This is a genomic window from Micromonospora terminaliae (assembly GCF_009671205.1).
Taxonomy (GTDB): domain Bacteria; phylum Actinomycetota; class Actinomycetes; order Mycobacteriales; family Micromonosporaceae; genus Micromonospora; species Micromonospora terminaliae.
The window spans coordinates 6635333-6691859 of sequence record NZ_CP045309.1; the positions used below are offsets into that span (position 1 = coordinate 6635333).

The 56527-nt window shown below is 71.8% G+C and carries 55 protein-coding genes and 1 pseudogene (2 of these 56 cut by a window edge); 33 read left to right on the forward strand and 23 right to left on the reverse strand.

Annotated features, from left to right (window positions below; translation table 11 throughout):
• From GCE86_RS30935 to GCE86_RS30945, 3 genes are all read left to right on the forward strand, one after another.
• On the forward strand, window positions 1–448 hold the 3' end of the coding sequence (locus GCE86_RS30935; protein WP_154230189.1) for an MMPL family transporter. The gene continues 1706 nt to the left of window position 1, outside the view; 448 of the gene's 2154 nt are visible here — the last part of the coding sequence; its start codon lies off the left edge, out of view; its stop codon occupies window positions 446–448.
• Window positions 449–534: 86 nt separating this feature from the next.
• A complete protein-coding gene (locus tag GCE86_RS30940; RefSeq protein ID WP_154230190.1) occupies window positions 535–1431 on the forward strand; it encodes a hypothetical protein in 897 nt (298 codons plus the stop codon).
• A 244-nt stretch (window positions 1432–1675) separates the two neighbouring features.
• Window positions 1676–4117 carry a M14 family zinc carboxypeptidase gene (locus tag GCE86_RS30945; RefSeq protein WP_154230191.1) on the forward strand — a complete coding sequence of 814 codons (2442 nt, stop codon included), beginning with the start codon at window positions 1676–1678 and terminating at the stop codon, window positions 4115–4117.
• Window positions 4118–4557: 440 nt separating this feature from the next.
• Here the strand turns inward: GCE86_RS30945 and GCE86_RS30950 are convergent, their stop codons facing one another.
• On the reverse strand, window positions 4558–5466 hold the full coding sequence (locus GCE86_RS30950; RefSeq protein ID WP_204343009.1) for an HNH endonuclease: 909 nt from the start codon (window positions 5464–5466) through the stop codon (window positions 4558–4560).
• A 618-nt stretch (window positions 5467–6084) separates the two neighbouring features.
• Between GCE86_RS30950 and sepF the strand changes: the two genes are divergently transcribed.
• The 9 genes from sepF to GCE86_RS30995 all read left to right on the forward strand — a co-directional run bounded on the left by sepF (window position 6085) and on the right by GCE86_RS30995 (window position 12871).
• Entirely contained in the window at window positions 6085–6294 is a 210-nt protein-coding gene (sepF, locus tag GCE86_RS32660; RefSeq protein WP_163636920.1) for a cell division protein SepF, read from the forward strand.
• 40 nt (window positions 6295–6334) lie between these two features.
• Entirely contained in the window at window positions 6335–7141 is an 807-nt protein-coding gene (locus tag GCE86_RS31910) for an SLATT domain-containing protein (protein ID WP_204343010.1), read from the forward strand.
• 342 nt (window positions 7142–7483) lie between these two features.
• Window positions 7484–8269 carry a Clp protease N-terminal domain-containing protein gene (locus GCE86_RS30965; protein ID WP_154230192.1) on the forward strand — a complete coding sequence of 262 codons (786 nt, stop codon included), beginning with the start codon at window positions 7484–7486 and terminating at the stop codon, window positions 8267–8269.
• A gap of 54 nt (window positions 8270–8323) precedes the next feature.
• Window positions 8324–8707 carry a GIY-YIG nuclease family protein gene (locus GCE86_RS30970; protein WP_154230193.1) on the forward strand — a complete coding sequence of 128 codons (384 nt, stop codon included), beginning with the start codon at window positions 8324–8326 and terminating at the stop codon, window positions 8705–8707.
• 352 nt (window positions 8708–9059) lie between these two features.
• Window positions 9060–10709: an AAA family ATPase gene (locus GCE86_RS30975; protein ID WP_154230194.1), complete on the forward strand. Its 1650-nt coding sequence runs from the start codon at window positions 9060–9062 to the stop codon at window positions 10707–10709.
• A 31-nt stretch (window positions 10710–10740) separates the two neighbouring features.
• Window positions 10741–11196 (forward strand): hypothetical protein, encoded by a 456-nt coding sequence (locus GCE86_RS30980; RefSeq protein ID WP_154230195.1) that lies wholly within the window; start codon window positions 10741–10743, stop codon window positions 11194–11196.
• Window positions 11193–11405, forward strand: coding sequence for a DUF2997 domain-containing protein (locus GCE86_RS30985; protein WP_154230196.1), 213 nt, complete (start codon window positions 11193–11195; stop codon window positions 11403–11405). Before GCE86_RS30980 ends, GCE86_RS30985 begins: the two co-directional genes overlap by 4 nt.
• Window positions 11389–12216: a ComEA family DNA-binding protein gene (locus tag GCE86_RS30990; protein ID WP_154230197.1), complete on the forward strand. Its 828-nt coding sequence runs from the start codon at window positions 11389–11391 to the stop codon at window positions 12214–12216. The genes GCE86_RS30985 and GCE86_RS30990 overlap by 17 nt, the downstream gene beginning before the upstream one ends.
• Window positions 12209–12871 (forward strand): 4Fe-4S single cluster domain-containing protein, encoded by a 663-nt coding sequence (locus GCE86_RS30995; RefSeq protein WP_154230198.1) that lies wholly within the window; start codon window positions 12209–12211, stop codon window positions 12869–12871. Before GCE86_RS30990 ends, GCE86_RS30995 begins: the two co-directional genes overlap by 8 nt.
• Before the next feature lie 445 nt (window positions 12872–13316).
• Here GCE86_RS30995 and GCE86_RS31000 read toward each other — a convergent pair whose 3' ends face one another.
• Complete coding sequence (locus GCE86_RS31000; RefSeq protein WP_154230199.1) at window positions 13317–14021, reverse strand: VOC family protein; 705 nt, start codon at window positions 14019–14021, stop codon at window positions 13317–13319.
• Between the two features lie 185 nt (window positions 14022–14206).
• Between GCE86_RS31000 and GCE86_RS31005 the strand changes: the two genes are divergently transcribed.
• From GCE86_RS31005 to GCE86_RS31030, 6 genes and pseudogenes are all read left to right on the forward strand, one after another.
• Entirely contained in the window at window positions 14207–14635 is a 429-nt protein-coding gene (locus tag GCE86_RS31005) for a hypothetical protein (protein ID WP_154230200.1), read from the forward strand.
• Window positions 14629–14856 (forward strand): helix-turn-helix transcriptional regulator, encoded by a 228-nt coding sequence (locus tag GCE86_RS31010; RefSeq protein WP_046567934.1) that lies wholly within the window; start codon window positions 14629–14631, stop codon window positions 14854–14856. Before GCE86_RS31005 ends, GCE86_RS31010 begins: the two co-directional genes overlap by 7 nt.
• The gene (locus GCE86_RS31015) at window positions 14853–15830 is read left to right on the forward strand and encodes an NAD(P)-dependent alcohol dehydrogenase (protein WP_154230201.1); all 978 of its coding nucleotides are present in this window, start codon (window positions 14853–14855) and stop codon (window positions 15828–15830) included. Before GCE86_RS31010 ends, GCE86_RS31015 begins: the two co-directional genes overlap by 4 nt.
• A 350-nt stretch (window positions 15831–16180) precedes the next feature.
• Window positions 16181–18532, forward strand: a pseudogene (locus GCE86_RS31020) (acylase).
• A gap of 295 nt (window positions 18533–18827) precedes the next feature.
• Entirely contained in the window at window positions 18828–19742 is a 915-nt protein-coding gene (locus GCE86_RS31025) for a DMT family transporter (protein WP_154230202.1), read from the forward strand.
• A 130-nt stretch (window positions 19743–19872) separates the two neighbouring features.
• Entirely contained in the window at window positions 19873–20421 is a 549-nt protein-coding gene (locus GCE86_RS31030) for a hypothetical protein (protein ID WP_154230203.1), read from the forward strand.
• Between the two features lie 10 nt (window positions 20422–20431).
• Here the strand turns inward: GCE86_RS31030 and GCE86_RS31035 are convergent, their stop codons facing one another.
• Complete coding sequence (locus GCE86_RS31035) at window positions 20432–20764, reverse strand: YciI family protein (protein ID WP_154230204.1); 333 nt, start codon at window positions 20762–20764, stop codon at window positions 20432–20434.
• A 162-nt stretch (window positions 20765–20926) separates the two neighbouring features.
• Between GCE86_RS31035 and GCE86_RS31040 the strand changes: the two genes are divergently transcribed.
• Window positions 20927–21790: an aldo/keto reductase family oxidoreductase gene (locus tag GCE86_RS31040; RefSeq protein ID WP_154230205.1), complete on the forward strand. Its 864-nt coding sequence runs from the start codon at window positions 20927–20929 to the stop codon at window positions 21788–21790.
• 17 nt (window positions 21791–21807) lie between these two features.
• On the opposite strand, the gene GCE86_RS31045 is transcribed toward GCE86_RS31040, so the two are convergent.
• The 5 genes from GCE86_RS31045 to GCE86_RS31065 all read right to left on the reverse strand — a co-directional run bounded on the left by GCE86_RS31045 (window position 21808) and on the right by GCE86_RS31065 (window position 27195).
• Window positions 21808–24282 (reverse strand): FtsX-like permease family protein, encoded by a 2475-nt coding sequence (locus GCE86_RS31045; RefSeq protein ID WP_154230206.1) that lies wholly within the window; start codon window positions 24280–24282, stop codon window positions 21808–21810.
• Window positions 24279–25004, reverse strand: coding sequence for an ABC transporter ATP-binding protein (locus GCE86_RS31050; RefSeq protein WP_154230207.1), 726 nt, complete (start codon window positions 25002–25004; stop codon window positions 24279–24281). The genes GCE86_RS31045 and GCE86_RS31050 overlap by 4 nt, the downstream gene beginning before the upstream one ends.
• Entirely contained in the window at window positions 25001–25615 is a 615-nt protein-coding gene (locus tag GCE86_RS31055; protein ID WP_154230208.1) for a PadR family transcriptional regulator, read from the reverse strand. The genes GCE86_RS31050 and GCE86_RS31055 overlap by 4 nt, the downstream gene beginning before the upstream one ends.
• Window positions 25616–25749: 134 nt before the next feature.
• Window positions 25750–26676, reverse strand: a complete 927-nt coding sequence (locus tag GCE86_RS31060; protein WP_154230209.1) for an NAD-dependent epimerase/dehydratase family protein — start codon at window positions 26674–26676, stop codon at window positions 25750–25752.
• A gap of 153 nt (window positions 26677–26829) precedes the next feature.
• Window positions 26830–27195, reverse strand: a complete 366-nt coding sequence (locus GCE86_RS31065) for a VOC family protein (protein WP_163636922.1) — start codon at window positions 27193–27195, stop codon at window positions 26830–26832.
• 119 nt (window positions 27196–27314) lie between these two features.
• Here GCE86_RS31065 and GCE86_RS31070 point away from each other — a divergent pair, with 119 nt between their 5' ends.
• The 4 genes from GCE86_RS31070 (at window position 27315) to GCE86_RS31085 (ending at window position 30945) form a co-directional block, all read left to right on the forward strand.
• A complete protein-coding gene (locus tag GCE86_RS31070; protein ID WP_154230211.1) occupies window positions 27315–27743 on the forward strand; it encodes a hypothetical protein in 429 nt (142 codons plus the stop codon).
• Between the two features lie 112 nt (window positions 27744–27855).
• Window positions 27856–28497, forward strand: coding sequence for an 8-oxoguanine DNA glycosylase OGG fold protein (locus tag GCE86_RS31075; protein WP_154230212.1), 642 nt, complete (start codon window positions 27856–27858; stop codon window positions 28495–28497).
• Window positions 28498–29031: 534 nt separating this feature from the next.
• Complete coding sequence (locus tag GCE86_RS31080) at window positions 29032–29319, forward strand: hypothetical protein (protein ID WP_163636918.1); 288 nt, start codon at window positions 29032–29034, stop codon at window positions 29317–29319.
• A 303-nt stretch (window positions 29320–29622) separates the two neighbouring features.
• The gene (locus tag GCE86_RS31085) at window positions 29623–30945 is read left to right on the forward strand and encodes an AAA family ATPase (protein WP_154230214.1); all 1323 of its coding nucleotides are present in this window, start codon (window positions 29623–29625) and stop codon (window positions 30943–30945) included.
• A gap of 9 nt (window positions 30946–30954) precedes the next feature.
• On the opposite strand, the gene GCE86_RS31090 is transcribed toward GCE86_RS31085, so the two are convergent.
• Window positions 30955–31719 carry an SDR family oxidoreductase gene (locus GCE86_RS31090; protein ID WP_154230215.1) on the reverse strand — a complete coding sequence of 255 codons (765 nt, stop codon included), beginning with the start codon at window positions 31717–31719 and terminating at the stop codon, window positions 30955–30957.
• 99 nt (window positions 31720–31818) lie between these two features.
• On the opposite strand from GCE86_RS31090, the gene GCE86_RS31095 reads away from it, so the two are divergent.
• A complete protein-coding gene (locus GCE86_RS31095) occupies window positions 31819–32664 on the forward strand; it encodes a helix-turn-helix transcriptional regulator (RefSeq protein ID WP_154230216.1) in 846 nt (281 codons plus the stop codon).
• 88 nt (window positions 32665–32752) lie between these two features.
• Here the strand turns inward: GCE86_RS31095 and GCE86_RS31100 are convergent, their stop codons facing one another.
• From GCE86_RS31100 to GCE86_RS31115, 4 genes are read right to left on the reverse strand one after another with little or no spacing between them, the layout of a single operon-like run.
• A complete protein-coding gene (locus tag GCE86_RS31100) occupies window positions 32753–33961 on the reverse strand; it encodes an ABC transporter permease (protein ID WP_154230217.1) in 1209 nt (402 codons plus the stop codon).
• On the reverse strand, window positions 33958–34650 hold the full coding sequence (locus GCE86_RS31105; protein WP_154230218.1) for an ABC transporter ATP-binding protein: 693 nt from the start codon (window positions 34648–34650) through the stop codon (window positions 33958–33960). The genes GCE86_RS31100 and GCE86_RS31105 overlap by 4 nt, the downstream gene beginning before the upstream one ends.
• A complete protein-coding gene (locus tag GCE86_RS31110) occupies window positions 34647–35801 on the reverse strand; it encodes a peptidoglycan-binding protein (protein WP_154230219.1) in 1155 nt (384 codons plus the stop codon). The genes GCE86_RS31105 and GCE86_RS31110 overlap by 4 nt, the downstream gene beginning before the upstream one ends.
• Window positions 35798–36352 carry a hypothetical protein gene (locus GCE86_RS31115; protein ID WP_154230220.1) on the reverse strand — a complete coding sequence of 185 codons (555 nt, stop codon included), beginning with the start codon at window positions 36350–36352 and terminating at the stop codon, window positions 35798–35800. Before GCE86_RS31115 ends, GCE86_RS31110 begins: the two co-directional genes overlap by 4 nt.
• Window positions 36353–36484: 132 nt before the next feature.
• Here GCE86_RS31115 and GCE86_RS31120 point away from each other — a divergent pair, with 132 nt between their 5' ends.
• Window positions 36485–37141, forward strand: a complete 657-nt coding sequence (locus tag GCE86_RS31120; RefSeq protein ID WP_208818053.1) for a response regulator transcription factor — start codon at window positions 36485–36487, stop codon at window positions 37139–37141.
• Window positions 37138–38391 (forward strand): sensor histidine kinase, encoded by a 1254-nt coding sequence (locus tag GCE86_RS31125; protein ID WP_154230222.1) that lies wholly within the window; start codon window positions 37138–37140, stop codon window positions 38389–38391. The genes GCE86_RS31120 and GCE86_RS31125 overlap by 4 nt, the downstream gene beginning before the upstream one ends.
• Window positions 38392–38527: 136 nt before the next feature.
• Here GCE86_RS31125 and GCE86_RS31130 read toward each other — a convergent pair whose 3' ends face one another.
• Window positions 38528–38848 carry a GYD domain-containing protein gene (locus tag GCE86_RS31130; RefSeq protein ID WP_154230223.1) on the reverse strand — a complete coding sequence of 107 codons (321 nt, stop codon included), beginning with the start codon at window positions 38846–38848 and terminating at the stop codon, window positions 38528–38530.
• 1 nt (window position 38849) lies between these two features.
• Window positions 38850–39071, reverse strand: a complete 222-nt coding sequence (locus GCE86_RS31135) for a hypothetical protein (RefSeq protein WP_154230224.1) — start codon at window positions 39069–39071, stop codon at window positions 38850–38852.
• Between the two features lie 256 nt (window positions 39072–39327).
• Here GCE86_RS31135 and GCE86_RS31140 point away from each other — a divergent pair, with 256 nt between their 5' ends.
• A complete protein-coding gene (locus GCE86_RS31140) occupies window positions 39328–42867 on the forward strand; it encodes an AAA family ATPase (RefSeq protein WP_154230225.1) in 3540 nt (1179 codons plus the stop codon).
• Window positions 42868–42949: 82 nt separating this feature from the next.
• On the forward strand, window positions 42950–43948 hold the full coding sequence (locus GCE86_RS31145; RefSeq protein WP_154230226.1) for a DUF4034 domain-containing protein: 999 nt from the start codon (window positions 42950–42952) through the stop codon (window positions 43946–43948).
• A gap of 54 nt (window positions 43949–44002) precedes the next feature.
• Here the strand turns inward: GCE86_RS31145 and GCE86_RS31150 are convergent, their stop codons facing one another.
• The 3 genes from GCE86_RS31150 to GCE86_RS31160 are packed head-to-tail and all read right to left on the reverse strand — an operon-like array spanning window position 44003 to window position 46449.
• On the reverse strand, window positions 44003–44857 hold the full coding sequence (locus tag GCE86_RS31150; protein WP_154230227.1) for an ABC transporter permease: 855 nt from the start codon (window positions 44855–44857) through the stop codon (window positions 44003–44005).
• Window positions 44854–45867 carry an ATP-binding cassette domain-containing protein gene (locus GCE86_RS31155; RefSeq protein ID WP_154230228.1) on the reverse strand — a complete coding sequence of 338 codons (1014 nt, stop codon included), beginning with the start codon at window positions 45865–45867 and terminating at the stop codon, window positions 44854–44856. The genes GCE86_RS31150 and GCE86_RS31155 overlap by 4 nt, the downstream gene beginning before the upstream one ends.
• Window positions 45868–45894: 27 nt before the next feature.
• Window positions 45895–46449, reverse strand: a complete 555-nt coding sequence (locus GCE86_RS31160) for an NADPH-dependent FMN reductase (protein ID WP_154230229.1) — start codon at window positions 46447–46449, stop codon at window positions 45895–45897.
• 130 nt (window positions 46450–46579) lie between these two features.
• Between GCE86_RS31160 and GCE86_RS31165 the strand changes: the two genes are divergently transcribed.
• The 3 genes from GCE86_RS31165 to GCE86_RS31175 all read left to right on the forward strand — a co-directional run bounded on the left by GCE86_RS31165 (window position 46580) and on the right by GCE86_RS31175 (window position 49631).
• Window positions 46580–47083 (forward strand): GNAT family N-acetyltransferase, encoded by a 504-nt coding sequence (locus GCE86_RS31165; protein WP_154230230.1) that lies wholly within the window; start codon window positions 46580–46582, stop codon window positions 47081–47083.
• A 383-nt stretch (window positions 47084–47466) separates the two neighbouring features.
• Window positions 47467–49209 (forward strand): hypothetical protein, encoded by a 1743-nt coding sequence (locus GCE86_RS31170; protein WP_154230231.1) that lies wholly within the window; start codon window positions 47467–47469, stop codon window positions 49207–49209.
• Between the two features lie 17 nt (window positions 49210–49226).
• On the forward strand, window positions 49227–49631 hold the full coding sequence (locus GCE86_RS31175; RefSeq protein ID WP_154230232.1) for a hypothetical protein: 405 nt from the start codon (window positions 49227–49229) through the stop codon (window positions 49629–49631).
• A 14-nt stretch (window positions 49632–49645) separates the two neighbouring features.
• Here GCE86_RS31175 and GCE86_RS31180 read toward each other — a convergent pair whose 3' ends face one another.
• The 3 genes from GCE86_RS31180 to GCE86_RS31190 form a co-directional block, all read right to left on the reverse strand.
• Window positions 49646–50785 carry an acyltransferase family protein gene (locus tag GCE86_RS31180; RefSeq protein ID WP_167537084.1) on the reverse strand — a complete coding sequence of 380 codons (1140 nt, stop codon included), beginning with the start codon at window positions 50783–50785 and terminating at the stop codon, window positions 49646–49648.
• 302 nt (window positions 50786–51087) lie between these two features.
• Window positions 51088–52071 carry an aldo/keto reductase gene (locus GCE86_RS31185; RefSeq protein ID WP_154230234.1) on the reverse strand — a complete coding sequence of 328 codons (984 nt, stop codon included), beginning with the start codon at window positions 52069–52071 and terminating at the stop codon, window positions 51088–51090.
• Between the two features lie 63 nt (window positions 52072–52134).
• Window positions 52135–52884, reverse strand: a complete 750-nt coding sequence (locus GCE86_RS31190) for an SDR family oxidoreductase (RefSeq protein WP_154230235.1) — start codon at window positions 52882–52884, stop codon at window positions 52135–52137.
• Window positions 52885–52986: 102 nt separating this feature from the next.
• On the opposite strand from GCE86_RS31190, the gene GCE86_RS31195 reads away from it, so the two are divergent.
• A complete protein-coding gene (locus GCE86_RS31195; protein WP_244317121.1) occupies window positions 52987–53823 on the forward strand; it encodes a helix-turn-helix transcriptional regulator in 837 nt (278 codons plus the stop codon).
• A gap of 48 nt (window positions 53824–53871) precedes the next feature.
• Here the strand turns inward: GCE86_RS31195 and GCE86_RS31200 are convergent, their stop codons facing one another.
• Both GCE86_RS31200 and GCE86_RS31205 read right to left on the reverse strand, forming a co-directional pair.
• A complete protein-coding gene (locus GCE86_RS31200) occupies window positions 53872–54726 on the reverse strand; it encodes an aldo/keto reductase (RefSeq protein WP_154230237.1) in 855 nt (284 codons plus the stop codon).
• Window positions 54727–54866: 140 nt separating this feature from the next.
• Window positions 54867–55841 (reverse strand): LysR family transcriptional regulator, encoded by a 975-nt coding sequence (locus tag GCE86_RS31205; RefSeq protein WP_154230238.1) that lies wholly within the window; start codon window positions 55839–55841, stop codon window positions 54867–54869.
• Between the two features lie 48 nt (window positions 55842–55889).
• Between GCE86_RS31205 and GCE86_RS31210 the strand changes: the two genes are divergently transcribed.
• Window positions 55890–56527: the 5' portion of a serine hydrolase gene (locus GCE86_RS31210; RefSeq protein ID WP_154230239.1), read on the forward strand. Its footprint extends 244 nt past the window's final position; only the first 638 of its 882 coding nucleotides appear in the window; it begins with the start codon at window positions 55890–55892; its stop codon lies off the right edge, out of view.

Genomic DNA, 56527 nt, shown 5'->3' on the forward strand with positions numbered 1-56527 from the left:
GACGGTCTACCTCTTCCAAGGGCTCCAGGGAAAGCCCGGGGTGACCTTCCAGTTGCCGATCATCCTGTACCTGTTCGTGGTGGCCATCGGGACGGACTACAACATCCTGATGATCGCCTGGCTGCGGGAGGAGGCGCGGGAAGGCAACGGGCCGCATGAGGCCGCCGCCATCGGCGTGGAGCACGCGGGGCCGACCGTCGCCGCCGCGGGGCTGATCCTGGCGGGGACCTTCGGGGTGCTGATGCTGGCGCCGATCTCGTTCCTGCAGCAGATGGGGTTCGCGGTCGCGATCGGGATCGTGCTGTCCGCGTTCGTGATGTCGATGTTCTTCGTGCCGGCGTTGACGGCGCTGATCGGGCACAAGGCGTGGTGGCCGGGGCACGGGGACGAGCGGCCGGCCAACGGGCGGCACGCGGCGCCGGAGCCCGCGACCGTGGCGGAGGCGTAGCGGGCGAATTCCCATCGAGCCGACGCCGGCACGCCGGTGAGGCGCAACCCGGACCGGCGCGCGTGCGTCTCAAGGAGGTGGAGACAGTGCGCTTGCACCGGTGGCGGGCACTGCCCTGGGTCACGCTCGCGGCCCTGCTCGCCAGTTGTGGGTCCGCCGGGAACAGCCCAGCCGCCGACCCGCTCGACGGCCTGCGCGAGCAGGCAGGCGGCGCCCTGACCCGGTACGACCAGGCGGTTCGCGCAGCGGGAGGTGCCCCCTTCGTACCGCTGGGGGAACTGACCCACCAACTCGGCGACTGGGAACCGGCGAACGGGTCCTACAAAGAGACCCTGTCGGCCGGCCGCGTCGAGGCCGCCTCGACGCTGCCCGGGGCGCCGAACACGGCCGGCACCATCGTCTGGGCCAACGGCACCCGTCAGGACGTGCCGTTGATCTCGGCGGACGGGGCGCTGGCGCAGCTGCGCGCCGCCGGGACGGGCGACTGTTCCGGCTGCACGCCGCTCAAACTCACCGGGGCTCACCTGACCACGATGGCGGTCCCGACCACCCGCGGCCCGGCGACCGCCCCGGCGTGGGAATACACCCTCGATGGCACGACGGTGCGGCTGGCGCGAGTCGCGGTGGACCCCTCGGCCATCGTCCGGGTGACCCCACCACCCTGGGACGCCGACCACCCACACGAGGGACTGGCGATCGAGTCAGCGACCACCACGACCGCGAGCAGCGAACTGACCGTCACGTTCACCGGCGCGCCCGGCCCCAGCAGCAAGGCGTGCGGGGCCGACTACAGCGCCATCGCGGTCGAGTCGGACCTGGCGGTGGTCGTGATCGTCATCGAGTACCGGCACGCCAAGGACGAAGTGTGCCTGGCCATCGGCGCGCAGCGCAGCGCAACCGTCGAGTTGTCGCGACCATTGGGAGAGCGGGCGGTCCTGGAGGTGACGCAGGGCCTGCCGGTGGAGCTGACCACCACTGGCTGACCGTCCCGCTGCCCTGGCTCGGCGCGAACGGCCGCGCCCAGGGGCGACCTCGTTCACGTGCTGGCCGCCGGCGCATGCAGCCACCGCTCCCGCCGTGGACGAAACCCGGGCAGGCGCGGGCCATCACAGATCTTGACTGATGGTGAGACGGCGACGACTCTTTGTGTAGCTGCGGCAGCCGGGGGTGACCTACCCCGACGCCTCGACTGCGCGGCCTTCTGGATCGCTCGCCGGAAGGACTCTCATGAGGAGTACAGGAAGATCCAATCAACCGCGCCGATTCCTGGCCCTGCTCGTGCTACCGCTGGCGCTCGCCGTCAGCGCACCGGGCTTCGCCAACCCCACGACGGACAGCACGGTAGCCCCCGACCGGTCATCGACCGGCGAACAGAACGGCGTCGGCCTGATGCGCATCGTCGTCGCCGACAAGTCGGGCATCGACCGCCTCAACCAACTCGGCGTCGACCTCGCCGAGTACGTCAAGCCCGTCGACAACGGCATCGAGGTGCACGCCGTCCTCAGCCCCGAGGAGAGCCAGGCGCTGCGGGACAAGGGCTTCGACGTCCAGGACGCCATTTCCGACCAGAGCGACTACGCGCAGAACATGGCCGAGCGGTCCGCCGCGATCCGCGCCGCGACGGCGGCCACCGGCGCCACGGACACCCTGACCGTGCTGCGGGCCGAATGGTTCACGAGCCTCGACAACCAGGTCTTCCTCAACATCGAGGTGAAGTCGAGCGCCGGCACCGACTCGACGACGGTGCTCACGGCCAGCTGGGACAGCGGACCCGGCACGGAGATCGGCTCCGGCGGCACCGCCACGATGTCCCGGTTCACCGACGCCGGCCAGTACATGTACCACCGGTTCAGCAACCCGGTCCCCATCACCGCCAAGCCGGCCCGGGCCACCATCACCAGCAACAAGGGCGGCTCGGCCACCATCGACGTCACCAAGTGGCTGGGCAGCCCGCGCAAGAATCCCGGCAAGCACCCGTACGTGTCGGACTTCGTCGACCACTACATGGACCCGACCGAGGTCACCGCGCGGTTCACCGGCCTGGCCGCGGAGTTCCCCGGGCTGACTCAACTGATCGACCTGCCGTACAAGACGAACGGCTACCGGCGCCAGGCGCAGGCGCAGTTCGGCACGGCCGCCGCCAGCACCGTCTACGTCACCTCCACGACGTACGGGCACGAGGGCGGCAACGACATCACCATGGCGCTGCTCGACCCGGGCACGGCGAACGCCCCGCTGACCGTGAGCGTGTCCGGCAAGGCCGTCACGGTGCGCCTGGCCACCAACGGCTCCGGCGCCATCACCAGCACGGCCGCTCAGGTCGCCGCCGCGGTCAACGCCAACGCCGACGCGGCCGAGCTGCTCACCGCCAGCACGTACCGGGGCAACGCCGGCACCGGCGTGGTGGCCGCGGCCCCGGTGACCCCGCTGACCGACAACCTGAAGGCGCCGGCGAGCGTGTCCCGCGATCCGTTCCAGATGAAGGTGCTGCGCATCGGCAAGCACCGCGACGGCTCGAAGGTCGGCGTCTTCCTCTACTGCCAGGAGCACGCCCGGGAGTGGGTGACCCCGCTGGTCTGCGTGGAGTCCGCCGAACGGCTGCTGCGCAACTACGCCAAGGACCCCAACACCCGCAAGATCGTCGACGACCTCGACATCTTCATCCTGCCCGTCGTCAACCCCGACGGCGCGCACTACAGCATGTACGACTTCAACATGCAGCGGCGGAACATGACCAACTACTGCCCGGCGTCCAACGCCGACCCCGGCCGCCGCAACGCCTGGGGCGTCGACATCAACCGGAACTTCTCCGTCGGCTCCGTCTTCGACGGCTACGTGGGCGCGTCGGCGACCAGCTGCACCAGCGACACCTTCGCCGGCCCGAGCGAGCTGTCCGAGCCGGAGGCGCGCAACGAGGTGTGGCTGGTCGACACCTTCCCGAACATCAAGCTCTCGATGAACACCCACTCCTACGGCGGGTACTTCATGTGGCCGCCGGGGGCGTACAAGGCCGAGGGGCGCGAGGTGCTGCCGCGGGTCGACCAGGGCACCGAGGCGTACTTCTGGACCTCCTCGGACTACATCCTCTCCCGCGTCCAGGAGTACCGGGGCACGGCGATCTGGCCGGGCCGCACCGGACCTGTGACGGACGTGCTGTACTCGGCGGCCGGCAACAGCGCCGACGAGCACTGGTACAACCGGGGGATCATCGGGTGGGACTTCGAGGTCGGCGCGGACATCTACGATCCGGCGACCGGGCGGTTCAACGCCGTGGGGTTCCAGCCGCCTTTTGCCGAGGGGCACGAGGAGGCTATGGAGTTCGCCAACGGGAACATCGGGATTCTCGAGGTGGCTCGGGCTTATGCCACCGACAAGAGTCAGCCTCGGACTGCGCTGGAGGTCGTCAAGCGGGAGCCGGGGGCTACGGCCTTTACGTTCAGTACCAGTGAGCCGGCGAACGTGTACTACACGCTTGATGGCAGCCGGCCGACGTACAACTCACCCAAGCTGGCCCTGGCCGGGATGCGCGAGGGCGTCCAGAACATCACGGTGAACAGCGACACGATGGTGAACTGGTTCTCGATCGACATCGCCGGCAACGTGGAAGGCAACTACAAGCCGGACGGTGAGGGCAAGAACTTCAACAAGCAGCGGGTGAGTGTTCAGTAGCCTCGCCGCTTGAAGCCTGATGGCCGCCGGCCGGTGGGTCGGCGGCCATCGTACTGTGGCGACGTCTCCTGCATCTGGTTGAGCGAGCCGAACTATGGCGGCGTGCCGCACGGGATCGATGCCAGCCTGTCCGGCCCGGCGGGGCCCGTCGACTACGCGCGCTGACACGACTAGCGGAGCTCGGGAAAGGACGGCGGAGGACATCCACCGACAGCTGCGGTCGGCGTTGGAGATCGGGCCTGCCTCCGCCGGACCGCAGAAGCAGGGCCGCAGGCTACTCCCGACCACCCCTGCCACGTGTGGTCGCCGAGATCCTCGCCCGCGCGGATGTTGCGGCAACGGGTGGCCCGATGCCTGCCACACTGCCGCTGTCGGTCCTTTGGCTGCGGCCAGGGCTAAAATTGCGCAAACCACGCCGAATCTGAAGATCTGCGGTTCCGTCAGGCAGCTTTCCGGAATTGCTCATAACGAACTTCTAGCCTGTCTCGGTCTGGGCGCGCCGCACGGTCCCGAGGCAGCGAGATCAGTCGCCCATGCATCTCCTGAATACCATGACGCAACATAGGGCCATCGACTTCGGCGAGGATGTCTTTGCGTACTTCGACCACATGGTCAGGGCGAATGCCGAGGATGCCCTGGTCGAACGTTGCATGGTGGATCTTGCAAAGAGACAATCCATTCGGGACGATCGGCTCTCCGCGGGGTTGACCATCCGGAATAATGTGAGCAGCCTCAAGGAGGGATGAATGCCGGAGCTGGCACACGGAGCAGCTTGCACCGTACGCTTGCAATACGCGGGCGCGGAAAAGTGGTTGATGGAGCCGCAGCTTTGTTAACCTTTCGACGTAACGCCGCCGATCTGGCTCGAGGAAGGTGCCAGGTTCTATAAGCTTCTGGTCTTCGTCAAGCGCAACTGCAAACTGGAGTTCTTTACGCTCGTCGGCAACCAGCCATACCGGGTACCTTGGCAAATACACGCCAGGGGCAACCCCAACAAACCAGATCAGCGGAAGGTCGTGCTCGTACGCGCGGCGCAGTGCAATGTTTTCCGGATGATTAGGATTGTCGCCACGGTATTTATATCGCAGTAGCCCGTCTTGGCCCTCGCGGTCTTCATACGGCGGTGACTGACCAGGTGGCGTGAACGTCGTACGAAATGACAGGGCGGCGTCCAGTATGGCCGGCTTGCGGATGCCGCGTTGCCGGTCAAGTAGAGGGACTCGAATTCCTTCAAACGTGAATTTTGACAACTCGGCTTGTGTTGCCAACTCCCCGTGACTGTGCGCACGCTCCATAAGCCACTCGCAGGCGGCTGCTCGCAACTTAGCGTCGAAGATTGCATCTACCATGATCCGTATAGTGTCAGCGGCGGCGGTCGCGGTCTGTCCATCGAACGGTCATGAAGTTTCCAGCCGAGGCTCGGGTTAGCTGGAAGGTGCCAGGCGATCCCCTTCGGCAAGGGCTGCCGGATTCTAGACCCCGTTGGGACAAGCTCTCCAGACTCCTCCGTGGCCTTGAGGGCAGCGAGGCGGGGTGTGGAGCATTGTCCGTTTAGGTATTAAATCTACGAAATTCCTTGTCGTGTAGTCGACAGAAGATCGGCGGATTGAGGCTCGACCGCTACATTCCACAGTCTCGCGATCGAAGATCAACCTCGGTTGTCACAGATTGGGTTCCGGCGCTCGTATCGAAGGGGGGCCGACGGCTTGCCGTCGACTTGAAGGGTGGGGTCAACTGTCTACGGGGCGGCTGCCCTTCTTGTCTCGGCTGCCTGCGTCGTGCTCCTTGCAACGGTATTTTGGGTTGCTCTGTGCCGTTTGGGACGCCCTCCCCGCCGGGGTCAACCGTCGCGTATGTGCTTCCGTGACCATGCGCTCGACCTTCAGAAGTCACTCGATGAAGCAGTGAACGGGAACCGATTCCACACTGGTCGCAATGGTTCACAGCGATTTCAATTGGATGGCGTGATGAGAGTCTCGCCACTCGAGTACCAGACTGCGACGATCGACATCGTGGAGGCACTCAAACAAGGCAGAGTCGTGTCCATTGACTTCTCGGCGATGCAGGCTTACGAAGCCGCGCGCCTCGCTGACTTCTGCAATGGGCTGGCGGTGATATCCGGATCATGGATATTCCGTATGGCCGAGAATGTCATTGTGATTACGCGCGAGTCGTAATTCGGAGGGCGATTTGTCGACGGCTGGCCAGCACGAACAGGTGCTTATCTATAACCACAAAATTCGTCAGACTGAGGCGGCACTTAATACAGCCCGGAGGCGGCGCAAACTTTTCTATTGGTTTACTGCCTTCGGTCCGGTTCTGATCGCGGTAATTTATGCCCTGACTTGGATCCCATGGTGGACCTGGGAGCTCAAGCGCATTGTCCTAATTCCAACCTTCCTCGTTGCGCTATCCTTCGGCGGCGCGGCCTATAAGCTTTGGAGGGATCCGGGAGGTCCCCTAGAGGTTGACGGCCAGCGCAGCTGGCGCCCGCAAGAGGATGATCTTGAGCTTCGCCTCGCGCGGCTTCGTGACGAGCGGAAGTTTTTGGTAGCAAGTGCGGAGGGGAGCCTCAAGGTTCGCCGTGTAGCCTATAAAGAGGACGCGTTTTCCGATATTGACCAACTGAGGGATGAGAGCAAGCGCTACAGGAGAGTGAACAACACTTTTCAAGGATTCCTAATCATCGGATCCCTGGCTGCCACCGGCATCGCCGGCATATCGGACAAAATGACATGGGATCGCTGGACCATCCTCTGCATCACTTTTCTTGTTGGTGTAGCGAGCGGATTTATGGGCTACTTCAAATATAAGGAGCGAAGCTTCTACCTCCAGCAGACGGCCGACGCAATTGAAGCAGAGTGGGAAGCGGTAGAAGTGGGGGTTGGGAGGTACAAGCGGATTCCGAGCGAGGAAGAGCAGCTTGCTGAGTTCGTTGAAGAGGTTCACCGCCTCAAGACGGAGCAAAAGAAGCGGCAGCAGAATCTTGAACAGCCGCCTGAATCTCGCAACCAGGCTGAATGACTTATGTCTTGTCGTCCGGGGTCCTCACACCCGGGGCGTGCGACCGGACCTTCGCCGCCGGGCATCGCGAGGAGATGCAGCGAGCTGACCGATCCGGAGCCGCCGCAGCAAAGCAGGCTCGCGCCCGGCTTCGACGACGACATCGCCCGGCTGGCCGAGGCGGAGCTACGGGAGGCCGCGTACGACGCTGCGTGCCCGGCCCGCGGCCGCGCCGTGCACCGCGGCGATGACCGCCGCTGCATGCCTTCACCCCGGCTGTCCGGCGCGCGGTCTACGAGGCACTGCACGAGGGCGGTCCTGCGCCATGTCGGGCCCGCTCACCTCACATAGGGTCTGCTCAGCGTGCCCGACGCAGCGGCCGTCCGGGTCCTGACCCTGGTGGCGGGCAGCCCGGCCGGGCCAGGCACCACGCTGTACGAGGAGGTGCGCCGCGCGGCCCGCCGGCTGCCGGTCACCCCGCGCAGCACTGCGGCCGATGAGCTGGCCTTCCTCCGGATGGTGCAGCCCCACCGGGCTCCCGGAGCCGCAGAGCCGTTGCGGCTGGCCCTCATCCGGCTCGTCACCGGGGTAGCCGTGCGCCGCCCGTACCGCCGGCACGGCGCCCGGTACGGCCATCCGATGCTTCTCCTCGTTGAGCAACGCGGGATGCAGGTGGCGGTACGGGCCGGCCATGACGTGGTGACCGGCGCGCACCTCCTGGCAGCGGTGCTGGCCATGCACGACGAGCTGGTGCGCGACGGGCGACCGGTCCGGCCGGACGTCCACCGGTGGAATCAGGCCGGCGAGATCCTCGCCCAGCACGGCGCCACAGCCTCGGCCGCCGTTCGCGCTCTGGCCGGCCTGCCGCCAGCCGATGACGAGCGGCGGCTCGACGGACTGCCCGACAAGGGCTGGCACCAGCCCAAGGCGCTGCTCGCCGCGCCCGCCCATGGCCGCAGTGAGCTTGGCGCGCTGCGCGGCGCCAGCCTCGCCGCCTTCCGGCGTGGCGACCCGTACGCCGGCACCACCCACCTGCTCGTCGAGCTGCTGGCCGACCCCGCCGGCCCGGCAACCCGGCTGCTGCGTCTCCTCGACGTCGACCCGTCGACTGTCCGTGCCGACGCCCAGGGCTGCCTGACCGGGGATTGACACTCGGGATCATGTGGGATCGCGGGGGAGCGCTGACACCGGTACCGTCCGGGGATGCTCGACGCGGAAGATCTCCTGGCCGGCTTCACGCCTCCCCAGCCGTACACGACGAAAGCCGCCGCCGGCGCTCCCACCTCGCCCGGCGTGCACGTGGTCCTCGACCGCGGCACGGTGGTCTACGTCGGCTGGACCGGGAACCTGCGTAACCGCCTTCGGCAGCACCTGACCGGCAACCGGGAGTCGTCGGTGCTGCACGAGCAGGTCGGACAGCTCCTTGACACCCCAACCGAGGCGGCGGCCAGGCAGGACATCGCCGACTGGCTGGGTCGGTGCGAGGTCCGCTGGCAGGAGACCGACAACCCAGAGGCCACGAAGCAAGCCCTCGTGCTGGCCCTCAAGCCCCGCTTCAACCGCCAGGTGCCGAAACCCCGCCGATGAAGCAGGCCAGCAGGCTTACCGCTGAGAACCAGTGCCAGCCCCTGCCCCCAGCAACGAGCGCCGGCCCGAGCGAGACATGCAAAGGCGCCGAGGATATGCCCGGCCCTTCGCAGCGATGGTCGTACGGGATTCTTGCCTGCCGAGGCCGGGCCTTCTGGTTAATTGCGCCGCTTACCCGAACAGCCAGCGTTTCCGGTCAGTGCGAGAGAGGCTGATGTCGGAGCCGGTGACTCCCTGGGCGCAGCTCGCTGGGCAAACAAGATCAGCAAAACGGGGGATGCGTTCCGACCTCAGACCATGCAGGCTGCTACGGTCTGCCAGCTCGCGGCGCTCGTTGGGGGAGGAGATCGAGGTGGCGAGGCCCTTTCGCGAGGCGTTGTCCCAGTTGCTCAAAGCTCGATTTCCAATCCTCTATATCGAGTCATATGAAGAGCATCGGGTTGTAGCGGAGGTCACCGCCGTCGCCCGCGACGCAGCACTCGTACGCACCCCCAGAGGCGTCTGGACGTGGTCGGCGACCGAAGGGCTGATCCAGCCGGACGGTACGGCGAGGAAGGGCACCTCCAGCCCAGCGGACGCCCTGAGCGCGGCGATGCGTACCGATGAGCCCGGCGTCTTCATCTTCAAGGACCTGCACGCGGCGTACGGCGGTGGCGACCGGCCGCGGGATCCCGAGGTGGTCCGGAGGTTGCGAGACCTGGCGGCAGCTTTCAAGTCCGGCATGGCCGCCCGAACTCTCGTGCTTGTCTCTCCCGTGCTGCAACTGCCAGTTGAGCTCGAGAAGGACGTCACCATCGTCGACTTCCCCCTCCCCACCGAGGTCGAAATCCGTGCGGTGCTCGAGGGGATGATCGCGGCGAACTCCACCAGCGGACGGATTCGCATAGCCGTCGACGAGGTGGGTCGGGAGAAGCTGGCGAAGGCTGCCCTCGGACTCACCCTGCAGGAGGCGGAGAACGCGTTCGCCCGGGCCATGGTGAACGACGGGGTCCTCGACCTGGACGACATCGCCCTGGTGCACGAGGAGAAGCGGCAGATCGTACGCAAGGCCGGCCTGCTGGAGTTTGTCGACGTCGAAGTCGGCCTCAACGACATCGGTGGCCTGGAAAACCTGAAGCGATGGCTGCGGAAGCGGGATGGTTCCTGGTTGGCGGAAGCGGCGGAGTACGGCCTTCCCGCACCCCGCGGCGTGCTGATCACCGGCGTGCCCGGCTGCGGCAAGTCACTGACCGCCAAGGCGGTGGCCGCTGCATGGGGTCTGCCCCTGCTGCGGCTCGACATCGGCCGGGTGTTTGCCGGGCTGGTCGGATCGAGCGAGCAGAACCTCCGCAACGCGATTCGTACGGCCGAGGCCAGCGCGCCCTGCCTGTTGTGGGTGGATGAGATCGAGAAAGGCTTCGCCGGCGGTGGGTCGGCAGGTGACTCCGGCACCTCCTCGCGGGTATTCGGGACATTTCTGACCTGGATGCAGGAGAAGACAGAGCCAGTCTTCGTTGTCGCCACCGCCAACAACATCGAGAACCTGCCGCCTGAGCTACTGCGCAAGGGGCGCTTCGACGAGATCTTCTTCGTGGATCTTCCGACGCGCGCCGAACGAGAGTCGATCTGGGCCGTCCACATCAACAAGCGGCTGACCCGTCCCGCGGTCGCCGGCGAGCTCGCCGTCGGTGGAGGGCTCCTGATGGAGCTGTCCGAGCTCAGCCATGGGTACTCGGGCGCCGAGATCGAGCAGGCTGTTGTCGCCGGCCTCTTCGATGCGTTCTCCGAACGGCGCGCCCTGCGCAAGGACGATCTGACCCGGGCGGTGGTCAACATGGTGCCGCTCAGTGTCACGCAGGCCGAGCGGATCAGTGCCGTTCGGGCCTGGGCTGAGATGCGCGCGGTCGCGGCCACGGCCGCCGAGGACTGGGACCCGGCCGGCGGGATGTCCGCCGCCTCGCCCAGTATCCGCCCCCGCGATCTGCCACCCGGTCACGGTGGGGGCCGGAAGATCGAGTTCTGATGCGAACGACAACATCGAGGGGAGGTGCCACGTGAGCGTGTCACTGGTTCTCGTGCCGCTGGCCGTGGCTGCCGTGGCTGCCGCGCATGGCGCGACGGCTGGCCGAGACAGCGCAGGTCGCATCGTGTGCCAGGTGCAGACCCGCATGCGGGACGAGACGCTACTGGCCGCGGCGCTGCGCGAGAGCAATGCGGTGGTCACGGCCGACGGCAAGGACATCGTGGCGGCCTGGGACCGGGTACGGGCGAACTTCCAGCGCGGGCAGGACGGCGTCTGGTCGGCGCACCTCACGGGCGACATCGACGAGCAGCGGGCCGTGGACATCATCCGTGCCATTGACGCCGGCTACGGCCGGCAGGTCCAGCGCGCCGTACTTGAGCGGCTGCGGGAACGGGCTCCGGCCGCCGGACTTCGCCTGGAGTCGGAGGCTGTCGCGGAGGATGCGAGCGTACGTCTGGTCTTCGCGGTCGAGGGACGGTCATCGTGACGGAGCAGAAGCGGGTCGTGCTGACGGTGACCAGTGAGGGGCTGGTGAGCGCCGAGACCCAAGGCCTGATCGGCGACGCCTGCCTCGACTACATCGCCATCCTCGAAGATCTGCTCGACGCCCGCACCGTCGAGAGCGCGTACACGGCCGACTACAGCAAGCGCACCGTCACCAGCAATCAGGAAGAACGCAATGTCGAACACGCATAACGGTGGATGGGTCCCGGCGCCGGGCGCCCCGAATCAGGTGCCCACGAATCCTGCGGCGAGCCGTGACTGGCGGATCCGGCAGAGCCTGTGGCTACTGCTCCCGATTCTGGGATGCAGCTGCCTCGGCGGAGCCGGCCTCATCTACGTCGGGCTGCGCGCCCGTCGCGCGGCCTGGTGGATCCCGGGCATCGTCTACATGCTGGTTGGCTGGGCCGCGTTCGCCGTGACCGGCGAATCCGATCAGCAGAGTGCGCTGAGCAGCGTGGCAACCGCAGTTGTCCTGGCCAGCTGGATTGCCAACATCCTGCACGCCTGCCTGATCAACCCGGCCTGGCTGCGCTGGCGGGCCAGCCACACTCCCTGGTACGCCCAGCCCACGGCGCCGCCTCCCACCTGGCCCGGCAACCCCTACCCTCCCACCACCGCGCCGCCCACGATCGCCGACCTGACGACAGGCGCGCCGGCGTACTACGGTGCCGGGCCGGCCGCGACATCCGTACCCCAGCAGCCGGCACCGCCCGTGGCCCCACCGGCTCCCCCGTCGCCGCCGGCCACGGCCCCGCGGCCCTTGGACGTCAACGCGGCAACGTTCGAGGACCTCGCCGCCCTGCCCGGCTTCGGAGCGGAGCGCGCGAACTGGGTGCTGGCGGAACGGCACAACCGGCGCGGATTCGGCAGCGTCGAGGACTTTGCAATGGTCGCGAACCTCGCGCCGCACGAATTCGCCCGACTCAGGAACCTGCTGACTTGCACGCCGCCGCCCCAGCCGCCGGCAGGCTATTCGCCGCACGGCCGAGTACTCGATGTCTGATGCCCGTCACCTCCCGCGCACCGTCGCCGACCCGGCGCTGGTGTCGATCGCCAGGTTCGTCTCATCGACCCGCGCCGAAGGGCCGGGCGAACGCACCGCGATCTGGGTGCAGGGCTGTTCGATTCGCTGCCACGGCTGCTTCAACCCGCACATGTGGACCTTCCGGGGCGGGGACACGGCCGCACCGGATGACTTGATCGCCAGGATCATCGATGCCAACACCGAGGGCCTCACGCTGCTCGGTGGCGAGCCCTTCGACCAGGCCGCCCCGCTGTCAACGGTCGCAGCGGGGGTACGCCGGGCCGGCCGGTCGGTCATGACCTTCACCGGCTACACCATGAAGCAACTAGATGATGCTGTGGACGGGGGCCGCGAGGATGTAGCCAGGCTGCTGGCCCAGACAGATCTGCTCGTCGCGGGCCCGTTCCTCGCCGATCACATCGATACGGTCCGGCCCTGGGTAGGCTCGACAAACCAGGAGTTCGTCCTGCTGACCGATCAGTTCCCGGATCTTCTCGTCGATTTCGACTCCACCCCGGACCGCCTTGAGATCACTGTCGACGCCTCTGGCCAGATCGGCGTCAACGGGTGGGCGCAGCTGGAGGCGCTGCACGAGCTGCTGGAGTCCACGGGCCGACCCGTGCGCGGGGGTTGACGCCGCCAGGTGCCGAAGCCCCGCCGCAGGTAGACCCTCCTTACAGCACAATTCGCCAAAGTGTCGGGCTGCGTCGGGTACGTCGTTCCAGGGCCGACAGGGTTTCGGTCATGACTGTTTCCACTCAGACCGGCCGCGTCCGCCGGGCTGCGGCGCTCGCGGCGACCGCCCTCGCCGCGGCGGCCCTCGGCGTCCCCCGGGGGCCCGGGCCGAGGCCGCCGCCAGCACGCTCTCGCTCGGCGACGCCAACCTGACGGAGGTACGCATCAGCCGCGCCCTGGCCGACGGCGTCACCCTGACCCGGATCGAGCGGAGCAGCGAGTCGGCGCCGGCCGACCAGATCAACACCACCCGGGGTCCATGGGTGGTCAACGCGCTCACCATCGACCTGAACAAGGCCCGCGGAGTGGATGTTCCAGCAGGACCGGCGACGGGGGAGCTCTGGTCAGTTCCTTCGTACGCAGAACTCGTTGCCGTCCGGATCGGCCAGCACGACGATGCCGTCGTCACCGACCTCGAGCCGAGTGGCCCCGAGAGAGAGCAACCGGTCGACCTCCGCCTGCTGGTCGCTACCGACCGGAGCGAGGTCGAAGCGCTGCCGGTTCCGCCCCTGCTTCGGGGTCACGGGCGGGCCGCCCCACGCGACCTTCGTGCCGCGGTGCGGTGACTGGATCGCGGTCTCCTCGTTCTGGTCCCATACCAGCGGCCAGCCCAGCGCCTCGCTCCAGAAGAGGCCGACGTCCCGGGTGCCTTCGCAGGTGAGCTCCCCGAGGAAGCCGCACCCGGCGAGGTAGTTGTTGCCGGGCTCGATCACGTCGAACTCGTAGCCCTCGGGGTCGGCCAGGACGACATGCCCCTCCTCGGGGCGCTGCCCGACGTCGAGGTGACTTGCGCCGAGCCTCAGCGCCGTCGCCACTGTCTGCTGCTGGTCGTCAAGGCTGGCGCTGGTCAGGTGGAGGTGCATGCGGTTCGGCCGCACCATCTCCGCGGTGCTGCGGGCGAACCGGAGACCGAGCTGGGTTTCGTGTCCCGGCAGGAGCACACCACCGGCGTCCTCGACGACCTCCCGGCCGAGCATGCCGGCCCAGAACTGCGCCACGCGATCCGGATCGCGCGCATCGAACGTCACCGAGAGAAGTCGCGAGCTCATCGCCCCACGCTAGGCGCGGGCCGGCAGGGCGACAAAGCCATTTGACCGGCACCAAACCTTGGCCGGCGCGACCGCGCCGGGCCTGTCACCGGCTCCCGCCGCACGCGATGTAAAAGTTTCTAGACACGGTGTCAAAGACGCCTTACTCTAGACGTGTCAAGGATTCTTTACATGGGGAGTCGATCATGACGCATGAGGAGAAACGCGCCTGGACCATGCTGGTGGTCGGCGTCGTCGGGTACGCGGTCTACGCGGCGGTCGTCCTGAGCCGGGTCGACGGTGGGCCGCTCTCCGCGACCCCATACGCCGGAGTTCTCCTGTGGACGGTCGGCGGCGCCATCGTCGCGAACATCGTGGCCGAGATCGCGATGGGCGTGGTGAACCCGCGGGCGTCCCGCGTCAAGGACGTTCGCGACCGGGAGATCGGGCGGCTCGGCGACCATGTCGGCCAGGCGTTCGTTGTCATCGGCGCGGTGTCGGCGATGCTCATGGCGTTGGCCGAGTGGGACTGGTTCTGGATCGCCAACGTCATCTACCTGTGCTTCGTCCTGTCGGCGGTGGTCGGCTCCCTCACGAAGGTGATCGTCTACCGCACGGGTGTCCCGCAGTGGTGAAGCCGACCCAGGTCACGAACAACATCCGCGCACTGCGCTTCGCGCATGACGAGATGACCCAGGCCGAACTCGCCGAGCGGATCGGCGTGACCCGGCAGACCGTCATCGCCATCGAGCAGGGCCGCTACTCGCCCTCGCTGGAGATGGCGTTCCGGATCGCCCGCGTGTTCGGCGTACGGCTCGACGACGTGTTCCAGTATCCCGAGGAGGCGGCACCATGAAGGCCATCGTCCAGGACACCTACGGCCCGGCGGACGTGCTCCAGCTCCGCGACATCGGACGACCGGCCGTCGGCGACGACGATGTCCTCGTCCAGGTCCGCGCGGCCGGGGTCGACCCCGGAGTCTGGATCTTCATGGCCGGCCGCCCCTACCTGGCGCGGCTCGCGAGCGGGTTGCGCCGGCCCCGGGTGCCGGTGCGCGGCCGGGACCTGGCCGGGGTGGTGGCCGCGGTCGGCGCCCGGGTGACCCGGTTCCGGCCGGGCGACGAGGTGTACGGCACCTGCCTGCGCGGCTCGTACGCCGAGTTCGCGAGCGCACCGCAGCGGCGACTGGCCCGCAAGCCGGCCAACGTGTCGTTCACGCAGGCCGCCGCGGTGCCGGTCTCCGGGATGACGGCGCTGCGCGCCGTACGCGACAGCGGTGAGGTGCGCCCGGGGCACCGGGTGCTGGTGATCGGCGCATCGGGCGGTGTCGGGTCCCTGGCCGTGCAGATCGCCAAGGCGTACGGGGCGACGGTGACCGCAGTCTGCGCCCCGGCCAAGGCCGATTTCGTCCGCTCCCTCGGCGCTGAGGACGTCCTCGACTACACGAGCGAGGAGGTCGACCGCGACGGTCCGGTGTACGACGTGGTCATCGACACCGGCGGCGACCGGCCGCTGTCACTACTGCGGCGTGCGCTCGCCCCGCACGGGACGCTGGCGTTGGTCGGCGGCGCGTACACCAAGGGCCCGATGCTCAGCGGTTACGACCGGCAGATGTTCCGCGCGCCGCTGCTGTCCCTGTTCGTCGGCCAACGGCTTCGCAGCGTGAGCGCCGTGGAGCGGGCCGGGGACCTGGACGAGCTACGGAATCTCGTCGAGTCCGGCGCGCTGACCCCGGTGGTCGACCGCACCTACCCCCTTGCCGAGACATCGGACGCGATCCGGCACCTCCGGGACGGGCACCCGGCAGGAAAGGTGGTCCTCACCATCTGAGCTGCTTGTCATAGCGGCGCGCCAGCCTCGCCGCCTTCCGGCGCCGCGACCCGTACGCCGGCACCACCCACCTGCTCGTCGAGCTGCTGGCCCACCCGCCGGCCCGGCAAACCGGCTGCTGCGGTGTCGGCGGGGCTCGTGCTCGCCTGCCCTGTCGCTGGCCGCCCAGGCGGCCGTACCGGGCTGACCACCAGGCACGGAACGCGCCGGTGGGCCGAGACGGCCCTGCTCGTCAGCGGTGATCGACAGGTGACTTGAGCAACTTTCACTACTAGCGTCGGTCGGACCTGGACAGTCATTACTCGGGGAGGACGTCCAATGCTCCGTCCACACCACCACCAGAGCGCCCGATGAGGGCGCGCCCCCTCGCGGCGGCAGCAGCCGCCATCGGACTGGTCGCCGCAGGCCTCACCCTCACCGGCGGCACCGCCGCCGCCCACGGCAGCGGCTACTCGGCCCTGATCCAGCGCGCCTCCTACGGCGTACCGCACATCACCGCACAGAACTTCGCCAGCCTCGGCTACGGCGTCGGCTACGTCCAGGCCGAGGACAACATCTGCCTGATCGCCGAGCAGATGGTCACCGTCCGCGCCGAGCGGTCCCGCTGGTTCGGCGCGACCACCGGCAACGTCACCAGCGACCTGTTCCAGCAGAAGGCCATCGACGCCGGCGCCGTCGACCGCTGGCTCACCGGCCCGCGCGACGGCATCCACGCACCCTCCAACGAGGTACGCGACCAGATCCGCGGCTTCGTCGCCGGCTACAACGCCTACCTCCGCAGCGCCAAGAACAAGATCACCGACCCGGCCTGCAAGGGGAAGGACTGGGTACGCCCGATCACCGAGCTGGACGCGTGGCGGGCGAACTGGACGCGCATGGTCCGGGCCAGCTCCGGCGCGCTCGCCGACGGCATCGTCGCCGCCGCGCCGCCCGCCGGGACCAGCGCGCCACCCACCCCGAACAGGAGCAGCGCCCCGCAGGCCGAAGCCGTCGTCGCCGCCCGGGACGGTGCGCCGGCCGGGGTGGGCAGCAACGCGTACGGCCTGGGCCGCGACGCCACCGCCAGCGGCGCCGGCATGCTGCTCGCGAACCCGCACTTCCCCTGGGACGGCGGCGAGCGCTTCTACCGGATGCACCTCAAGGTGCCCGGCCGGTACGACGTCGAGGGCGCGGCCCTGGTCGGCGACCCGATCGTCGAGATCGGCCACAACGGCCGGATCGCCTGATCGCACACCGTTTCCACCGCCCGCCGCTTCGTCTGGCACCGGCTGGCGCTGGTGCCCGGCGACCCGACCAGCTACCTCTACGACGGCCAGCCCCGGAAGATGACCTCCCGCACGGTCACCGTCCAGACTCCGGGCGGCCCGGTCACCCGTACCTTCTACGACACCCACTACGGCCCGGTCGTCGTGGTGCCCGGCACCTTCGACTGGACGGCGCAGGCCGCGTACGCGATCACCGACGTCAACGCCGCCAACAACCGCGCGCTCGACGGCTGGCTCGCCATGGGTCGCGCGAAGTCGGTGGGTGAGCTGCGGAAGGTGCTGGACCAGCGGCAGTTCCTGCCCTGGGTCAACGTCATCGCCGCCGACCGCGACGGCAACGCCCTCTACGCCGACCACTCCGTCGTGCCCCGGGTCACCGGCTCCCTCGCGGCCGCGTGCATCCCGGCGCCCTTCCAACCCTTGTACGCCGGCAGCGGCCAGGCCGTCCTCGACGGCTCCCGCTCCGCCTGCGAGCTGGGCCGGGACCCGGACGCCGCGGTGCCCGGCATCCTCGGCCCGGGCAACCTGCCCGCGCTGATTCGCGGCGACTACGTGACCAACTCCAACGACAGCTACTGGCTCGCCAACCCGGCCCAGCCGCGGGAGGGTTACCCGCGCATCATCGGCGACGAGCGGACGGCACGGAGCCTGCGTACCCGGCTTGGCGTGCACCAGGTGCAGCAGCGGATCGCCGGCACCGACGGGCTTCCCGGCAAGGGCTTCACCACCGGCAAGCTGTGGGACGTCACGTTCGGCGACCGGGCGTACGGGGGTGAGCTGGTCCGCGACGACCTGGTCCGGCTCTGCGAGGCGCAGCCGACGGCCACCGCCTCCGACGGCACCACCGTCGACCTGACGGACGCCTGCGCCGCCCTGCGCGGCTGGGACCTGAAGGTCAACCTCGACAGCCGGGGCGCGCACCTGTTCACCGAGTTCGCCCTGGCCGGCGGCCTGCGCTTCGCCGACCCGTTCGACCCGGCCGCCCCGCTCACCACGCCGGGCCGGCTCGCCGTCGACGACCCGAGGGTACGCACCGCCCTCGCCAACGCCGTCCGCAAGCTGAACGGCATCCCGCTCGACGCGCGCCTCGGCGACGTCCAGACCGAGCCGCGTGGCGCTGCGCGCATCCCGATCCACGGGGGCCGCGCGGAAGCCGGCGTCTTCAACATGATCATCGGGGTGCTGCAGCCCGGCGTCGGCTACTCGAAGGTGCAGCACGGCTCGTCGTTCGTGATGGCCGTCGAGCTGGGCCGCGACGGGCCGTCGGGTCGGCAGATCCTGACGTACTCGCAGTCGGCCAACCCGAACTCGCCCTGGTACGCCGACCAGACCCGGCTGTACTCGGGCAAGGGCTGGGACACCATCAAGTTCACCGAGAAGCAGCTGCGCGCCGACCCGAACCTGGTCACGTACCGGGTGGGGGAGCGGCGCCACTGACCGCCCCGGCGGAGACTCCGAGCTCCGGCGGCCGGCCGACCGGCCGGCCGCCGGGCCGATCCCGAACCCGCTGTGCAGGGCGATGGGAAACGGGGTTCTGTCGTCCAGCACCCGTGCATAGGATCGGCTCATGGGCCGGACCTTCGACATCATCTCCCCGCCGCGCTCCTGAGCGGGGCGCCTCCACTCATCGTGTCCAGCCTGCCTCGGTGGGACGCGCGGTTCACCCAGCGCTGAGTCCGGCACGCCCCGCTTCCGCGACCGTCAATTCCTTCGTCGCAGGAGCGATTCCTTCATGCTTGTTTCCCAACGTCCGGTGGCCGCCGCCCGGCGCTCCACCACCGGCCTGTGGTCCCTTGTCCTCGCCGGCGTGCTGTGGGGCACCGGTGGCCCCACCGGCAGCCTCCTCGCCCACGAAACGCAGCTGGCGCCGCTGGCTGTGGCCGCGTACCGGCTCGCCGCCGGCGGCATGCTCGTCATCGTCTGGCTCTGCCTGACCCGGCAACCGCTGCCACGCGGCCGGCGCGCCTGGGGCCGGATGGTCGTGAACGGGCTGCTCGCCGCGGTCTTCCAGGCCTGCTTCTTCGCCGCGGTGGCACGGACCAACGTCAGCCTCGCCACCCTGGTCACCATCGGCACGTCGCCAGCCCTCGTCCTGTCCGCGGAAGCGATCGTCGGACGGCGGCGGGTCACCGCGGCGATGCTCGCCACCGTGGCGCTGGCCGTCAGCGGTCTGGTCCTGCTCGTCGGCGCGCCAGCCGGCGGCATCGCGACCACGAACGCGCTCACCGGAGCCGGATTCGCGCTGCTGTCGGCGGTCGGCTTCGCCACCATGACCTTCATCGGAACGCGGCCCGTCGCCGGTCTCAACGATCTCACCGCCACCGGCGTGAGCTTCGCGATCGGCGGCGCCGTGCTCGCCCCCGCAGCCATCGTGACGTCCGGGATGGACTTCGTCCCGACCCCGGCGTCCGTGGGGTTGTTGCTGCTGCTGGGCACCGCACCCACCGCGGTGGCCTACGCCCTGTACTTCCGGGGCCTGCGCACCACCGCAGCCGGTACGGCAGCGCTGATCGCGCTGCTGGAACCACTCGTCGCCACGCTCCTGGCGGCGCTGCTCCTCGGCGATCGTCTCAGCTTGACCGGGTTGGTCGGCGCCGGGCTGATCACCGCCGCCATCGTGCTTGACACCCGAGCCACGCGCCACTGACAACCGGGGTTTCCGGGCAGGACCCACCAGGTCCTGCCCGGCACCCTTCCTCGCGGCTAGCACCCTGGTCCGCGGCGTTCCGTCGTGCTCATCCACGACGACAGAGCCGCACCGGCGTAGGGTCGGCAGCGTGGTAGGGGCGGAACGTCGATACCGCTACGTCGGCCCGGCGGACGTGCCGGCGTCCGTCGCCGGCGCGCCCGAGGGCTGGCCCGTCCGATCACCGGACGATCTCGACACCTACCTGGCGGCCGCGGATCCGCGCGACCGTGACGAGCCGTTCACCTACGTCGTCGACACCGGCGGTACGTTACGGCTCGCGCCGAGACGCAGCGAGCACGTCGCCTGCGCCGGCGGCGGGGAGGTCCTCGGTGCCGGGGAGATCGGCTTCGCCGGTGAGCGGGGTGGCTGGGTCGTCTCGGAGGTGAGCAACCACTCCACCGGGTACTGCCCCGATCCCACCTCATGGCCGGCGGTGGCGGGTGCCCTCGACCGCGCGGGCATCGACCGTCCGGACGGCTTCACCGTGGCCGTCGTCTTCCGGCGCTGCCTCGACTGCGGCGAGCGCAACCTGATCCGGGACGACGACTACGTCTGCGCGCTCTGCGGCGCCGAACTGCCGGAGGACGTCGAACCCCGGCTCGCGGCGCAGCCGTCGACCGACCAGCGTCCCCGCTGACGACCGGGCCTTACGGTGTCTCCCGCAACGGCCAGACCTCGACGACTCCCTGCGCGACGGCGCAGGGCGTCCTGGACGCGATCTGGGTGGCTTCCTCCAGCGTCTCCGCCTCGATGATCGCGAATCCGGCCACCGGCAGGGCGGAGGACAGGAACGCGCCGCTCTGCACCGTCATGCCGGCGCCGTCGCGGTTCCGTACCTGCACGGGAGAGTCGGCAATACCCATCACGGTCCCGGCCTCGCGCAGGCGTACGTCATGGGCGTGCGCCTCGTCGAGTACGGCAGCGTCGGTACTGTCGTAGCCTTCCTGGTCCCCGTATCCGATCGTCACGAATCTCGCCACCACAGGCTCCCTTCTGCGTGCCACGGAATCGTCACACCTTCAATGCCCATCGAGACCATCGCGAACCAGGACGACACCCGCTCCACTGGCCGGACTGCCCGGGTTTGGTGGCCGGGCCGGCGGGAAACCCGCGGGTTTGTCACCACAGCGAGAGGAAGCGGCATGACATCGACCAGCCTGCCCGGCGGCACGTTCCGCCTGGGGGATCTGACGGTCACCCGCATGGGGTACGGCGCGATGCAGCTTGCCGGCCCGCACGTCTTCGGCCCACCGGCCGACCGCGACGCGGCCGTCGCCGTGCTGCGCGAGGTCGTCGAGCTGGGCATCAACCACATCGACACGTCCGACTACTACGGTCCGTACGTCACCAACGAGATCATCCGGGAGGCCCTGTACCCGTACCCCGACGACCTGCACATCGTCACCAAGGTCGGGGCGCTGCGCGACGCCGAGGGCAACTGGCCGCCGGCCCTCGCCCCGGACCAGCTCCGCCAGGCCGTCCACGACAACCTGCGCCGCCTCGGCCTCGACGTGATGGACGTGGTCAACCTGCGCGTCGGCGGGTTCGACCGGCCCACCCCCGGCTCGATCGAGGAGCCGTTCACGGTCCTCGCGGAGCTGCAACAGCAGGGGCTGATCAGGCACCTCGGGCTCAGCACGGTCAACGCCGCGCAGGTCGCCGAGGCGCAGTCCATCGCGCCGGTGGTGTGCGTGCAGAACTTCTACAACATCGCCAACCGCGACGACGACCCGCTCGTCGACTCCCTCGCGGCGCAGGGCATCGCCTTCGTGCCCTACTTCCCACTCGGCGGCTTCAGCCCGCTGCAGTCCGAGGAGCTCAACGCCGTGGCGGCCCGCCTGGAGGCCACCCCGCTGGCGGTGGCGCTGGCGTGGCTGCTGCACCGGTCCCCGAACATCCTGCTCATCCCCGGCACCTCGTCGGTGGCGCACCTGCGCGAGAACGTCGCCGCCGCCGCGCTGACCCTCCCCGACGACGCCCTGACCGAGCTGAACAACATCGCTTGACGGGATCGACCACCCCGCTAGTCCAGCCTGCGGCGGCCCAGCCATTGTGGTTCGCGGCCGGCGAGCACCCAGCCGGCGACCGCGGCGAGCACCGGCAGCCCGAGAATCGTCGCCACGAGGTGCGCGACCGGCACGTCGGTGAGCGCGTCGAGGTCGCGATGCAGCACGCTGGCCAACCCAACATAGGCGCCAACGACGCCGAGGAGGCCGCCGAGCAGCGCGAGCGCCCCGGCGGTCGTAGCGGTCAGGGTGCGCCGGACCCGCCTGGGAGCGCCGGTCGCGGCCAGGGTGCGCAGGTCGCCGGCCGCCTCGCCGCGGATGAGGCCGACGGTCATGGCCAGGATGCCGAGGGCGAGCAGCGCCCCGGCGGCGACCGCCCCGGTCCGCAGGGACCCGAGCGAGGCCCGCTCGTGGCGGGACTCGATGGTGAAGCCGGCGCTCACGGCGAGGTTCTGTGCCGTGGTCAGCTCCTGCTCGGTGAGCGGGTGGTCGGCCTCGACGAGCCAGCCGACCCGCGCGGGTTGCCAGCCGTGGCGGGCCATCATGCTCGCGGTGACCATCGAGTTCGGCATCGAGGTGTACCCGGGGTCGGGGAGCGCCTGGGTCTTCGGGTAGACGCGGCGTTCGGGGATGTTCACCAGTTCGAGTGCGCCGGTGCGGGAGGTGAGCACCTCGGTGTCGGCCGCGACCGCCGCACTGTCCAGCCGGTAGAGCCGGAGCAGTTCCGGGGTGGCGACGTAGAGGGGATACGTCGTCATCTGCTGGCGGTCGGCAACCGGCGTGCCGATCTCCACGGCCGGATGGCCGGGCTGCCCGCCGGGCTCGCCCGGGTCGGTGTAGGAGGCGACCACCGCCATGTCGAGCGGGGTCACCGTCGGCGTGCCGAGGTTGCCGGCCAGCGTGTCGACCTGGGACTGCAGCCCGGCCAGCTGCTCCGGGGTGCGTACCGGGATCACCGGGCTGGGCCGGCCGATGCGGACCAGGAGCTGGCCCTTGGCCAGATTGCCCAGACCGGCTGCCTGCCTGGCCTGGTGGTCGGCGGCGGCGGAGCCGGCGACGACCGCCACCGAGATCCCCAGGGCCAGACTGATCGCGGCGAGCGCCGCGCCGGCCCGTGCCTGGTAGCGGACCAGGTCGGTCAACGCCAGCCGGACGGCCACCGGCATCCCGGCGCGCGCCGCGGCCAGCAACCGGATCGCCGTGGGCCCGACGAAGAGCACACCGACGGCCGTGGCGATGGTGCCGGCGGAGATCGGCACCGGTTTGGTGCCGCCGGAGAGCAGCAGGCAGGTGACACCGGTGGCGAGCAGGACCACGGCGACCACCGCGGTGCGCCGGGCGGGTCGGGGCCGCGGCGGCCGCGCCGACAACGCGCTCATGATCGGGGTACGCGCGGTGGCCCGCGCCGGCCACCACGCGGCGGCGGTGGCGGTCGCCACGGCCAGCATCATCCCCGCGCCGATCGTCGCCCAGGGCAGGTCGAACCGGTCGATGCGGTGCCCGGCGGCGGTCTCCACCCGCTCGGCGACGAGCAGCCAGGCGGCGATCCCGACGCCGGTGCCGAGCACCGCCGCGACCGCGCCGACGACGGTGCCGTTGGCCAGCATCACCAGCCGCAGGTGCCGCCGGGTGGCGCCCATCGCGGCGAGCATGCCGAGCTGCCGCAGCCGGCGTTGCGCCACCACGACGAACCCGGCCGCGGCGACGAGCGATACCAGCAGCAGACCGACGGTGGCCAGCGCCAGGGTGGTGGCGGCGATCACGGTACGGGTGGTGCCGGGCCGGGACTCGCGTACGAGGGGACCGTCGATGGTCGCGCGGAACGCCTCCAGGTCAGCCCGGTCCCCGGCGACGAGGACGGTGACGGTCTTCGGCGGGTCGGCGTGTGCCGGGTCGACGAGGGCGAACTCGTCGGTCAGGTCGTTCGGGTTCTCCACCATCCCGACCACGAGGCGGTCGTGGCCGTCGACGGTGACCCGCCGGCCGAGCCCGGTGCGCAGGGTGCGCGCCACCGCGTCGGTGAGTGCGACCTCGCCGGTGCCGGCCGGGTACCGGCCCTGCCGCACCGCCAGCATCGGTGCGCCGTAGACGCCACCCGGGTCCTGCGCCCGGACGTCGATCGGGTCGAACAGCCCCGGCACCTCCAGGTAGCGGTGACCGATCGCGTCGATCGTGCCGAACCAGCTCCGTGTGGCGGCGAGCCGGGACTCGAGCTTGGCCGGATCGGTGCCGTCGAACTCCAGGAGGTGGTCAGCCCGGCCGAATCTCCCGTCGCTGGAGGAGGCCATGTTGTAGGTCGCCGAGACGGCGAACGTGGCCCCGATGACGGCGACCGTGAGCAGCGCGAGGGTGAGTACCTGTTGGCGCCACTCGCGGCGGAACAGCCGTACCGCCCACCGGATCACGGCCCGGCGGGCCGGCAGGCCGCCGCCCGAGGCGCGGCGGGGCGCCGGCCGTTCGGTGGCCGGCGGGGTGGCGGTGGCCGCCGTCACGGGGCCACGTCCCCGGCGAGCAGAGTGTCCGGGCCGACCGCCGGCGCGGTCTGGTCGATGACCCGGCCGTCCCGGAGGAACACCACCCGGTCGGCCCAGGACGCGAGCTGCGCGTCGTGGGTCACCATCACCCCGGCGATCCCGCGCTTGCAGGCCGCGCGCAGCATCCGCATGACCGCCTCGCCGTTGGTCGAGTCCAGCGCGCCGGTGGGCTCGTCGGCGAGCAGCAGGCGCCGGTCGCCGACCACCGCGCGGGCGATCGCGACCCGCTGGCGTTCGCCGCCGGACAGGTCGTCGGGGAAGTGGGCGGCCCGCTCGGCCAGCCCCAGCTCCTCGAGTACGCGCAGGCCGGCGGCGCGGGCGGCCCGCGCGCCGACGCCGTCGAGTTCCAGCGGCAGCGCCACGTTCTCGACGGCGGAGAGCCCGGCGAGCAGATTCAGGTCCTGGAAGACGAAGCCGATGGACCGGCGGCGCAGCCTCGCCCGCGCGTCGGCGGACATGGTCGACACGTCGTCACCGCAGACCAGCACCGCACCGTCGGTCGGCTCCTCGAGGCTGCCGGCGATCGTCAGCAGGGTGCTCTTGCCGGAGCCGCTCGGCCCCATGATCGCCACCAGCTCACCGGCGTCGACGGTGAGGTCGACCTGCCGCAACGCGGGTACGGCGGCGTGGCCCGTGCCGTACACCTTGGACACCTGGCGCATGCTCAGCACGGCGCTCATCGACGGGCCTCCTCGCGGGTCGGCGCGGACTCCGCCGGTTCGCCGGTTGCGGGAGCGGCCGGCTTGGCCCGGTCGCTCGGCGCCGCGCCAGTGGTGGGCGTGGCCGGTAGGCGGCGCAGCCGGGCGTCGGCGGCGTCGAGCCAGCGGACGACCGACTCGAGCCGGAACAGCTCCGCGTCGACGACGAGGCCGAGCGCGATGTCCTCGGGGTCCGTGTCGGCCTTGAGGTGGGTGTACCGCTGCATCTCCTCGATCAGGCGCCGGCGGTGGACCTGGAGGATCTCCCGTACGGCGACGCCGGGCATGCGTACCGCCACCTGCACCTTGATGACGAGTTCGTCGCGTGGTGGCGCCGCGGTGTCGGGTGGGGTCCGCAACCACGTGTCCAGTTCCCGCTCGCCGCCCGCGGTGATCCGGAACCGTCGCTGCGCGCCGTCGCGTTCGTCCGACTCGACGAGCCCTTCGCGTTCGAGGCGTTGCAGCGTCGTGTAGACCTGGCCGACGTTGAGCGGCCAGACCTCACCCGTGCGGGCCTCGAACTCCTGCCGGAGTTGCAGGCCGTACTTCGATCCCTCGGTCAACAGCGCCAGCAACGCATGTCGAATGCTCATGGTCCACCACCCAGCGTGAGTATACCGGGTATAATACTCGGTATTATCGCGCCGTCCAGCCACTTCGGGCAGGAGCTGTCAGGTCACGACGAGCTGGCGGTCCACATGCGCCGATGGCTCCGGGCGACGGGCGTTCAGCGGCTCGCTCTCGCGATCAGCGGGATGCCGTCACGGTAGGTCGGCACCGCCGGTGCCCAGCCCAGCTCGCGCTTGGCCTTGGCGTTGGAGACGCGCATCGAGGTGGTCATCATGGCGTGCGCGTACGGGATGGGCCGCAACATCCAGCTGGGGACCCGCCACGGCCGGCGCGCCCCGAACGCGGCAGCGAGGGTGTCCAGGTAGTCGGCCCAGCGCACCGGCTCGTCGTCGACGATGTTGTACGCCTGCCCGGCCCGCCCCTTCTCCAGCGCGGCCACGGTGGCCGCGGCGGCGTCCTGCAGGTAGATGAAGTTGGCGTAGCCGCCCCCCGAGGGGACCGGCAGCCGGCGCTTGCGCACCAGGTTGACGATCATGTCGGTCATGCGGTCCTGCCCGTAGAAGAACCCGTACCGCAGCGCGACGCCCTCGATCTCGTCGGCCGCGAACACCTGCTCCTCGGTGGCGCGGATGGCCGCCACCGCCTCGCCGAGCTTGCCGCCCACCGGCTCGGCGAACGGGTCGTCCTCGCTGATCACGCGCGGGCCGTGATCGCGGTAGCCGTAGCCGAGCACGATCGACTGGGTGACGAAACGGTGGGCGCCGACCGCCCGGGCCGCCGCGAGCAGGTTCGCCGTTCCGGTGGTACGCAGGGCGTTCGTACCCTGGAGCGCCTCGCCCATCTTCGTGGTGCCCAGCGCCGTCAGCTCGTGGACGACCGCGTCGGCCCGCACGTCCTTGAGGGCGCCGAGCAGGTTCTCCCGGTTCATCACGTCGGCCACCACGGCCTCGGCGCCGGCGGTGCGCAGCCGCTCGGCGTTGCTCTGGCTACGGCTGATCCCGACCACCTGGTGGCCGGCGGCGATGAGCTGGCGGGTGAGGGGCCGACCGACGGCGCCGGAGGCGCCCGCGAGCAGAACTCTCATGGCTAGGGTTCCCCTTCCACAGGTGTCACCCGGGTAGACGAGTGACCGGCCGGGAATGTGATGACCCGTCGGTGTGTCGTCCGCCTCGTCGCCCTGACGTTCGAAGCCGGTGCCCGGCCAGACCGATGGCGGCGGGCGCAATCGGGCGCGCTTTCAGCGGGCCGTCCAGGTCTGCACCTCGACCAGGTTGCCCTCCGGGTCACGCAGGTAGGCCGAACGCACACCCCACCCGGGGCGATCGGCGGCCTCGGCCACCACGAGCTCGGCCTGGAGGGCGGCGACGGTGGCGTCCACATCGGGCACGGGGACCACCACGAGCACCCCGCCGTCGCCCCGGCCCACCGGCAGCACCGCCTCCGCCGCGCGGCGGCCGAGGATCGCCAGGACCGTGTCGCCGTCGCGGTCGAAGCTGGCGTACTCGAAATCCGGGACAACCTTCTCCGGCTCGCCGAGCAGGTCGGTGTAGAAGCGCAGGGTGGCCGGAAAGTCGTCGGCGACGACCCGGGCGTGCACACTCATGCACCCGACCCTAGCCCCGCGGGTGCCGGCGCAACTCGACGCGGTCCAGCAGGGCATCCGACGCTGCTGTGGGACCTGACGGGCACCTCCCGGCGGCGAACCGCTGTAGGGTGCGCGCCGTGGGATACCTGGTGAGGCCTTCGGGCCGGTTGAACCTCCCGCAGTCGGACGACGCCGCTGCGGTCACCGCTGTCCAGGCCGCCATGGCGGCACGAGACGGCTGGTTCAAGCCGGATGTTCTTCCGACAGACGACACGTTGGCCGACCTGGCAGAGGTGGCCGGAGCATACGTAATGCGCGACGGGGACTGGATCGAGTTCGGCTACGACGACGAGGGCGACCCCAAGTGGTCGGACCAGGCCACGGCCTTCTACGTCGCGATCGCGCCGTTCGTGCGCTCGGGAACCGTCCATATCGAGGGCGAGGACGGTGCCCACTGGTCATACGCCTACGCGGACGGGCAGGTCACCCAACAGGGCTGGAACGGTTGGGACGGATCCATCGAGCCGTTCGGCGAGCAGGTGGATCTCCCTTCGGCCCACCCTTAGGCTGACGGTCCCACACGGGGATCTCCTGATACCGCCACCTGCCGGGTCGGGGCGGCCCGGGCTCTGGCACCGCCAATAGCGTCGGGGCATCCCGACCCGCGAGGAGGACGCCGTGAGCCAGCCGCCCAGCCCAGCACTGCCCGGCGAGCTGAAGCCCGTCACCATTCACCTGGACAGGTGGCGCGAGGCGCTTCCACCGGACGCCTGGCCCGACGGGTTCCCCGAGGCCGGCGAGGTGTGGCGGCGCGACGTCTTCGCCGTTGCCGACGCCTGGCGTGCCGGCGAGGCCACCCCACGGCAGCTGCTGAGCGCGGTGCTGATGTGGGGCTACGGTCCGATCGGCTACGGCCCGTGGCGCACCCTGCGGTCGCTGGAGAGCGATCCGGACGGCAAGCGGTTGGCGCACGCCCTCGACGGCCTACGCGCGCCCGCGCCGGACGAGGACGCCCTGCGGGCCGCCTACCAGCGCCTGCGTGATCCGAAGGGGTCGCGGCTGCCCCGGCTCGGCCCCGGGCTGTTCACCAAGCTGCTCTACTTCGCCGGCTACCGGCGCGGCGTAGGCGGCCGCCAACCTCTCATCCTCGACACCGTCGTTCGGGGGCGGCTGCCCGTCGAGGCCGGCGTGCGACGCGAGTCCGGCTGGGTGTCGGAGGAGTGGCTCGCCTACCTGGGCTGGGCGGCGGACCAGGCGCACCGCCGGGGTACTGAGCCTGACGAGGTGGAGATGGCACTGTTCCACGACCGGTGGGCTTGACCGGAGGGCTTAGGTAGGTACACGTAGCGGACTTTTCGCGTGGCAGGTCGTCGGAGCCTGTCCTTGGCGGTCGTGTGCACGCCGCCGTCCGGGTACCCGTCGGCCAGGGCTCGTCGCTCCGCTGTCGGGCCCGTCGCGGGCCTCCGCAAGCACCGGCAGGGTCGGGGCGGCGGATCAGCGCGGGCCGCACGCGCAGCTCGGCCCCGGCGATGGGAGGCAAGACGGAAGCCCAGGAGCATTCCTCCACCGGGTCAGCCAGTCCGAACGAGACAGTTGATCATGCCGGCACCAATGCACAAATGATCAAGGCTTTGGGCTGGGAGTTTGTGGGCCGCCCGGCTGATGACGGTCTCAGTCACGGGACACCAAGCTGCTTCCGTGCAACCTCAACAATTCACTCCAGGCAACGATCACGCTCAGGTGCCCGGTCCCGCCCAGCCGCAGGTTCCATACTCCGGCTCCGACGTCACAGCCGGCCCTCAGCCGGCGGTGCCCTACTCCGCGCCGCCGGTTGCCCATCCGCCCCAGTCGGCGGTGCCCTACTCCGGCCCGCCCGCCGCCTACCCGCCGGGCCCCTACGCGCCCCAGCCGCCGTACGCGCCGCAGCAGGCCTACCCGTATCCCGCTCAGCCGGCGCCATATCCGCCGCAGTTCGCCGCGCCGCTGCCGCCGCCGGTTTACACCCGGGAGTACATCGGCGCTGGGTTCCACGCGCTGCACATCACGCTCAGTGTCTTCACGGGAGGATGCTGGCTCCCGGTGTACGGGCTGCTCTACTACAAGAAGTCCCGGCCGAAGACAGTGACCACCTACGGCCGGTGACCACCCCGGTCGCGGTGAAATGGCGGGCACCCGGGAGCGAGGGCGCGCTGACCAGAGCCGCTGCGGCCGTAGTGTCCAGCGGAGCTCGGCACGCCGCCCCGCCCGGGTTGCCAGCGACTGCGCCGTAGAGTGGCACAACCCTCGCTCGCCGGCCCTGGATGTCCAATCCGTCCTCGCCCGCGCCGTCTCAGTCCGGCCAGCGAGGGGCCGGCGAGGGTGGTTCCGGGTTGGGCGCGCGCCGACGCTGACGGGCCCGGCTCGTATGGTGGCGGGGCGCGCAGTCGGCTCGGGGGAGGGTGGTCCATGCTCGCGGACCTGGCAGTTCCGCCGGCCGTCGAGGCCGAGCGGGTCATCACAGCAGTGCTCGCCGACCTGCGCTCCGGCGACCACCGCGGCGTGGTGGTGGACTCGCCGCCGGGCGCCGGCAAGTCCACCCTCGTGGTCCGCGCCGCCGCCGAGCTGGCCGCCGCCGGCGAGCCGCTGATGGTCGTGGCGCAGACCAACGAGCAGGTCGACGACCTCATCGACCGTCTCGCCCGCAAGGCCGCCGAGCTGCCCATCGGCCGGCTCTCCGCCACCGACTACCAGCCCACCGACCGGGTGAAGGGCCACGACACCGTCCGCGTCGCCGCGAAGGTCGCCGACCTGGGCGGTGCGGCCGTCGTCATCGGTACGGCCGCGAAGTGGGCGACCGTCGCCGAGGGTGTCTGGCCGTGGGCGATCGTCGACGAGGCGTACCAGATGCGGTCGGATGCCCTGCTGCGCGTGGCCGGGCGGTTCGAGCGGGCGCTGTTCGTCGGCGACCCGGGCCAGCTCGACCCGTTCTCCACCGTCGAGACCGCGCGGTGGACCGGGTTGACCTGGGACCCGATGCAGTCGGCGGTGGCCACGCTGCTGCGGCACAACCCGGAGCTGCCGGTGCACCGGCTGCCGGTGTCCTGGCGGCTGCCGGCCACGGCCGCGCCGGTGGTGGCCGCCGCGTTCTACCCGTTCACCGGGTTCCGCGCCGGCCCCGGGCCGGCCGACCGGGCGCTGACCTTCACCGCGCCGGGGCCGGGCGACCGCCTCGACGCGACGGTCGAGGTGGCGGCCGCCGCCGGTTGGGCGCTGCACGAGCTGCCCGCCCGGCACACGCTGCGTACCGATTCCGAGGCCGCGGCCGCCTGCGCCGCCCTCGCCCTGCGATTCCTAGACCGGAAACCGGTCGGGTTCGACGAGCAGGCGCCCGACGGCGCGCCGATCACCGCGGACCGGATCGCCGTCGGGGCCGCGCACCGCGACCAGGTGGCAGCCATCCGCACGCACCTGGGCGCGGCCGGCCCGGGCATCACCGTCGACACCGCCAACCGGCTCCAGGGCCGGGAGTACGACGTGACGATCGTCCTGCACCCGCTCTCCGGCCGGCGGGACGCGACCGCCTTCCACCTGGAGTCGGGGCGGCTCTGCGTGCTGGCGTCCCGGCACCGGCACGCGTGCGTGGTGGTGGCGCGGGCCGGCATCACCGAGCTGCTGGACGCGCACCCGTCGACCGAGCGGGTGCACCTGGACGTGCCGGTGAAGTTCCCGGACGGCTGGGAGGCCAACCACACGATGCTCGCCCACCTCGGCGCACACCGGGCGAGGTGACCGCCGGGCCTACTTGCCGTGCGGGTCGGCCGCGTTGAGGGTCGCCACGACCTGGTCGTAGTCGCCGCGCGCCTCCCCGTACCGGAGGAACTTCACCCGCTCGACCTGGATCTCCTTCGCGTCCGGCTGCGACTCGATCAGCGCGACGACCTCCGTCACGAACTCATCGAGCGGCATGGCGAACTCGCTGGTCTCCTGCCCGGGCATCAGCGCGGTACGCACCGCCGGCGGTTCCAGCTCCACGACCTTCACCGACGTGCCGGCGAGCTGGAGCCGGAGCGACTCGCTGAGCATGTGGATCGCCGCCTTCGACGCGTTGTAGCTCGGGGTGACCTTGAGCGGCGTGAACGCGAGACCCGACGAGACGGTCATGATCGTGGCGTCCGGCTGGGCCTGCAGGTGCTCGACGAACGCCGCGATGAGGCGGATCGGGCCGAGCAGGTTCGTGGTCACGGTGGCCTCCGCCGTCGCGAGGAACGACTCGGGCCGGCGCCAGTCCTCGGCGCGCATGATCCCGGCCATGGTCACCAGGACGTTGAGGTCGGGGTGCCGCGCCAGCACCTCCTTCGCGGCCGCGGTGATGCTGGCGGGATCCGCGGTGTCGATCTCCACGGTGTCGATGCCGGGGTGCTCCGCGGCGATCGTGTCGAGCAGGTCGGTACGCCGGCCGCCCACGATGACCGTGTTCCCCTTGGCCCGCAGTTGCAGGGCCAGGGCGAGGCCGATCCCGCTCGTGGCGCCGGGGATGAAGATGGTGTTCCCGGAGATGTTCATGCACCGAGCCTGGCCCGGCCCGCGGGGCGGATGAAGAGACCGGTTGTCGGGGGATCGGCAATCCCTGGTTGGCCCGGTCGGCGGGCGGATACTGGGATCATGGACCGCGCAGCCCTGGCCGACTTCCTCCGCCACCGCCGCGAGGCGCTGCAGCCCGCGGACGTCGGGCTGCCCACGGGCGCCCGGCGGCGCGCTCCCGGGCTGCGGCGCGAGGAGGTGGCCGCCCTGGCCACCATGTCGACCGACTACTACACCCGGCTGGAGCAGCAGCGCGGGCCGCAGCCGAGTCCGCAGCTGCTGGCGTCCCTGGCCCGCGCGCTGCGGCTGTCCCGGGACGAGCGCGACTACCTGTTTCGGGTGGCGGGGCACAACGCCCCGGCATCGGTGTCCACGGCCACGCACGTCGCACCGGCGCTGCTGCGGGTCATGGACCGGCTGTCGGACACCCCGGCGCTCATCCTGTCCAACCTCGGCGAGGTCCTCGTGCAGAACCGGATGGCCGACGCCCTGTTCGGGGACCGGTCGGGCCACACGGGCCTGGCTCGCAGCGAGATCTACCGGTGGTTCACCGACCCCGCCGAACGGTCCCGGTACCCGGAGGAGGACCGCGACCGGCAGAGCCGCGCCCAGGTCGCGAACCTGCGCGCCGCGTACGGGTCGATGGGCCCGCAGTCGCGGGCCGGCGAGCTGGTGCGGGCGCTGCAGAAGGTCAGCCCCGAGTTCGCCGAGCTGTGGGAGCGGCACGAGGTCGCCCAGCGCTTCGCCGACCACAAGACACTGATCCACCCCGAGCTCGGCCCGATCGAGCTGGACTGCCAGGTGCTGTTCACCGAGGACCAGTCCCAGGCCCTCCTCGTGCTCACGGCGCCGCCGCGCAGCGAGGGCTACGAGAAGCTGCGGCTGCTCGCCGTGCTGGGATACGAGCGCTTCCCGGCCAGCACCTGATCAAGGCGGTTGGTCGGCGCGGGTCGCGGAAGCTGCCGGCGGCCGGCGGGTGGTGGCCGGTGACCGATCACCACCCGCCGGCCGGCGCTCACGGCGTGGCGAGCGCCTCGGTCGGCGCGAGTCGCGCCGCGCGGATCGCCGGGTAGAGCCCGGCCAGCGCCCCGATCAGCAGGGTCACGCCCACCCCGCCGCCGAGCACCCAGGGCGGCACCACCGCCGGCCAGGACCGCGAGAACGCGTAGCCGGCCGTGACCGCGCTGCCCAGCAGCACCCCGCCGAACCCGCCGAGGGCGGACAGCAGCAGCGACTCGGCCAGGAACTGGGTGCGGATCTGCCCGCGGGTGGCCCCGAGCGACCGGCGCAGGCCGATCTCCGGACGCCGCTCCAGCACCGAGATGACCATGGTGTTCGCCACCCCGACGCCGCCCACCAGCAGGGCGACCGCGCCGAGGCCGAGCAGCAGCCCGGTGAACGCCTCGTCGGTGGCCTGCTTCGCGGCGAGCGCGTCCGAGGGGCGCGCGACCTTGACCTCGTTCGGCGCCTCCGGGTTCGCCGTGGCGGCGAGCACCGCGCGGACCGCCTCGACCGCGGTCTCCGACGTCCGGGTGTAGACCGTGGTCGGGTGCCCGTCGAAGTCGAGGTACGACCTCGCGGCGTCCCAGCCGACCAGCGCGGACAGGTCCAGCTCGGGCGCAAGCGGCGCGGGCGCGAGGATCCCCACCACGGTGAACCAGCGACCACCGAGCTGGACCCGGACGTCCGGTCCGGCGGCGCCGATGCCGAGCCGCCGGGCCGTGGTGGCGCCGAGCACCACCGCCGGGTAGCGGGCCGTGGCCGCGTTGAGCCACGTGCCGCTGACCACCTCCAGACCGACCGTGTCGCGCAGCTCCAGGCCGGCGGCGCGGGCGGCGATCCCCCCGCTCTCGCCCCGCGAGATCAGGTCCGAGCGGTACACCCGCGCGTCGGACAACAGCCCGGTGGCGGCGACCTCCCGTACCGGCCCGATCCTCCCGATCATCGCCACCGACTCCGCCGGCAGTTGGGCGTCGTCGCCGAAGAGTGTGTTGCCCGGGCCGACGGTGAGCAGGTTGGTGCCGAGCTCGGCCAGCGTGCGGTCAAGCTCCGCCCGGGACGACGCGGAGATCCCGACGACCGAGACCATGGCGGCGATCCCGATCGCGATGCCCAGCGCCGACAGGAAGGCCCGCAGCGGCCGGGTGCGCAGCCCGACGCCCCCGACCCGCAGGACGTCCCGGGGGCGGAGCCGGGCGGGCGCCAGCCTGACCGGCCCGCTCATGCCGGCACCCCCACGGGCCGGTGGTCGGCCACGATCCGGCCGTCGCGCATCTGGACCCGGCGGGGCAGCCCGGCCGCGACCTCCAGGTCGTGGGTGATCACCACGATGGTGGTCCCGGCCGCGTGCAGGTCGCGCAGCAGCGCCAGCACTCCGGCGCCGGACGCCGAGTCCAGGTTGCCGGTCGGTTCGTCCGCCAGCAGCAGCGCGGGCGCTCCCACCACGGCGCGGGCGATCGCCACCCGCTGCCGTTCGCCGCCGGACAGCTCGTGCGGCCGGTGGTCGAGCCGGTGCCCCAGCCCGACCCGGGCCAGCGCGGCCTCCGCGCGCCGCCGCCGCTCCCGCAGGGGTACGCCTGCGTAGAGCAGCCCGTCGGCGACGTTGTCCCGCACCGGCACGTTCGGGGCGAGGTGGAACTGCTGGAAGACGAAGCCGATCCGGGTGGACCGCAGCGCGGAGAGCTGCCGGTCGCCGAGCGCGGCCACGTCGTGCCCGTCGATGCGTATCCGGCCGGTGGACGGGCGATCCAGGGTGCCGATGAGGTGCAGCATCGTGGACTTGCCCGAACCGGAGGGGCCGACGATGGCCACCAGTTCGCCGTACCGGACGGTCATGGAGACCCCGTCGAGGGCCCGCACGCCCGGGTAGACCTTGGTCACGTCGGTCAGCTCGACGACCGTGTCGCCGGTCATGTCGGCATCCCCACGGTCGCACCCTCGGCGAGTCCCGCGCCGGAGACCTCCACCCGGCCGGAGGCGAACAGGCCCGTCTGCACGGCGACGATCCGGGTGGCGTCGCCCTCGACGAGCTGCACGCCGTACCCGCCCTCGGCCAGCGCCAGCAGCGCGCCGACCGGCACGGTCAGCACGTCGCGGCGCTCGGCGGCGGTGAACGCCACCTTGGCCGAGGCCTGGTCGAAGCCGGTCAGGGCCTTCGGGTCGGCCGCCGTCACAGTGACCTCGATCTTCGTCTCCGGGTCGCCCTGGCCGCCCGCCCCGCCCTCGGCGCCGGTGTCGATCACCGTCTCGGTGCCGGCGACCGTGCCGGCGACCTCCTTGCCGTCGGGCAGCGAGACGGTCACCTTGGCGCCCTTCTTCGCCAGCCGCTCGTCGTCGACGTCGAGCGACACGGTCACCACCCGGATGGTGCCGGTCCAGGTCAGCACCGCCTGTCCCGTCTGAGCCGGGTCGCCGGGTTCCGCGTCGTGGCTCTCCACCCGGACCGCGCCGTCGGCGTAGACCACCCGGCCCGGCTCGACCCGGCCGGTCTCGGGCAGGCCGAGGTCCTCCTGCCAGTCCCGCACCGCGTCCGCGGTGGCCGAGGTGTACTCGTCGTCGATGGTGAACCCGGAGTAGCCGAGCGCCGCCAGGTTCCGCTCGAACTGCCGCACGTCGTCGCCGGACGTGCCGGGGCTCAGGGTCCGGTACGCCGGCAGCTTCCCGTACAGCAGCACGACCTCGGCGTCGTCGACCGCGTACAGCGGTTTGCCCCGGGTGACCTGGGCGCCGGTGGCGGCCAGCCAGGTGAGCGTGCCGCCGGTTCGCGGCGCCACGCGGTGGCTGGCGCCGTAGCCGAGTTCCCCGTCGAAGCTCTCCGCGTCGACCAGGGTCTGCCGGGTGACCTGGGCGGTCGCCGGGGGCAGGCCGCCGCCGGCCGCCGTACCCCCGTCGTTCCCACCGGCGGCGGCCGCGGCCGTGACGCCCGCCGCGGCGGCGACCACCACCGCCGAGGCCACCACCAGCGGGGTACGCCCGCGACGGCGGCTGCGCCCGACGCCCGGCGGCGCGGTGGCCGGCGGGGTCGTGGTGGTCGCCTCGGCCGGTGCGGTGGTGCCCGCCGTCATGAGGTCCTCTTCATCAGCAGCGGCGCGCCACCCTCGCGGCACTTCTCCAGCGCGGCGCGGGTGGTCGGGTTCTCCGGGTCGATGCCGGCCCCGCCCTTGAGCTCGATGCTGCCGTCCGGGCCCGGGTCCGGGAAGTCCGGCACCCCGTTCTCCCGCATGCACCGGGCCAGCTGCCGGACCTTCTCCACCTGCTCGGGGTCGAGCTTGAGCGCCTTGCCGCCGCCCGGCATCAGGCTGCGGCACTGTTCCATGGCCGCCTGGACCTTCGCCTTGTCGGTGCCGGCGGGCATCCGGATGCGGAAGCCGCCGCCCTCGCCGGGTTCCGGGTCGGGGAAGTCCGGCACCCCGTTCTCCCGCATGCACTTGGCGAACTCGCGCTGCCGGTCCTCGTCGCTGACCTGGGCGACGCTGGCGCTGGGCGAGGCGGCACCCGCACCGCCGCCGGCCGTGGCCACCCGGTCCCCGTCCGGGTCGGCGCCCGCGCAGCCGCTGACCGTCAAACCCAGGAGCAGGGGCAGGACGAGCAGTGTGCCCGACATTCGTCGGCGCATGGCACAACTCCTTCCTCCCGGCCGACGCCGATCGCCGGCCGATACGGACGAGTCGATCGCAGCGGCGGTATCCCGGGCGTAACCGCCGGCGTTAACGCCGCCGTTATCCACGGGCGCGGCACCATGGGAGACGTGCGAGTACTGGTGGTCGAGGACGAGACGCTGCTGGCCGACTCCATCGCGGAGTGGCTGCGCCGGGAGGCGTTCGCCGTGGACGTGGCGTACGACGGGGATGCGGCGCTGGAACGGCTCGGTGTCACCGACTACGACGTGGTGGTGCTCGACCGGGACCTGCCGGTGGTGCACGGGGACGACGTCTGCCGGGCCGTGGTGGACAGCGGCGCCGAGACCCGGGTGCTGATGCTGACGGCCGCCGCGGCTGTCCGGGAACGGGTGGCGGGGCTGGCGCTCGGCGCCGACGATTACCTGGTCAAACCGTTCGCGCTGGTCGAACTCTCCGCCCGGGTGCACGCGCTGGCCCGGCGCGCCCGGCCGGCGGCACCGCCCAGGCTGAGCAGGGCCGGCCTGGTGGTCGACCCGGCCCGCCGGGAGGTCTACCGCGACGGCCGGTACGTGGCGCTGTCCCGCAAGGAGTTCGCCGTGCTGGCCGAGCTGGTCCGGGCCGGCGGGGCGGTGGTCTCCGCCGAGGAGTTGCTGGACCGGGTCTGGGACGAGCACATCGACCCGTTCACCAACGTGGTGCGGGTGACCGTCATGAAGCTGCGCCGCAAGCTCGGCGACCCGCAGGTGGTCGAGACGGTGCCGGGAGTGGGGTACCAGATCCCATGAAGCGACTGACCATCCGGGCGCGGCTGACCCTGGTGTACGGCGGGCTCCTGCTGCTCGCCGGCGTGGTCCTGCTCGCCGTCACCTACGTGCTCGTGGACCAGCGGATGCGGGAGCCGTTGACCGGCGTGTTCGCCAAGGCCGACATCGTCCAGGCCGCCCCGTTCGGCAAGGTGCCCGCCCCCGGCGCGATGGAGCAGGTGCGCATCCTGGTTCGGGAGGCCCAGGACGAGGCGAAGCGGAACGCGCTGGAGTCGCTGCTGACCCAGGGCGGGGTGGCGCTGCTGCTGATCTCGGTGGTGGCCCTCGGCTTCGGTTGGCTGATCGCCGGGCGGGCGTTGCAGCCGCTGCACCAGATCACCGGCACGGCCCGGCGGATCGCCGCCGCCGACGCGGGCGGGCGGGGGCTGCACGAACGGATCGCCTTGCGGGGGCCGCGCGACGAGGTGAAGGAGCTGGCCGACACCTTCGACCTGATGCTGGAGCGGCTGGACCGGTCCTTCGACGGCCAGCGACGGTTCGTGGCGAATGCGTCCCACGAGCTGCGTACGCCACTGGCGCTCAACCGGTCGCTGCTGGAGGTGGCGATGTCCCGGCCGGGTGCCCCCGCCGAACTGCGCCAGCTCGGGGAGACCCTGATGGCGGTCAACGAGCGGCATGAGCGGCTCATCGACGGGCTGCTCACCCTGGCCGACTCGGAGCAGCGGGTGGTGGACCGGACTCCGGTGGACCTCGCGGAGATCGCGGGCCACCTCCTCGACCAGGTGGCCGGCACGCCGGGGCCGACGGTACGCCGGCGGCTCGCGCCCGCCGCCACGGCCGGTGATCCGGTGCTGCTGGAGCGGCTGACGCAGAACCTGGTGGAGAACGCGGTCCGGCACAACCTGCCGGCCGGCGGCGAGATCGACGTGAGCACCGGCACCGTCGACGGCCGAGCCACCCTGGTGGTGGCCAACACCGGACCGGTGGTGCCCGGCTACGAGATCGAGACGATCTTCCAGCCGTTCCGGCGGCTCCACCATGACCGGGTGGCCGCTCCCCAGCGCAGCGGCGCGCGGGACCGGGCCGGCGCGGGGCGGGGCTTCGGGCTGGGCCTGTCGATCGTGCGGGCGGTGGCCCAGGCGCACGGCGGTGCCGTGCATGCCCATCCCCGCGAGGGCGGCGGACTGGTCGTGACGGTGACCCTGCCAGCCCTGGGCGCGGCCGTCCCCGCCCAACCAGCGCGGACGATGCCCGTCGCGGCCCGCGGCTGACGACCCGGCGAGATCCAGAAGGCCGGGGAGGAGCAGTTGCCGAAGTGCGCGATCCGGCGTACCTGCCGATGGTTCGCCGAGCAGGGCCCGGCGGCCTGCCCGGCCTGCTCGCACGTGGTCACCGACGCGCTTAGGCTCAGTCGCCCGGCGCCGTGTAGTCGGTGGGCGTCCGGGTCGCCTCGTCGACCTCGGCCGGGGTCAGCAGCGGGGTGACCCGGGTCCGCAGCCCGCGAGCCGCGCCGATGCGGATCGCCAGCGCGGCGGCGGTGCGGTGGTCGGGCAGGTCGCACAGCACGTAGGTGTCGTCGTCGGCGAAGGCGAAGTGCATCGACAGCAGGTGCCCGCCGGCCTCCTCGACCAGCTTGCGGACCACCTCGGCCCGTTTGGTCCCGCCGTCACGCGTCAGCCCGTCGATCCCCTCCACCGTGTAGACGGAGCGCAGCAGGAACGCGGGCATCTCAACCAGTGCCCTGCCGCTGCACCCGCTGGGCTCCCTGCACCTTGGCCCGCCCCTGATCCCGCTCGCTGCCCCCGGCGCCGGTGGCCGTGTGCAGCTCATGCCGCTTGCCGGGGCGTTCCATCTGCCCGCCCTGGCGGCCCGGCGCGCCGGTGCCCGACTTTCGCCCCGCCCGCGCCGACTCGCCGCCCGGATCATGCTTGTTCTGCTTGTGGCTACCCATGCGCCGCGGTTACCCGCTGCCTCCACCGCTAGTCATGACCCTCGGCCGCGCATCCCGGGACGGCCAACCCACGCCCGACCACCACGAGCGCCGCCGGCAGCCCGCGGCAGCGCCGCGGCAAGGGCAGCAAACCTCCCGGGTACGCGGGGAAGCGCGCTGCCACCCGCCGGGTCGCCGGTCCCGGGGCGACGCTGGGCAGCGAGCCGACGTGCGGGTTCTCCCCGTTGTCGGACCGGTCGACTACCGTCGGGACGTCATGGAGCCGCGGTTCGGCGAGGCGATCATCGGGCGGGAGCACCCCGCGGCCCTGCTGCGCGCCGAAATCGACCGGGTGACCACCAGCCACGGCGGCCTGGTCCTGGTCACCGGCGAGCCGGGCATCGGCAAGACGACGCTGGTGAGCGCCGCCGCCGACGAGGCCCGGCGGCGCGGGGCGCTGGTGCTGGGCGCCGCCTGCTGGGACTCCGACAGCGCCCCAGGCTACTGGCCGTGGGTGCAGGTGCTGCGCCGCCTGGGCCGCTGGCCCGAGGACTGGGCGCGGGCGCAGGAGGCCGCCGGGCCCGGGCTCGCGGCGTTGCTGGGCGAGCGCACCGGCGCCGACCCGGCCGGTGCCGAGCCGGGCGACGACGGCGGCCGGGCGGAGTTCGCCCTGCACGACGCCGTGACCACCGCGCTCGTGGCCGTCGCGCAGCACCGGCCGGTCGTGGTCGTCCTCGACGACCTGCACTGGGCCGACCCGGCCTCGATGCGGCTGCTGCAGTTCGCCACCCAGCACACCTGGTTCGAACGGCTGCTGCTGGTCGGCACCTACCGGGACGCCGAGGTCGAGTCCGGCGAGCACCGGCTCCGGCCGCTGCTGGCGCCGCTGACCGCCAAGGCCACCACCATCACGCTCACCGGCCTGGCCCGCGACGAGGTGGCCGCGCTGATCCGCCGCACCGCAGGCCGCGAACCGGAAAGCGACCTCGTCGACGAGGTGCACCGGCGCACCGGCGGAAACCCGTTCTTCGTCGAGCAGACCGCCCGGCTCTGGCACACCGACGGGCTGACCACCACCATCGCCCCCGGCGTACGGGAGGCGGTGCGCCGCCGCCTCGACCAGCTGCCCGCCCCGGTGGTCGAGGCGCTTACCGTCGCCGCCGTACTGGGGCGGGACTTCCACCGGCAGGTGCTGGCTGCGTGCGTACCCGGTCCGGTTGCGCAGGTGGACCGGCTGCTCGACCGCGCGGCCACCGCCCGGCTCGTGCTGGCCCGGGGTGGGGGCCGGTTCGCCTTCGCCCACGACCTGGTGCGGGAGACCCTCTACGACGGGTTGACCGACGCCGAGCGGCGCGCCCGGCACTCCACCGTGGTGCGCGCCGTCGAGCGGTCGGCGGCGCTCGCCGAGCGGCTCATCCCGGCCGACCTGGCCCGGCACGCCTGGCTGGCCGGCGGTGAGCTCGACGCGGCGCGCGCCGTCGAGCTGCTGGTCGCCGCCGCTCGGGACGCCGGCGGCCGGCTGGCCGTGGAGGAGTCCGCGCAGCACTTCCGCCGCGCGCTAGAGGTCGCGGAGGAACCGGCCGGCCGGGTCAAGGTGATGCTGGAACTGGCCCAGCTGCTGCAGCACGTCGGCACGCAGGCCGAGGCCGAGCGCCTGCTCGTGGACGCCGCGGCGCTGGCCCGCACGCTCGAGGAGCCCGCCGTGCTGGCCCGCGTGGCGCTCACCGCCCACCGGCAGGAGACCCCGGCCCGCCGCCGCACCGGGTCCGGTGAGCTGGTGCGCGAGGCGTACGGGCGGTTGATCGGTGCGCCCGAGCCGGGCCGGGAGACGAGCGCGCTGGTCACCGATCTGATCACCGCCACCGAGACCCTCGCCCGGCGCGGCCGCGACGACGAGGCGCTCACCTTCAGCCTCTGGGCCCGGCACGACACCACGTGGGGGCTCGGCACCGCCGAGGACCGGGCGGTGATCACCGCCGAGATCCGGGAGGTGGCCCGGCGCACCGGCGACCGGGAGACCGAGCTGTGGGCCACCTCGCTGCGCTGGGTCGCGTTGCTGGAACTCGGCGACCCGCGTTACCACGACGAGCTCACCGCGTTCGTCAGCGGCTGCCGGCAGGGGGAGGTGGCCCGGCGGCGGATGGCGGCGGCCATCGACAGCGGCATCATCGCGGGCTTCCGGGGCGACTTCGCCGCCGCCGAGGCGCACTTCGCCGAGATGGACGGCTACGGGGAGTGGGAGCACTCGGACCACATGTTCATGGGTCCGCACCTGCGCTGGTGCCTGCTGCTGCTCCGAGGTCGCCTCGCCGAGGCGCAGGCCCTGCTCGACGGCCCGGAGGCGGCCGGCCATCCCCAGTTGGAGCTGCTCCGGGCGATCACCGCCGCCGAGCGGGGTGACGCCGGGACGGCCCTGCGGCTCACCGGCGGGATCGAGGCGACCGGTGCCGCGTACCCGCGACCGGTGTCGCCGCTGTGGCTGCGGCTGCGGGCACAGGCGGCGGCCGCCGGCGCCGATCCCCGCCGCTGCGCCGAGGTGCGGGCCGCGCTGGAACCGCACCGGGGCCGGTGGATGGCGGCGTTCTTCGGCTGCGACATCTGCGGCCCGGTCGACCTCTGGCTGGCCGCCGTCGACGCCGCCGAGCAGCGCTGGGACGACGCGGTCGCCGGCTACGAGGCCGCCCGCGACGCCGCCGACCGGATGGGTGCCCGGCCGTGGTCGCTGCTGAGCCGGGCCGGGCTGGTGGCCGCCCTGACCGCCCGCGACCGCCCCGGCGACGCGGCCACGGCCGTCCGGCTGCGCGCCGACGCGGCGGCCGAGGCGCGGGCGCTCGGCATGACCCAGGTCCTGTACCGCCTCGGCGAGGAACCCCTCACGGCCTCCGTCCCCGATGGATTCACGGCACGACCGGCGGATGCGGGTCTCTCCCGCGCGGTGTCGGCACCAGCGGGGATCGGTCACCCCGTGGGGGCGCCGGCCGCCGGGTTGCCGGCGACCGCCGGAGCGGACTACGCCGTCGGGGCGCCGGCACCGACCGGAGCGGGTCAGGCCGGCAGTGTGCCGACACCCGCGACCGATCTCGCGCTTGCGGCGCCGACGACCGCCGGAGCCGATCACGTCGATGTGGTGCAGGCGACCGCCGGAGCCGACCAGGCCGAGGCGCTGCTGGCACCGGCCGGAGCGGCCCGCGCGGCAGGTTCCGGCGTCGGGAGCGGTGGCCGGGCGGGTGAGAGCAGACCCGTCGAGCCGGAGTTCCGGCGGGACGGGGCGGTGTGGCGGCTCGCCTACGCCGGGGTCGTCACGCACCTGCCCGACGCCAAAGGCCTGCACGACCTGCGCCTGCTGCTGGGCCGGCCCGGCGTCGACGTGCCCGCGGTCGAGCTGCTCGACCCGGCCGCCGGGCCGGAGCTGGTCGCCGCCCGCCGGCTCGGCGGGGATCCCGTCCTCGACGACGAGGCGAAGGCCCGCTACCGGCAGCACCTGCGGCGGCTCGACGACGAGATCGACCGCGCCGCCGTCCGCGACGACGGTGCGCGGCTGGCCGCCCTCGACGCCGAACGCGCCGCGCTGCTGGACCAGTTGCGGGCCGCCGCCGGGCTGGCCGGGCGCAGCCGCCGCCTCGGCGACCAGGCCGAGCGGGCCCGCAAGGCGGTCACCGCCCGGATCCGGGACACCCTGCGCCGGATCGACGAGCGGCACCCGGCGCTGGGGGCGCACCTGCGCGAGTCGGTCACCACCGGCAGCACCTGCCGCTACCTGCCCGAGGAGCCGGTCCCGTGGTGCCTCTCCGAGCCTGGTGAGGCGGCGGGCCGCTGAGCCCACGGCCCGGATCGACAATGATCATCCACCGGACCGGCCGGCCGCCGCGACCGCGGGCTACGGGCAATATGCTCCGGCGATGTTCCGCAATCTCTTCAGCAGAGGTCAGCGGCCGGTGGATCCGGCCGTCGACCTGGACCGAGCCCTCGACGACCTGGAGCTGCGTGCCGCGCGGGACAAGGCGTCCGCCGACTGGCGGGCCGCTCGCGACGTGATCGAGGCCGCCGGTGCTGACTGGGAGCGCCGGGCCCGCCGGGTTTCCGTCCTCAGCGATGCCGCCGCCGACGACACGTGGCTGGACGCCTGGCTGGTGGCCGCTCCCGACGACCCGAGCGCCGCCGTCCTCCTCGCGGCCACGCTCGCGGAACGGGCGGGCCGCGCGCGGGGTTCGGCCCCGGCCAGCCGGACGACCCGGGAGCAGTTCCAGGGGTTCGCCGAGCTGTCGTCCCAGGCCGCGGTCGCCGCGCGCCGGGCCATCGCCCTCGCGCCCCACGATCCCGTGCCGTGGATCGACGTGCTGTGGGCGATGTTCCCCGACGGCGGCTCGCGGCAGGCGGAGTTCCATGAGGCGTTCACCGAGGCGCGGCGCCGTGACCCGTTCAACTTCGGGGTCCACCTGGCGGCGGTGAGCTTCCTCTGCGAGAAGTGGTACGGCTCGCACGAGGAGATGTTCGGCCTGGCCCGCGCGGCCGCGGCCGCGGCGCCGCCCGGGACGGCGGCCACCCTGCTTCCCCTCTTCGCGCACTTCGAGTACGCGATGCGCGAGTTCAACTGGGGCACCCCCACCCCGGAGGGGGTGCTGTCGTGCCGCCGTTACTTCCAGCGCCCCGAGGTGCGGCAGGAGTACGACGCGTGCGCGGCGAAGTGGCGGGCGGCCGGCCCGCCCCGGCACGGCGACGCGATGGTGTGCCGCAACTGGCTCGCCCTCGCCTACTCGCTGTCGGATCGGCGGGACGAGGCGAAGGCCATGTTCGACGAGATCGGCCCCTACGCCACGAGCCCGGTGTGGGCGTACTTCTTCGGCGGGGTCAAGCACGGCTTCGTGCACAACTGGCGGTGGGCGAACGGCGTCCGGTAGGGGCGGGACGACGACGGGGGTGCCGCAGCGGCGGCACCCCGTCGTCCGGCCGGATCAGCGGCGGTTGTAGCGGTTCATGGTCAGCGTGCCGAAGACGACCACGAAGCCGGCGCTCCACAGCAGCAGCCACATGGTGTTCGTGGCGTCCGTCGAGCCGGCCATGGCGGCGCGTACGGCCGCGACCAGGTGGGTGATCGGGTTGGCCTTCACGAATGCCTGGAGCCAGCCCGGCATGGTGGCCGGGTCGACGAAGACGTTGCTCAGGAAGGTCAGCGGGAACAGCACCATCATGCTGACGCCCATCACCGACTTCTCGCTGCGCAGCACGAGGCCGAAGAACGTCCACACCCAGGAGAACGCGAACGAGAAGACCACGAGCAGGCCGATGCCGGCGAGCACGCCGACCGGTCCGCCGGCGGGCCGGAACCCGAGCACCAGCCCCACGCCGAGGATGACCACGGCGGCGAGCACGTAGCGGAGCACGTCGCCGAAGATCATGCCGACCAGGGCGGCCGGCCGCCACACCGGCAGCGTGCGGATCCGGTCGAAGACGCCCTTCTCGATGTCGTTGTTCAGCCCGACACCGGTGTACATGGTGATCATCACGACGCTGGTCACCATGATGCCGGGCAGGAAGAACTGCAGGTAGTCGCGGGGGCTGTCGGCGAGTGCGCCGCCGAACAGGTACGTGAACATCAGCACCATGATGATCGGGAACGCGGTCACGTCGAACAGCTGCTCCGGCACGTGCTTGATCTTCAGCAGCGCCCGCCAACCGAACGTCAGCGACGCGGACAGCGCCCCCGGCCTCGGTGGCCGCTCGCCCGGGGCGAGGACCGTCGCCAGCGCCTCGGCGGACGGCACGTAGACGGACGGCGGCCGCCCGGTCGTGGTCGCGGTGTCGCTCATCGGGCCGCCTCCAGTTCGTCGTCCCGCTCGTCGGCCCCGGCGGCGGGGTGGTCGGTGAGGGCCAGGAACACCTCGTCCAGGCTCGGCTGGCCGAGGGAGAAGTCGTCCACCACGATGCCGGCCCGGGCCAGCTCGCCCAGGGCGCGGGCGGCCTGCTCGCCGGCCTCCAGGTCGGTGCCGTCCTCGCCGACCCGCGCGGTGAGCGCCACCGGGTCGGCCTCCAGCTGCACCGGCACGCCCAGCGCGGTCCGTAGCACCTGCTCGGCCCGGTCACGTTCGCCCGCGTCGCGCAGTCGCACGTGGACGGTGCCGGAGCCGATCGACGACTTCAGCTCGCCCGGGGTGCCCTCCGCGATCACCCGGCCGTGGTCGACCACCGCGATCCGGCCGGCGAGCTGGTCGGCCTCGTCCAGGTACTGCGTGGTCAGCAGGACCGTCGTGCCGTGCGCGACGACCGCCCGGATGATCTCCCACACCTGGTTGCGGCTGCGCGGGTCCAGCCCCGTCGTCGGCTCGTCCAGGAAGAGCAGGTCCGGGGTGTTGAGGATGCTCGCCGCGATGTCGATGCGCCGCCGCATGCCGCCCGAGTACTTCTTCACCTGCCGCCCGGCCGCCTCGGTCAGCCCGAACGCGGCGAGCAGCTGCTCGGCCCGCTGCCGGGCCGCCGGCCGGCCCAGGCCGAGCAGCCGGGCCAGCAGGACCAGATTCTCCGCCCCGGTCAGGTCCTCGTCGAGCGAGGCGTACTGGCCGGTGAGGCTGACCCGGGCGCGGACGGCGTCCGCCTCGGCGACCACGTCGTGGCCGAAGACGCGGGCCCGCCCGCCGTCCGGGCGCAGCAGCGTGGCCAGCACCCGCACCGCGGTGGTCTTGCCGGCGCCGTTCGGCCCGAGCAGGCCGTAGACGGTGCCGGCGGGGACCTGGAGATCCAGGCCGTCGAGCGCGCGGGTCGAGCCGAACGACCGGACCAGGCCGTCGGCCTCGACGGCCAGGCCGGTGTTCCGGTTACTCATGATCACTACCTCTCTTCATCGGTGTCCTCAGGAGACGTACGGACGCGCCGCGCGGCCCTCGCGCAGCGCCAGGCCCCACCAGCAGAGCTCGTCGAGGAGCACCCGGGCGTCCTGCCGGAGCTGCTCCTCGATCCGCCCCGTCGGCTCGCCGTCGAGCAGGTCGACGCCGACGGTGTCGCGCACGGTCGTGGCGTGCAGGGCGGTGAACACGGTGCGCAGCTGGTCGACCGCGTGCAGGCCGACCGACCGGCAGCCGTACGACACGAAACCGACCGGCTTGGCCTGCCACTCGTCGTAGGCGTAGTCGATCGCCTGTTTCAACGACGCCGGGAAGCTGTGGTTGTACTCCGGGGTGACCACCACGAACGCCTCCGCGCGGCTCACCTCCCCGGCGAACGACCGCATCGCCGCCGTGGGCTCGGCCGGCAGGATGGCCGGGAAGTCGTACCCGGCCAGGTCGAGCACGGTCACCGCCAGCCCGTCCCGGCGGCGTGCCTGCGCGACGAACCAGCGACCGATCCGGTCGCCGATCCGTCCCTCCCGGGTGCTGCCGATGATCACGGCGAGCCGCAACGGCGTCATGCTCCCCTCCCGCTGGTGTCGGGCCTCATCCCGCAGGCGCCAGACGGCGACCGGCGGCCCGCCAGATCGGATCTGGCGGGCCGGTGTCGGGGGTGGCTGCTTCAATCGGCGCCGGACGAGAGGGGACGGCATGACCGAGGTACGCCTCGCGCGGTGGAGCGCCGACGACCTGGCGCTGCTGCGGCAGCTCAACGCGCCGGAGGTGCGGGCGCACACCGGCGGCCCGGAGACCGACGAGCAGGTGCTCGCCCGGCACGAGCGCTACCTGCGGGGCGAAGGTCCGCGCAGCGGGCACATGTTCACCGTCGCGCTGCCCGCCGGCACGAAGGTGGGCAGCGTCGGCTACTGGGAGCGGGAGTGGCGCGGCGAGCCGGTCTACGAGATGGGCTGGGCGGTGCTGCCGGCGTACCAGGGGCGGGGGCTGGCGAGCGCGGCGGTGCGCGCGCTGATCGCGGAGGCCGCGGCGCACGGCGGCCGGCGGTTCGCGCACGCCTACCCGGCGGTGGACCACCCGGCGTCGAACGCGGTGTGCCGCAAGGCCGGGTTCACGTTGCTCGGCGAGACGGAGTTCGAATACCCGCCGGGGCACCTCATGCGCTCCAACGACTGGCGCATCGACCTGCGGCCTCGCTGATCCGGCCGGCGCAGTTCCCCGTACTTCCGGACGGCCGGGTTGTGCGCCCGGTCGCTGCGGCCTGTCCGGGTGTCCATCGACGGGCACGAAAACGGAGGAACCCAATGATGTCCGCGATAACGATAGCGTAACGGGATGTTCACTTTGGACGCTCAGGATATCGATGGCCGGTAATTGCCGGTCGGCATGTGACGTGCGGTTTCGGTCCTTACGCCGAACCTGTCACGCCGGTCTGCGCGCCCCGGCCGCCGCTCGACAGGTCATTCACCCTGTAGCAGGGTGTATTCCTCTGAGTGCGCTTTGCAGTCGGCGGCGAAGGGGCGTTGTCCATGGAGCGCGAACGTGACAGTCGCACATTGATGTGGAACGTCGTCATCGGTCTCGTGGCAGTCCTGCTGACAATTCTCGCGGGAGCGACCGGCTGGCTCCGCTACCGCTTCGACGGGCAGCGCGGCTGGCTGCACGACCACCCCGACCTGCTGGAGGCCGGCGCCCGCGTGCTGCTGGTCCTCATGTCGGCCGCCCTCGCATTGTGGATCTTCGCCCGGCTGCGCGAGCGCCTGGGTCACGACCAGCCGATGCCCGAGTCCTCGACGCCGCCGGACGTGGCCTGGCTGCAGGGCCTCCAGGAGTCGGCGACCGAGCGGCTCGACGCGCAGGACCGGGAGGCCATCGCGCTCTTCATCGAGTTGATCGTCGACCCGGCCCGCTGCCGGTCCCGGCTCACCGAGGTCATCGACCTCGACGACCGGGCGGTGAACCAGCAGGTCACCATCTCGTTCTCGCTGCCCAGCACGGAGGACGACGGCAAGGCCCTGTACGTGCCGGTGCTGCAGCCGATGAAGGGGGAGCTGGTGGACAACTTCCACCTCCGCTCCGCCGCGGGCGACTCGCTGACCACCATGTCCTACGAGGAGTCGCTGCGGCTGGCGTCGGCCGGCCTGCGCCTGCTGCTCGCGCAGATCTTCACCGGTCCGGGAGCCGCGTCCGAGCCGAGGAACCTCGACGAGACGGTGCGCGGCGCCGAGCTGGCCCTGCTGCACCTGATCGCCGTCCGTCGACCGGTCAGCGTCGACCTGACCGAGCGCCGGATGGCCGTGATCCTCGAAAAGATCAAGTTCCCCGACGACCAGAGCCGGGAACGGGTTCGCAAGTACGTGGGCGCGCTCAGCTCGTCCTATCCCATCATCGCCGTCGTGCCGGCCGCCGAGGCGGTCAGCCGCCGGCTGCTCATCAAGTACCAGCGGACCTTCATCCCCTCCTCCTTCAGCAGGGGCTGGAAGGGCCTGCTCCGGCTCGGTCTCGGCCTCAACCCCGACCAGGTGGCGATCCCGATGGAGCTCGCACTCACGGCCGACAGCTACCACCTGCGGGTTAACGCCCCGTCCAACAAATACGTCCTGACGCAGTACCTGCAGTGCCGGCACTGCCGCCTGTTGCTCACCCGGCACTGGCGCGGCCGGAACCAGGAGAACGGCAGCGATTGCCGGCACGAGATCGACCCGGCGCTGGCCGACGGGCAGGTGCCGTTCCAGCTCGATCACCATTTCCGGGTCCGCCGCCGGAGGGGCCAGAACTTCGTCCACGTGTACATGCGCGGGTATGCCCGGCAGTCCCCGAAGATGCGCGGCCTGCAGTTGCTCGCGGGATTCAAGGAAGTGCCGCCCGGTGCCCGGGGGAAGGCCTCGATAACCGCGCTCGCCACGACCCTGCTCGTCGCGGTCGCCGGAAATCTGATCACCGGATCGCACGGCGCGCAGGCCGGCGGCCTGCCCGCGTTGATGCTCGCCCTGCCGGCGGTCGCGGCGTCCTGGTTCGGCATGTCGTCCGACAAGGAAGCTCTGGTAGGTGGATCCCTGCTGGCCCGGCTCTCCCTTATCGTCAGCGGCGTGGTGTCCGTCCTGGGCGTGATTCTCTACCTCACCGCACCGGCCTCCCCGCAGGCCGGGAGTATCGCCCGTCCCCTCACCTTCGTTGGAATCACCGATTGGCGCTGGATCGCCCTCTGCGTCATTTCCGCAGTGAACCTGATCTACGTCTCGTACCGGTTCAGCCTGAAGCTGGCGCACTACAACGACCTGATCAAGCGGAACGACCTGGGCGCGGGGGAGCTTGCGTACCAATGACGACCGAAGGAGTTCTGGTGCCGGCAGAGAAGCCCCAGCCCCCGGAAGAGCAGCCCGAGGACCGGTACGTGGTGGACGACGCGTTGTGGGTGGTGCCGTCGGGCAGCTACGTCGATTCCGGGCCGCCCCTGGAGGGCAGCCTCTTCGACGATCCGCAACGGCTGAACCGGGCCTGGCACCTCACGATGGAGACCCTGCGCTCCGAGGCTCGGGAGTCCGAGGAGAAGAAGCAGCAGATCGAGGAGCAGGCGCGTACGTTCATCGACGAGGCGGAACGGGCCGCGGCCCCGGACGGCCAGGCGGAGAAGCCTGCGGACGGCCGGCAGCCCGAGACCCGGGGCGAGTCGGTGGCCGGGCTGATCGCGCGGCTCGAACGGCTGGTCAGGGCGACCAGGAAACCGGCCGTGCGGCACTCCGCCTGACCAGCCGCCGACGCCTAGGTCCTCCCCGCCGCCACCGGCTCCGGAGCCGCCGCAGCCGCCCTCTCTCCACCCGGCCCCACCAGCACCGCGCCGGAACCGGCAGGCGGAACACCACCCGCCACCGGCCGGCGCCGCCCACCGGTCAGCAGCCGCATCATCGGCAGCTCCACCACATGGTGCAGCACCATCGCCGCGACCAGTGCGAAGCAGAACGTGGCCAGGACCAACACTCCTGCGGCCACCGACGGGCGATGAGGGTGATCGTCGCCGAACGTGTGCCGCACCGCGTACAGGCAGATCTCGTGGACCATGTAGAACGCGAACGACACCTCACCCAGATACACCAGGCGCCGCGCCCGCCAGATCGACCGTGACCGCCGTACGTCGGCCAGTGCGCACGCCGGCAGCAGAAGCGAGTAGCCCAGCACCGTGCACGCGGCGTCGCGCGCCAACCCGTACTCCTCCGGCAGGAACGCCGCCGCGGCCATCCCGGCGAGAATCACCACGATGCTGACCGTCATGCCCGGACCGCGCCACCAGCCGCCCCGCACCAGCAGCGCGAGGCACATGCCGAGCAGGAACTCGACCATCCGGACCGGCGGCAGGTGGTAGACGATGAAGTGCTCCGACCAGCCGAACGGCTCGTGGAACAGCTTGATGCCGAACGGCAGGACCGCGATGAAGAGGACCGACGCCACCGAAATGACCCACCAGGCGGCCGGCCGCAGCCGCCGCAGCCCGGCGTACAGGAGCGGGAAGCACAGGTAGAAGAACGCCTCGCAGCTCAGCGACCACGACGGGCCGTTGAACGAGTACCACACGTCGCTCTGCCCGGGCGGCCAGGAGTGCAGCAGCGTCAGGTTGTAGAACATCCGCTCGAAGTCGATGACCTCCATGCCCCGCCACGACAGCAGGAGGCAGGCAACCAGGAACGTCGCGAAGTGGTTCGGGTAGATCTTGGAGAAGCGGCGCCACCAGAATCGGCTGGCGGTGTCCGTCGGTCGCACGGACCAGGCCAGCACGAAGCCCGACAGGATGAAGAAGAACGACACCCCGGACCGGCCCGCGGCCAGGAGCGAGTTCAACGCGTCCTGGGCGCGGCTGTCGGCGATGAAGAAGTTGCTCTCGCTCTGGATGTGCAGGCAGAAGATCATCAGTGCTGCGATCCACCGAAGCCCGGTCAGGGAGTCCAGGCGGGCCGCCGCAGTCGGGGTGCTGCGGCTCGTAGCGGTGGCGCTCGTCATCATCGTCCTTCGCGGCGGCGGGCAGGCAGGGGCCGGCATCACGACGCCGACGGGGGAAGATGCGCATCATAACCACGCCTCATTCGGCCCCGGGGGGAGGCCGTTGACGGCTGGCCCTCACCCTCACCCTCGCCGGCGGCCGGACCGTCTCCGTCCGCCGGTCCGCCTCGACCGGGCCGGGACCAGCACCGGCACCGTGCGCCGCGCCACCGTCAGCGGGCCGCGTCCAGGCGGGCCCGCTGCTCGGGCGTCAGCTCCAGCTCGACCGCCGCGAGGCTCTCGTCCAGCTGCGCCACGGACGAGAAGCCGACCAGCGGGATCGCCGGCACGTCCCCGCCCAGCAACCACGCCAGGACGACCTGGTTGACCGTCGCCCCGGTCTCGTCGGCCACCGCGCGCAGCGCGCCCAGCCGGGCCGGGGTGCTCGGCAAGTCGTTCTCCTCGCCGAGGCGTTCTGGCTTCGCGTAGGCGCCCCTGAGCAGCGGCGAGTACGCCACCAGGGTCAGCCGCGGCTCGGCCCGCAGGTAGCTCGCCAGGTCGGGGCCGACCCAGCCGACGTCGCCGTCCGGGTCCAGGTCGCTCGGCAGGTCCGGCCGCCGCGCCAGGTAGCTGCGGTGGTACTGGAGCACCTCGTACCCGGGCAGGCCGGCCGACGCGGCCAGCGCCCGGGCCCGCTCGACCCGCCAGGCGCGGTGGTTGCTCGCGCCCAGCAGGCCGACCGTGCCCTCGGCGACCAGGTCGGCGAAGCCCTGGACCGTCTCCTCCAGCGGCACGGTCCGGTCCTCGATGTGGGCGTAGAGCAGGTCGAGCTTGTCCACGCCGAGCCGTTCCCGGCTGCGCTCGGCCGACTCGCGGATCACCTTGGCGGACAGGCCCTCGGCGTTGTCGACGTAGCTGGTGCCGGGGGCCAGGGGGCGGGCGCCCAGCTTCGTGGCGATGACCACCTCGCCGCCGACGCCGCGGCTGCGCCGCCAGCGGCCGAGCAGCTCCTCGCTCTCCCCGCCCTGGCCCCCGTTCTGCCAGAACGCGTAGTTGTCCGAGGTGTCGATGAAGGTGCCGCCGGCCTCGACGTACCGGTCGAGGATGGCGTACGAGGTGGCCTCGTCGGTGGCGGTGCCGAAGAGCATCGCGCCGAGGCTGAGCACGCTGACCTCGCGGCGGGTGGCCGGGTCGGCGCCGATGGTGCGGTATCGCATGGATTCCTCCCCGTCAGAACGTGCCACCACCCTCCACCTTCGAGTGCGCGCGAAGTCAAACCGCTACCAGGGCAGCACGCCGTAGCCGCCGCCCGCGTCCATCTGGTAGCCCCAGAGCAGGCCGCTCGGCCCGTCCGCCGGCAGGGTCGCCAGGTGCACGCTGACCTCCGCGCCCTCCTCCGGGGTGCGGAACCCGCTGTGGTGGTTCAGGTCGGTGGCGCAGTAGCCGGGGTTCGCGGCGTTCACCTTGATCGGGGTGTCCCGCAGTTCCTTGGCGTACATGGCGGTGACCATGTTCAGCGCCGTCTTCGAGGACGGGTAGGGGACCGAGGTCAGCGCGAACAGGGCGCCCTCCGGGTCGGTCATCACGCCGATCGAGCCGACCTCGCTGGAGACGTTCACGATCCGGGCGGCCGGCGCCCGCCGCAGCAGCGGCAGCAGCGCGTTGGTCACCGCGACCACGCCGAACACGTTCGTCTCGTACACCTCGCGCAGCGAGTCGAGGGTGGTCTCGCTGGGCAGCCCGGCGCCGTCGGCCCGGATGATGCCCGCGTTGTTGACCAGCACGTCCAGGTGGCCGTACTCCCGCTCGACCAGCCCGGCCGCGGCGGCGACCGACGCCGCGTCGGTGACCTCCAGCGGCACGAAGCGCGCGTCGGTCCCCTCGGCGCGCAGTTTGTCCGCCGCCTCCCGGCCGCGCGCGGCGTCGCGCGCGCCGACCAGCACGGTCATCCCGCGCGCGCCGAGCTGCCGGGCGGTGGCCAGGCCGATTCCCTTGTTGGCCCCGGTGATCAGGGCGGTCGTCGTCGTCATGCCGTCGAGGCTGCCGCCGGGTGCGGGCGGGCGGGAGAGGCCCGCCGAGGCTGGTACCGGCGGTACCACCTCCGGCGGCCGGCGATGCGGCAGGCTTGGGGTGTGAGTACCCTGCGCCGCGACGAGCTGGCGAACTTCCTGCGCACCCGCCGCGCCCGGTTGCGCCCCGCCGAGGTCGGCCTCCCCGAGGGGGTACGCCGCCGCACGCCGGGCCTGCGCCGCCAGGAGGTCGCCCAGCTCGCCGGGATGTCCATCGACTACTACATCCGGCTGGAGCAGGGGCGCGGCCCGCACCCGTCGCGGCAGGTGCTCGCCGCGCTGGCCCGGGCGCTGCTGCTGAGCCGCGACGAGCGGGCGTACCTGTTCCGGGTCGCCGGGGAGGCCCCGCCGGACGCGACCGGGCCCGGCCGGGAGGTGTCGCCGGGCATGCGGCACCTGCTCGACGCCATGGCGGAGACACCCGCGTACCTGGTCGACGCCGCGTACGAGATCCTGGCCTGGAACCGGCTGGCCGCCTGGTTCGTCGGCGACCTGTCGGCGGTCCCGCCCGGCGAGCGCAGCATGGTGCGCTGGATGTTCGGCGCGACGGTGCCCGAGTCGCACTGGGCCGACCCGGAGGTGCTGCGCTTCGCCCGGACCACCGTGGCCGACCTGCGGGCCGCGTACGGGCGCTACCCGGCCGACCCGGCGCTGTCCGCGCTGGTCACCGAGCTGCTCGGGTTGTCCCCGCGGTTCGCCGCGCTCTGGGCGGAACACGAGGTGGGGGAGCGGCGCCCGACCGTCAAGCGGGTCGCCCACCCGGAGCTGGGCCCGCTGGAGTTCGAGTGCCGGGTGCTGCACGTGCCGGAGACCGACCAGCGGTTGATCGTCTACGTCGCCGCGCCGGGGTCGCCGACGCAGGCCGCGTTCCGCCGGATCGGGGAGCGGGTCGGTTCCTGAGCCCGCGATCGGGGGCCGGCGGTCCGGCCTCCCGGTCGCGACGGCGGCTCAGTCGGGCACGTAGTCGAAGGTGTCCGGGTTCGGGCCCTGCCGGCCGGCCTCGCCCTTGTCCAGGCCGTTGAGGCGGTCCATGGACGCGTCGTCCAGCGCGAAGTCGAAGATCTGGAAGTTCTCCTCGATCCGGCTCGGCGTGGTCGACTTCGGGAAGACGATGTCGCCGCGCTGGACGTGCCAGCGCAGCACCACCTGGGCCGGGGTCCGCCCGACCTCCTCGGCGATGTCGACGACGGTCGGGTCGTCCAGCACCTTGCCCTGGGCGATCGGCGACCACGCCTCGGTGAGGATGTTGTGCGCCTTGCCGTAGGCGCGCACCTCCTCGTTGGCGAAGTACGGGTGCACCTCGATCTGGTTCACCGCCGGCGTGACCTCCGCCTCGGCGGCCAGCCGCTCCAGGTGGGCCACCTGGAAGTTGGAGACGCCGATCGACCTGACCCGGCCGTCGCGCTGCAACTCCTCCAGCACCCGCCAGGTCGAGACGAAGTCGCCGTCGTACAGGGTCGGCAGCGGCCAGTGGATGAGGAACAGATCGAGGTAGTCGAACTTCAGCTCCGCGAGGGTCGAGTCGAACGCCTTGCGGGCGTCGTCCGGGCGGTGGAAGCCGTTGTTCAGCTTGCTGGTGACGAAGACCTCGCTCCGGTCCAGCCCGGAGGTGCGCACCGCCTGACCGACCTCGGCCTCGTTGCCGTACATCTCGGCGGTGTCGATGTGCCGGTAGCCGATCTCGAGCGCCCTGCTGACGGCCTGCGCGGTGTCCTTCGGCTCGATCTGGAAGACCCCGAAGCCGAGCTGGGGGATGGTGTTGCCGTCGTTGAGTGAGATGTCGGGAACGCTGTTCGGGGCCATGGAAGCCTCATCTCCGATCGTCCGGGGTGCCCGGGAACGCTTCCACGCGCGGTGCCGGGCCTGCCACCCGGGGTTTCTACCCGCTCGACCCGGCTCGTCACGGCCGCCACCGGGGTGATCTGCGCCGCCATCGGGCCCGCTCAGCTCCCCGGCGGCTGCTGGCCGGCCTCGAAGAGCACCGGCCAGGGCCGGGCGGCCGCCGCGAGCGCCGCGGTCGCGGGCGGCGGCTCCGCGACGGCCAGCACCTCGGCCGCGAGCTGCCCGAACATCGGGGCCGCCGGGTGCCCGGCTCGGGCCGGCCAGGCCGCCGAGGTCCGCTTGACCAGCGGCGCGCCGGCGAGCGGCCGCCAGGCGACCCGCGGCTCGCGGCGGGCCACCGCCTCCGGCTCCAGGGCGACCGCGCCGCCGGCCAGCAGCAGCCCGAACAGGAACTCCGGGTTGCGGGCGGGCCGGACCCGCGCCGGCACGAAGCCGTGCCGGCGGCAGACCGCCAGCAGGTGCCCGTGCCAGCCGGGCGCGGTGGCCGGGGGCGCGGTGATCAGATCCAGGCCGGCGAGGTCGGCCAGCGCCACCTCGCGGGCCCGGGCCGCCGGGGCGGCCCGGGGCAGCAGCACGCCGACCGGCGTGTCCACGGCCGGGCCGAAGCGCAGCCCGGCCTCCTCCACCGGGTGGTGCAGCAGGCCCACGTCGAGCCGCCCCTCGGCCAGCATCCGCCGTTGCTCCGCGCTGGTCAGCTCGTGCAGGTCCAGGTCGAGCCCGGGCGCCCGGGCCGCGAGCCCGTCGAGCAGCGCGCGCAGCGTCGCGGCCGGGGTCTCCGGGGGTACGCCGGCGCGCAGCACGCCGAGCGCGCCCCGGCGCACCTGGTCGACCAGGTTGCGCAGCCGGCGCTCCCCGGCGAGCAGCTCGTCGGCCTCGCCCAGCAGGAGTTGGCCGGCCGTGGTGAGCCGGACCTGGCGCTGCGACCGGTCGAAGAGGCTGGCGCCCAGCTCGCGTTCCAGCCGCTGGATCGACTGGCTGAGCGGCGGCTGCGCCATGCCGAGCGCCTCGGCGGCCCGCCCGAAGTGCAGCTCCCGGGCCACCACCACGAAGTGCCGCAGGTGTCGCAGCAGGTCCACGACGGGCACCCTACGCCCGCCCCGGCCGCCGCTGGTTAGCGTGTCGGGGTGAGCGCGGAGCGGATCGGGGAGATCTTCGAGCGGGCCGGCATCAGCGGCTGCCTGCACGTCGAGGACGTCGACGCGCCGGGACGGGCGGTGGCGCTGCGGGCCGACGAGCAGGTGGTGATCGCCTCCGTGTTCAAGATCCTGCTGGCGCTGGAGTTCGCCCGGCAGGTCGTCGCCGGTCAGCTCGACCCGGTCGAGCGGGTGCTGGTCGGCGCCGGCGACCGGCTCGGTGGCTGGGGCGTCGCCGGCTGCGCCGACGACGTCGAGGTGTCCCTGCGGGACCTGGCCTACTTCGCCATGTCGGTGAGCGACAACACGGCCGCCGACCTGCTGCTGCGCCGGGTCGGCCCGGACGTGCTGCCGATGCTCGCCGCCGAGCTGGACCTGCCGCGTACCCGGATCGTCGGCGGTCCCCGGCAGCTGGTCGAGACGATGCTCGCCGACGTGGGCGCCCGCACCGAGGCCGACTTCGCGCGGATCTTCCCCACCCTGCCGCCGGAGCGGGTCCGGGCCATGCGGGTGTTCGACCCGGCGCACACCACCTCCAGCACGGCCCGGGAGATGACCCGGCTGCTCGGCCTGATCTGGCGGGACGAGGCGGGACCGCCGACCGCGTGCGCCATGGTGCGCGAGCTGAT

Coding starts and splice junctions, on each gene's coding strand:
- GCE86_RS31145 (WP_154230226.1), top strand. CDS start 42,950: ATGTTCCGCAATCTCTTCAGCAGAGGTCAGCGGCCGGTGGATCCGGCC.
- GCE86_RS31165 (WP_154230230.1), top strand. CDS start 46,580: ATGACCGAGGTACGCCTCGCGCGGTGGAGCGCCGACGACCTGGCGCTG.
- GCE86_RS31140 (WP_154230225.1), top strand. CDS start 39,328: ATGGAGCCGCGGTTCGGCGAGGCGATCATCGGGCGGGAGCACCCCGCG.
- GCE86_RS31185 (WP_154230234.1), bottom strand. CDS start 52,071: ATGCGATACCGCACCATCGGCGCCGACCCGGCCACCCGCCGCGAGGTC.
- GCE86_RS31015 (WP_154230201.1), top strand. CDS start 14,853: ATGAAGGCCATCGTCCAGGACACCTACGGCCCGGCGGACGTGCTCCAG.
- GCE86_RS31180 (WP_167537084.1), bottom strand. CDS start 50,785: ATGATCTTCTGCCTGCACATCCAGAGCGAGAGCAACTTCTTCATCGCC.
- GCE86_RS31090 (WP_154230215.1), bottom strand. CDS start 31,719: ATGAACATCTCCGGGAACACCATCTTCATCCCCGGCGCCACGAGCGGG.
- GCE86_RS31135 (WP_154230224.1), bottom strand. CDS start 39,071: ATGGGTAGCCACAAGCAGAACAAGCATGATCCGGGCGGCGAGTCGGCG.
- GCE86_RS30970 (WP_154230193.1), top strand. CDS start 8,324: ATGCTCGACGCGGAAGATCTCCTGGCCGGCTTCACGCCTCCCCAGCCG.
- GCE86_RS31100 (WP_154230217.1), bottom strand. CDS start 33,961: ATGAGCGGGCCGGTCAGGCTGGCGCCCGCCCGGCTCCGCCCCCGGGAC.
- GCE86_RS31190 (WP_154230235.1), bottom strand. CDS start 52,884: ATGACGACGACGACCGCCCTGATCACCGGGGCCAACAAGGGAATCGGC.
- GCE86_RS31050 (WP_154230207.1), bottom strand. CDS start 25,004: ATGAGCGCCGTGCTGAGCATGCGCCAGGTGTCCAAGGTGTACGGCACG.
- GCE86_RS31060 (WP_154230209.1), bottom strand. CDS start 26,676: ATGAGAGTTCTGCTCGCGGGCGCCTCCGGCGCCGTCGGTCGGCCCCTC.
- GCE86_RS31065 (WP_163636922.1), bottom strand. CDS start 27,195: ATGAGTGTGCACGCCCGGGTCGTCGCCGACGACTTTCCGGCCACCCTG.
- GCE86_RS30945 (WP_154230191.1), top strand. CDS start 1,676: ATGAGGAGTACAGGAAGATCCAATCAACCGCGCCGATTCCTGGCCCTG.
- GCE86_RS31025 (WP_154230202.1), top strand. CDS start 18,828: ATGCTTGTTTCCCAACGTCCGGTGGCCGCCGCCCGGCGCTCCACCACC.
- GCE86_RS31150 (WP_154230227.1), bottom strand. CDS start 44,857: ATGAGCGACACCGCGACCACGACCGGGCGGCCGCCGTCCGTCTACGTG.
- GCE86_RS30995 (WP_154230198.1), top strand. CDS start 12,209: ATGTCTGATGCCCGTCACCTCCCGCGCACCGTCGCCGACCCGGCGCTG.
- GCE86_RS31155 (WP_154230228.1), bottom strand. CDS start 45,867: ATGAGTAACCGGAACACCGGCCTGGCCGTCGAGGCCGACGGCCTGGTC.
- GCE86_RS31125 (WP_154230222.1), top strand. CDS start 37,138: ATGAAGCGACTGACCATCCGGGCGCGGCTGACCCTGGTGTACGGCGGG.
- GCE86_RS30950 (WP_204343009.1), bottom strand. CDS start 5,466: ATGGTAGATGCAATCTTCGACGCTAAGTTGCGAGCAGCCGCCTGCGAG.
- GCE86_RS31160 (WP_154230229.1), bottom strand. CDS start 46,449: ATGACGCCGTTGCGGCTCGCCGTGATCATCGGCAGCACCCGGGAGGGA.
- GCE86_RS31130 (WP_154230223.1), bottom strand. CDS start 38,848: ATGCCCGCGTTCCTGCTGCGCTCCGTCTACACGGTGGAGGGGATCGAC.
- GCE86_RS31000 (WP_154230199.1), bottom strand. CDS start 14,021: ATGAGCTCGCGACTTCTCTCGGTGACGTTCGATGCGCGCGATCCGGAT.
- GCE86_RS31105 (WP_154230218.1), bottom strand. CDS start 34,650: ATGACCGGCGACACGGTCGTCGAGCTGACCGACGTGACCAAGGTCTAC.
- GCE86_RS30990 (WP_154230197.1), top strand. CDS start 11,389: ATGTCGAACACGCATAACGGTGGATGGGTCCCGGCGCCGGGCGCCCCG.
- GCE86_RS31095 (WP_154230216.1), top strand. CDS start 31,819: ATGGACCGCGCAGCCCTGGCCGACTTCCTCCGCCACCGCCGCGAGGCG.
- GCE86_RS31115 (WP_154230220.1), bottom strand. CDS start 36,352: ATGCGCCGACGAATGTCGGGCACACTGCTCGTCCTGCCCCTGCTCCTG.
- GCE86_RS31005 (WP_154230200.1), top strand. CDS start 14,207: ATGACGCATGAGGAGAAACGCGCCTGGACCATGCTGGTGGTCGGCGTC.
- GCE86_RS31200 (WP_154230237.1), bottom strand. CDS start 54,726: ATGGCCCCGAACAGCGTTCCCGACATCTCACTCAACGACGGCAACACC.
- GCE86_RS31085 (WP_154230214.1), top strand. CDS start 29,623: ATGCTCGCGGACCTGGCAGTTCCGCCGGCCGTCGAGGCCGAGCGGGTC.
- sepF (WP_163636920.1), top strand. CDS start 6,085: ATGAGAGTCTCGCCACTCGAGTACCAGACTGCGACGATCGACATCGTG.
- GCE86_RS31040 (WP_154230205.1), top strand. CDS start 20,927: ATGACATCGACCAGCCTGCCCGGCGGCACGTTCCGCCTGGGGGATCTG.
- GCE86_RS31110 (WP_154230219.1), bottom strand. CDS start 35,801: ATGACGGCGGGCACCACCGCACCGGCCGAGGCGACCACCACGACCCCG.
- GCE86_RS31055 (WP_154230208.1), bottom strand. CDS start 25,615: ATGAGCATTCGACATGCGTTGCTGGCGCTGTTGACCGAGGGATCGAAG.